Raw genomic sequence first — 56,802 nt, forward strand, 5'->3', positions numbered from 1 at the left:
GTCACACGGAGTGACGGCGGCGGAGTCAGAGGGGGTGAGGCTCCAGGGGCGGCTCCAGCGGGGGATCCGGGGGCAGCTCGGGTGGCTCGGGGAGCGGCGACTAATCCCGGCCTACGGCGCTCGCATCGGCCGCCGCGCCGGTCGCTATCCTTCCCCGGTGTCCTCCCGACAGGTCTCCGACAGCATGACCGGCAAGGTTGCCTTCGTCACCGGTGGCGCGTCCGGAATCGGGGCCTCGCTCGTCACCAAGCTCGTTGAGCGTGGCGCCGAAGTCTGGATCGCCGACCGTCAGCTGGGTCCGGCCCAGGAACTCGCGCAACGCCTTGCGAACCCCGGGGCGGCCGTGCACGCCGTGGAACTCGACGTGCGCAGCTACCCCGATTTCGAGCGTGCGGTGGCCACCGCGATCGAGCAGTCCGGGCGCATCGACTATCTGTTCAACAACGCCGGTATCGGGATCGGCGGCGAAATCGACTCGTTCACCGTCGACGACTGGAACGACATCATCGACGTGAACCTGCGCGGCGTCGTGCACGGGATCCAAGCGGTGTACCCGACCATGATCAGTCGGCGCAGTGGCCACATCGTCAACACGGCGTCCATGGCCGGCCTGGTGACGATGACCGCGCAGGCCGGCTACTCCGCCACCAAACATGCGGTGGTCGCGTTGTCCAAGACGTTGCGGCTGGAGGCCGAACGCTATGGAATCCGGGTGTCGGTGCTGTGTCCCGGGGTGGTGCGCACCCCGATCCTGACCGGCGGGCGCTACGGGCGTAACACCAGTGTCAGCGACGAGGATCTGCTGAAGCTCGGGGAGGCCCTGCGGCCGATGGACCCGGACGACTTCGCCGAGCGGTCGTTGCGTGCGGTGCTGCGCAACGAGGCGATCATCGTGGTGCCGCGATGGTGGAAGGCGCTGTGGTACCTGGAGCGGCTCTCTCCGGCACTGTCGATGGCGGCGGCCAAGGTCGCGCTGAAGCGCACCCGCGAGGTGCAGACTCCGAGACCGCCGGCGACCCCGACACCGCCGAGCGGCTGATATCGCCGCCGCACAGCTGATGTCGACGGTGGGGATTCAGCGCGCAGCGACCAGTGCGATCAGGATCGTCGCGGCCAGTGCCGCGGTGCCGCCCCCGATCAGGGGTACCGCCGCGCCGGCCGACGGCACCGCGGGCCGGCCGGTGGCCGTGGTGGCCACCGTCAGCCGGCCGCGGGCGCGACTGACCGCGAAACATGCCAGGGACAGCAGAACGGCCAGGGTCGCCAGGGCCGCGCGCCCGGAGCCGAGCGGCCCCGTGTGATGGAACAACACGATCGCCGCGATCGCCAGCATGCCGATGGCGGTGCGCTCCCAGGAAAGATGGGTCCGTTCGATCTGCAGGCCGGGTTTGTCCGCCGGCGGCCGCGGCATGTCAGGAGCCTCCCACCGGCACGAAGTACATCAAGACGAGCAGCAGCACCGTGACGACGGCCAGGGCCACACCGAGCGGCAGCGGAATCCGGTTCGGCGGGAGGTCGGCCTCGCGGCGCATCGCGTTCTGCACCTGCTGCCACCGCCGGACCGACAGCACCGCCAGTACCCCGCCGCTGGCCACCAGAAAAGCGCTCAACCCGTGGCGCACGCCGGGGATGCCGAAGGACGGAACCAGCTGCAGCAGCGCCACGCCGCCGGCGATCAGCGCCAGGGCCGTGCGCAACCAGGCCAGGAACGTGCGTTCATTGGCCAGCGTGAACCGGTAGTCGGGCTCGTCCTCGATGACCGGCGGGTCCTCGGCGGGGCTACCTGCGGGATCGTCGCTCTGCGCGGGCACCATCAGCACATTCTCGCCGATGGGATGCTCACTGACCGGCCCCGGTGAACCACTTGGTCTTGATACGCCAGGAATGCGCGGAGGCCAGGGCGAACCCGGCACCGCACGAACAGGCGAAGAACCACACCAGCAGGTGGGCCGACGGCAGCGCCTGCAGGGTGGGGACCGCCGCGGTGATGATCCGCACGGCGCAGGCGAACAGGCCCGATACGGAGGCGATCAGGTAGATGTTGGCCACGACGCGCGACCGGGGATCGGTGCGCAGAATGAGCAGGGCCCGCGAGCCGTACACCAATAGGTAGGCCAGCGTCCCGCAGAGCACCAGCCAGTACATGCTCAGCCACAGGTCGGTGGGCACGGTGAAGAAGTCCGAGCGGTAGACCGCGGCGCCGTTGCCGACGGTGAACAGCGCCAGCAGCACCGGAATGCACAGGGTCGCGGGACGTTCGACGTGTTGTTTGAACCTCCGCTGCATGGCGTTGTCCTCCTGCAGCCGCCCGACGGCGTTGTAGACGATCGCCGAGGCGGCCACGATGTAGCAGTCGTGACCGATGTAGTCCTCGAGATTCCACTTGCCGGTCAGGTTGTGCAGCAGGCGCCCGACGGTCTCGGAGGCCAGCGGGGACATCAACGCCACGGCGGCGCCCTGCAGAGCGATGTTCAGGGTGGCCGCCACCTCCCACCGGCATTTCCACGTCACTCGCCGAATCCACAGGCTCCACGCAATGCACCCGAGAGTGATCGCGATGAGCGTTGCGAGAGCCATAAAACGCCTTCGTGGAAACTGCGGTGAGAAATGCCGTCAGACGGTCACCGAATTGTAGAACTCACAGCGGCGGAGCATCGTCGCGAAGTGCCAAATCGGGCAACCTCCGCGTGGGCTGCAGCCGGCGTGACTGCTGCCGAATATCGGTTGCTGGCTGCACCGTCAACGGCGCCGAGTCGAGGTAGCTCTGCACCTCGTGATGGCTCAGCAGTCCGAACCGGATCTGAAGGTCGACGCAGTTGAGCCCGAAACGGTCCGCGACCTGCCGTAACTCCTCTGCATTCGGGTAGTCGCGGTCCTTGATGCGCCGGTAGTACGTGCTGCTGGAGACCCCGAGAGCGTCGTAGATCGCCTTGGCGTCGAGTTCGCCGTCGAGCAGGTAGTCGAGCAGCGCCTTGAGTTGCCGGCCGTTCTCGTCGGTTCTGGGCATCGCTACACGATAACGGCAAATTCCCGGACTCGGGCAGCGGTGCCCGCATTGGCAGCACCCATCCAGAAATTGACACCGACGTCATACTTTTGGCAGAGATCTCCCATTTGTGGGACACCGCGGTAGCGTGAACGGCATGGTCTCACCTTCGGTTGTCGCCCCGTCGAGCGTGATGATGCGCGTCACCGACCACGAGGCGGTCGGGCGACCCGGTCCGGACCAGGTGGCGATGGTGTCCGCGCCGCTGACCTCGGTGTGGACCGACGAGTTCGACGCGGCGCTACCGAGCCTGGAGGTGAGCCCGGTCGAGTTGCTCTCGGCGGCGCTGGGCCGCACACTCTCGCGCACCGTGGGGGACGGTGTCGTCGCCGTCGATCTCGCCCTCGGCGCCCACTCGGCGACGCCGGTGCTGGTGCGTTGCGCGGGACCCGGCGTCCTCGACGCGACCGAGCTGCTGGCCTGGGTGCGCGACAGCCTGGCCGCACCGATTCCGGCCGGGGCGCCGGATGCGGTGTCACTGCGCTACATCCCCAACGCCACCGACCCGACACCCGCCCCTCGCGTGCCGTTGGAGCTGCGGGTGTATCCGGCCGACGGCCTGCTGCAGCTGGAGTGGTGGTTCGACGCGCGCTGCTTCGACCGCGCCACCGTCGAGGAGTTCGGTGAGCAGTTCCCGTTCGTCCTCGTCGAGCTCACCTCCGAGGCGGTCCCGCCGAATCGGACGGTCCCCGCGGCGATCTGACCCTCCGGGGCGCTACCCGACTTGCGGGCCCGAGTAATATCGCATGTCAGCGGCGTCGATCCGGCCATCACCGGGGAGCCTTCGGAAGAACGGCCACGGGTCCTCACCGTGGCCCAGTAGAACCGAACGGATGGGCCCGTCACAGCCCGAAATCGAGCGGCCACGCCACGGCGTGTGCAAGCGGGGTGGTACCGCGGCGTTCGCGCACCGGCGCGTCGTCGTCCCCGTGCCTCAGTGACACCCGGGCAGACACCTGGGCACAGGAGAGACGTGACCACCTACCCCAAGCCGTCCGGCGGCTCGCCCGACTTCCCGGCGCTGGAAGCCGAAGTGCTCGACTACTGGGCCGACGACGACACCTTCCGCGCCAGCGTCGACCGGCGTGACGGAGCCCCCGAGTACGTCTTCTACGACGGGCCACCGTTCGCCAACGGCCTGCCGCACTACGGTCATCTGCTCACCGGCTACGTCAAGGACATCGTGCCGCGCTACCGGACCATGCGCGGCTACAAGGTGGAGCGGCGTTTCGGCTGGGACACCCACGGGCTGCCCGCCGAGCTGGAGGTGCAGCGCCAGCTCGGGATCACCGACAAGTCCCAGATCGAGGAGATGGGCATCGAGAAGTTCAACGACGCCTGTCGCGCCTCGGTGCTCAAGTACACCGAGGAGTGGCGGGACTACGTCACCCGCCAGGCCCGCTGGGTGGACTTCGACAACGACTACAAGACGCTCGACCTGCCCTTCATGGAGTCGGTGATCTGGGCGTTCAAACAGCTGTGGGACAAGGGCCTGGCCTACGAGGGCGTGCGGGTGCTGCCGTACTGCTGGAACGACGAGACCCCGCTGTCCAGCCACGAGCTGCGCATGGACGACGACGTCTATCAGAGCCGCCAGGACCCCGCGATCACCGTCGGGTTCACGATCGCCTCCGAGGCGCCGGGCGCACTGGCCGGTGCACATCTGCTGGTGTGGACGACGACTCCGTGGACCCTGCCGTCGAACCAGGCGGTCGCGGTCCATCCGGAGGTGAGCTACGTCCTGGTGGCCGGTCCGGACGACAGGCGCTTCCTGCTCGCGCAGGCGCGGCTGGGCGCCTACGCCCGGGAGCTGGGGGAGGAGCCCGAGATCCTGGGCACCTACACCGGCGCCGAGCTGCTCGGTGTGCGCTATCTGCCGCCCTTCCCTTACTTCACCGACGGTGAGGGCGCCCGCAACGCCTTCCAGGTGCTGCAGGGCGACTTCGTCACCACCGAGGACGGCACCGGGATCGTGCACATGGCGCCGGCCTACGGCGAGGACGACAAGGCGACCACCGATACCGTGGGCATCGTCCCGGTGACGCCGGTCGACTCCAAGGGCCGCTTCGACGCGACCGTCGTGGACTACCGCAATCAGCATGTGTTCGACGCCAATCCGCAGATCATCCGGGATCTGAAGAACGGCACCGGCTCGGCGGCGGTCAACGGGGCGGTGCTGTTGCGGCACGAGACCTATGACCACGCGTATCCGCACTGCTGGCGCTGCCGCAATCCGCTGATCTACCGTGCGGTGTCGTCCTGGTTCATCAAGGTCAGCCAGTTCCGCGACCGGATGGTGGAACTCAATCAGCAGATCACCTGGTATCCCGAGCACGTCAAGGACGGCCAGTTCGGCAAGTGGCTGGCCGGCGCGCGCGACTGGTCGATCTCGCGGAACCGCTACTGGGGCAGCCCTATTCCGGTGTGGAAGTCCGACGATCCGGCGTATCCACGCATCGACGTCTACGGCAGCCTGGACGAACTCGAACGCGATTTCGGGGTCCGCCCGGACAATCTGCACCGGCCGTTCATCGACGAGCTGACCCGCCCCAATCCCGACGACCCCACCGGCCGGTCCACGATGCGCCGCATCGAGGACGTGTTCGACGTCTGGTTCGACTCCGGCTCGATGCCGTATGCGCAGGTGCACTATCCCTTCGAGAACGCCGACTGGTTCCTCGGTTCCCAGCACGCCCACGCCGACGGTCCACCCGAAGAGGCGCACTTCCCGGGCGATTTCATCGTGGAATACATCGGGCAGACGCGGGGCTGGTTCTACACACTGCACGTGTTGGCCACCGCGCTCTTCGACAAGCCCGCCTTCAAGACGTGTGTCTCGCACGGGATCGTGCTCGGCAACGACGGCCAGAAGATGAGCAAGTCGCTGCGCAACTATCCCGATGTCAGCGAGGTGTTCGACCGCGACGGCTCCGATGCGATGCGCTGGTTCCTGATGGCCTCGCCGATCCTGCGGGGCGGAAACCTGATCGTGACCGAACAGGGCATCCGCGAGGGCGTCCGGCAGGTGCTGCTGCCGCTGTGGAACGCCTATAGCTTCCTGAGCCTGTACGCACCCAAAGTCGGTGTCTGGCGGACGGATTCGCGGCACGTACTGGACCGCTACATCCTGGCCAAGCTTGCCGAACTGCGCGACGAGCTGACCGCCGCGATGGACGTCTGCGACATCTCCGGGGCCTGTGAACGGTTGCGGCAGTTCACCGAGGCCCTGACCAACTGGTATGTGCGCCGTTCCCGCAGCCGGTTCTGGGACGAGGATCCCGATGCGATCGACACCCTGCACACGGTGCTGGAGGTGACGACCAGGCTGGCGGCGCCGTTGTTGCCGCTGGCCACCGAGGTGATCTGGCGCGGCCTGACGGGTGAGCGCTCTGTGCACCTGACCGACTGGCCGGCCGAGGGGGTCGCGCCGGCGGACCCCGAGCTGGTGGAGGCGATGGACCGGGTCAGGGAGGTCTGTTCGGTGGGCTCCTCGCTGCGCAAGGCCAAGAAGCTGCGGGTGCGGCTGCCGCTGCCCAGACTGACCGTCGCCGTGGACAACCCCGGGCAGCTGCGGCCGTTCACCGACCTGATCGCCGATGAGCTGAACGTCAAGGCGGTCGAACTGACCGACGACATCGCCGCCTACGGGCGGTTCGAGCTGACCGTGAACGCCCGGGTGGCCGGACCGCGACTCGGCAAGGACGTGCAGGCCGCGATCAAGGCGGTCAAGGCCGGACAGGGCGTGGTGAACGCCGACGGCACACTGAGTGCCGGCCCGGCGACCCTGCTGGAGCAGGAGTACAGCTCCAAACTCGTTGCCGCCGAGCCCGAATGGACGGCTGCGCTACCCGACGGTGCGGGCCTGGTGGTGCTCGACGGCACTGTGACGCCCGAGCTGGAAGCCGAGGGGTGGGCCAAGGACCGCATCCGGGAACTGCAGGACCTGCGCAAATCCAGCGGGCTCGACGTATCCGACCGGATCTCGGTGGTGATGGCGGTCCCGGAAGCCGCACGACAGTGGGCGCAGGACCACCGGGACCTGATGGCCGGCGAGATCCTGGCCACCACGTTCGAGTTCGGCGAGCCGGAGACGGCCACCGAGATCGGCGACGGCGTGCGGGTGGCGATCGCCAAGGCCTGACCCGGCGTCAGCCGCCGGCCACCCGTGCCGCGCGGCCCTGCAGGGAGACGGTGTCGCCGGGGTGCAGCTGACGGCCCCGGCGCGACTCGGCCTCGCCGTTGACCGTCACCAGGCCCTCGGCGATGACCGCCTTCGCGTCGGCGCCGCTGTCGATCAACCCGGCCAGCTTGAGAAACTGCCCCAGCCGGATCGACTCGTCGCGTATCGGCACGTCGTCCATGTTCGTCAGGTTAGCCAAATACGATGCTGATCCGTGGAGCGCTGGGTCCTGCATCTGGACATGGATGCGTTCTTCGCGTCCGTGGAGCAGTTGACCCGCCCCACCTTGATCGGTCGTCCGGTGCTGGTGGGCGGGCTGGGCGGCCGCGGCGTGGTCGCGGGGGCCAGCTACGAGTCGCGGGTCTTCGGCGCCCGGTCGGCGATGCCGATGCACCAGGCGCGGCGTCTGGTCGGAGCGGGTGCGGTGGTGCTGCCCCCGCGCGGGGTGGTCTACGGAGTGGCCAGTCGGCGCGTCTTCGACACCATCCGCACCGTCGTTCCGGTGCTGGAGCAGTTGTCCTTCGACGAGGCCTTCGCCGAGCCCGCCGAGCTGGCCGGCGCCACCCCGGCCGAGGTGGAGGGGTTCGCGCAGCGGTTGCGGATGCGCGTGCAGGAGAGCACCGGCCTGGTGGCCTCCGTCGGCGCGGGGTCGGGTAAACAGGTCGCCAAGATCGCTTCCGGGCTGGCCAAACCGGACGGGATCCGGGTGGTCGGCCGCGACGAGGAGCGGGACCTGCTGACGGCGCTGCCGGTGCGCCGGCTGTGGGGAATCGGCCCCGTGGCCGAGGACAAGCTGCACCGGCTGGGCATCGAGACCGTCGGGCAGCTGGCCGCACTCACGGACACCGAGGTCGCCAGCATCCTGGGTGCCACCATCGGTCCCGCGCTGCACCGGCTGGCCCGCGGCATCGACGACCGTCCAGTGACCGAGCGTGCCGAGGCCAAGCAGATCAGCGCGGAATCGACGTTCGCCGCCGACCTGACCACCCTCGACGAGCTCCGCGACGCGGTGGGCCCCATCGGCGAACACGCCCACCGCCGGCTCATGCGTGACGGGCGCGGGGCGCGCACGGTCACCGTCAAGCTCAAGAAATCGGACATGACCACGCTGACCCGGTCTGCGACCCTGCCCTACGCCACCACCGAGGCCGCCACGTTGATCTCGACGGCCCGTCGGCTGCTGCTGGACCCGGTCAGCGTGGGTCCCATCCGGCTTCTGGGCGTGGGCTTCTCGGGTCTCTCGGACGTCCGCCAGGAATCGTTGTTCCCGGATCTGGAGCAGCAGGAGGCCGAATTCGGGGACACCGCGGTACCCGTGCCGTCACCACCACCCCAATCCGGGGGGTGGCGCATCGGTGACGACGTCGTGCACCCGGACTGGGGGCACGGCTGGCTGCAGGGAGCCGGGCACGGGGTGATGACGGTGCGGTTCGAGACGCGGTCGTCGGGACCCGGTCCGGCCCGGACCTTCGCCGTCGACGATCCCGCGATCGGCAGGGCGAACCCGGTCGACAGTCTGGACTGGTCGGACTATGTGCAGGGACTCGGCGAGGACGCCGTGCCGGGCTGAGCGGCGCCCGGAGCGGGGATGGCGACGACGGCGACGATGGCGCTGTCGGGCCAGAGCGAACGCGCGGTGGCCCGGCGGATCTTCTCGTGCAGCGGCAGGGTGCGGTGCACGTTGACCACGCCGGGGATCGGGAGCAGCGGCAGGATGTTGTACTGCCACCCGTAGCGGTCGTGCAGAGCGCGGTCCGCGGTCTCGGCGGCGGCGCCGTGCAGGATGGTGGCCCGCCCGGTCACGGTGGCACCCCCGGGCAGTACTCGGCCGCGGTGGTCGCACGGCCGCAGTTCCACGTGGGGGTTCGCGGTGAGCCGACGGGTCTTCGGGCCGACCTTGGTGCGGAAGACCAGGGTGTCCCGGTGAAAGGTGTCCCGGTGAAAGGTGTCCCCGTGAAGGGTGTCCCCGTCAACCCGGAACCAGATCGGGGTGTCCACCGCGCTGCCGTCGGATCGATAGCTGCGCAGCAGCGCATACCGGTGGGGCGTCAGGGCGGCCAGGGTGGCGTCGGTGTTCGTGGTCATGCCACCATCCAAGAACTTAGAGTTGACTCGAAGTCAAGGCCCCGGACCGCATGCACCGGAGCGCCCCGGGGGCAAGACGTAGCAGAGGAGAGCCACGTGGCCAGCGGAATGACCATCGGCGAGGTCGCCCGCCGCTCCGGAACCCCGGCGACCACGCTGCGGTTCTACGAGTCCGAGCGCCTGCTGCCCGCTCCCGAGCGGGTGGGGGGCCGCCGCCGCTACGACGAGTCAGTGCTGACCCGGCTGCAGATCATCGGGCTGTGCAAGGCGGCCGGGTTCAGCCTCGACGAGGTGCGCCTGCTGCTTTCCGACGACCGGCCGGGCCGCCCGGCGACCCGGAAGCTCGCCCACGAGAAGCTGGCTGCGCTGGACGCGCAGATGGCGACCCTGCGGCATGCGCGCTCGATCATCGAATGGGCGATGGCCTGCCGCTGCCCGTCCATCGACGACTGCAGCTGCGGTATTCACACGGCCCCGCCCCCCGAGGTGCTCGCGGCCGGCACGCCGGTCAGCCCCAGCGGCCCAGCGCCTCCTCGACGGTGACGCCGCCCGACAGCGCCGCCATGACGAGCACCCGCGCCTGCGGTGGACGCAGGTGGGGCACGACCACGGCACCGGCGTCGGCCAGCGCCCGCCCGGGCCCGTAGCCGGCGCTCACGCGCCCGCCGGGCACGCGGGTGGACACCGCGACGATCACCCCGTCGCGGCAGAGCCTCCGCACCCCGTCGACGACGGCGGCACCGGCATTACCGGATCCGAGGCCCTCGAGCACGATGGCCCGCGCGCCGGCGGCCACACAGGCGTCCATCGCGGTGCTGTCGGCGCCGGGGTAGGCCGCGACGATATCGACGCGCGGCGCCGCGGCGGCCGAGGCGGCGGGCAGCTGAGGGCGCACCGGTTTGCCCAGCGTCGCGGGTGCGCGGCCGTCGGCGCACCGGCCCAGCACGGGCGCCTCGAACCCGGTCAGGTCCGCGGTGGCCACCTTGGCCAGCCCCAACGGTGCGAGCACCCGGCCCGCGAAGCACACCAGCACCCCCTGGTCGCGGGCGACGGGATCGGCGGCCAGCGCCAGGGCGTCACGCAGGTTCGCCGGCCCGTCCGCATCGGGGGCGTCCGCGCTGCGCATGGCGCCGGTCAGCACCACGGGCGCCGGGCCGGCATAGGTCAGTTCCAGCCACAGCGCGGTCTCCTCCAGGGTGTCGGTGCCGTGGGTGATCACGATCCCGTCGGCGCCGTCGGCGGTCGCGTCGGTGATCGCGGCGGCCATCGCGTCCCAATCGGCGGGGGTCAGCTCGGAACTGTCGACGGCCATCAGCTCCACCGTGATGAGCTGCGAATCCGCCAAGGCGGCCCCCACAAGGTCGGCGCCGCTGTGGGTCGGCCGTTTGACGCCGTCGCTGTCGGTGCTGGTCGAGATCGTTCCGCCGGTGGCGATGACGACGAGGCGCGGCATGGCCAGATCATGCCTGACGCGGGATCCGCCCGTGGGCTGAGGGATGATGGAGGGGTGAGTGACGAGAAGCCCGGTTCGCGCGAGCCGGTGACCGCGGCCGAGAAGGAGGCCGAGCAGGGCGAAAAGGGGTCGGTCGAGAAGCCGGCCGGGCAGCCGGTCAGCGAGTCGGTCAGCGAGGCCGACGCCGCCGACGCCGCCGCGGGGGCCGGCCCGGACGTCCCGGAGGCGCCGGCCGCGCCGCGGAAGCGGATTCGCCTGCTGCTGTCGGTGGCGGCGGTGGTGCTGCTGCTCGACGTCGTCACGAAGGTGCTGGCGGTGAGGCTGCTGACCCCGGGGCAGCCGGTGTCGATCATCGGAGACACCGTCACCTGGACATTGGTGCGCAACTCGGGGGCGGCGTTCTCGATGGCCACCGGCTACACGTGGGTGCTGACGCTGATCGCGACCGGCGTCGTCATCGGCATTGTGTGGATGGGGCGCCGGCTGGTGTCGCCCTGGTGGGCGATCGGTCTGGGCATGATCCTGGGTGGCGCGCTGGGCAATCTGATGGACCGGTTCTTCCGGTCGCCCGGCCCCCTTCGCGGCCATGTGGTCGATTTCCTGTCGGTGGGCTGGTGGCCGGTGTTCAACGTGGCCGATCCGGCGGTGGTCGGTGGTGCGATCCTGCTGGTGGTGCTGTCGTTGTTCGGGTTCGATTTCGACACGGTCGGCCGTCGCGGATCCGGCGACGCACCCCCCGCCGGCGGGCCCGGTGACACGGTCGGCGCGGGCCGGCCCGACGATTCGGTCGGCGCGGGCCGGCCCGACGATTCGGTCGGCGGGAGCCGGCCGGACGATTCGGTCGGCGCGGGCCTGCCCGAGCCCGGGCCGGAGTGATGACCGATCGGTCGATGCCGGTCCCGGAGGGGCTGGCCGGGATGCGGGTCGACGCGGGGCTGGCGCGGCTGCTGGGCCTGTCACGGACGGCGGCTGCCACGCTGGCCGAGGAGGGCGGGGTCGACCTCGACGGCGTGCCCGTCGGGAAATCGGATCGGCTCAGCGCCGGGGCATGGCTCGATGTACGGCTGCCGGAGGCGCCCGCGCCCGTCGAGAACACTCCGGTCGACATCGAGGGCATGACCATCCTGTACTCCGACGAGGACCTGGTGGCCGTCGACAAGCCCCCCGGCGTGGCCGCGCACGCGGGCGTCGGGTGGCGCGGGCCCACCGTGCTGGGCGGGCTGGCCGCCGCGGGGTTCCGCATCAGCACGTCGGGCATCCACGAACGCCAGGGCATCGTGCACCGGCTGGACGTGGGCACCTCCGGGGTGATGGTCGTGGCGCTGTCCGAGCGCGCCTACACCGTGCTCAAGCGTGCGTTCAAACAGCGCACGGTGGACAAGCGCTACCACGCGCTCGTACAGGGCCATCCGGATCCGTCCAGCGGCACCATCGACGCACCCATCGGGCGGCACCGCGGGCACGACTGGAAGTTCGCGGTGACCGAGAACGGCCGGCACAGCGTCACCCACTACGACACCATCGAGGCGTTCGTGGCGGCCAGCCTGCTCGACGTGCACCTGGAGACCGGGCGCACCCACCAGATCCGCGTGCACTTCGCCGCGCTGCACCACCCGTGCTGCGGCGACCTGACCTACGGGGCGGATCCCACGCTGGCCAAGAAGCTCGGCCTGCAGCGGCAGTGGCTGCACGCCCGTTCGCTGTCCTTCGCCCACCCCGCCGACGGACGGCGCATGGAGATCACCGCGCCCTACCCGGACGATCTGCAGCACGCCCTGGACGTGCTGCGCCGCCACGAATTGTGATCGAGCCCCGTCGCGCCGGACTGGCGTACGGAACCGGCGCGTTCGTCTGGTGGGGGCTGTGCCCGGGTTTCTTCCCGCTGCTCCTGCCGGCCGGGTCGCTGGAGGTGCTGGCGCACCGGATCGTGTGGAGCGCGGTGTTCCTGGTGCTCATGCTCGTCGCGATGCGCCGCATCGGAGATCTGGCCCGGTTGTCGCGGCGCACCTGGCTGCAGTTGGCGGCGGCGTCGGTGCTGATCTCGATCAACTGGGGCACCTACATCTTCGCGGTCACCCATGGTCACGTCGTCGACGCGGCGCTCGGCTACTTCATCAACCCGCTGGTCAGCGTTGCGCTGGGTGTGCTGGTGTTTCGTGAGCGGATCGGGCGCTGGCAGCTGGCCGCGCTGACGATCGCGGTGTCCGCCGTGGCGCTGCTGGCGGCCGAGGCCGGCGGTCTGCCGCTCGTCGCGATCGTGCTGGCGCTGTCGTTCGGCGTCTACGGCTCGGTCAAGAAGGTGGTCAGTGCCGATCCCCGGGTCAGCGTCGCGGTGGAGACCCTGCTGGCGCTGCCGGTGGCCGGTGGCTATCTGGTGACCCTGCACGTTCTCGGGGTCGGCCACTTCGTCAACAGCGGTACCGTCCACGCGCTGCTGCTGCTGCTGGCCGGCCCGGTGACCGCCATCCCGCTGCTGTTGTTCGCCGCGGCGGCGCAACGCCTGCCGCTGGTGACGATGGGCCTGCTGTTCTACCTGAACCCGGGCCTGCAGATGGTGTGGGGCATCGTCGTGGGGCACGAACCGATGCCGGCGGGCCGCTGGCTCGGATTCGCGCTCATCTGGCTGTCGCTGCTGGTGCTCACCATCGGAACCCTGCGCGGCCGGGCCGCCAGATCGGCGGGCCCGACCCGGCGCCCCGCCGATCAGGGGGTGCGGCAGACGAACGTGTCACCGTAGAAGTCGACGGTGACCTCGCCCTGGTGCTCCCAGTACTCCACGCCGGTACGGCCGTAGCGCGCGCCGCTGCCCGAGCGCTCGATGAACACGATCGCCGTCTCGGTCTCGGTCTCGGTGTCGGTGTCGGTGTCGGTGTCGCTGTCTGTTCCGTGGGTCAGCACGGCGGCCGGCGGATCGAACTGGTTGTAGAACCGGGCCGTCAGGGTCTGCTGCCCCGGACAGGAGTACGTGATCGTCGGCGGTCTCACGGTGTCGGGATCGTCGATCTTGAGCTCGACCAGCCGGGTCTGGTAAGCCTCCACAAGGCAGCGGTGCATGTCTTCGGCGGTCCGGCCGGCGTTGCGGCCGGCCTTCCCGCACTCGTCGCGCCCGGCGACCCAGCCGTCTTGGGTGCTCTGAAGGGCCGCCCGGTCCGCACCGGCGGTCTTGAGGGCGTGGGCGTACTCGGCGGCCAGCCGACGGTCCAGCGAGGCGAGCGCGGGGTCGGAGCACACCATCTTCTCGACGTCGGTGGCCGCGGTGGCGCAGTCGAAGGACGGACCGGAGGCGCCGGCCACGGCGCTGGTGGTGGTCGCCGTCGGTGTCACCGTGGTCACGGTGGACGTGCTCGTGGACGTGCTCGCGGATGTGTTCGGTGTTGCGGTGCCGGGTTCGTTCGGGGCGCAGGCCGCCAGTCCCATCAGCACCACCGCGCAGGTCGCCGTGATCCTCGTCGCCGCTCGCACATCCCGCATCGCTCCTGGGTACCACGTGGTGGTCGGGGACACGCCGGTGACGCCACGCCGACACACGCCCGACCCACCCCGAAACCTCTGCAGAACTGTCGGCGGGCGGTCATAGACTGACGGGCCTATGAGTACCAGCGGCTCCTTCGTGCACCTGCATAACCACACCGAGTACTCCATGCTCGACGGGGCCGCCAAGATCAAGCCCATGCTGGCCGAGGCCGAGCGGCTTGAGATGTCCGCCATCGGAATGACCGACCACGGCAACATGTTCGGTGCCAGCCAGTTCTACAACGAGGCCAAGCGCGCCGGCATCACCCCGATCATCGGGATCGAGGCGTACATCGCGCCGGGCTCCCGCTTCAACACCAAGCGCATCACCTGGGGTGACCCCAGCCAGAAGTCCGACGACGTGTCGGCCAGCGGCGCCTATCTGCACATGACGATGGTCGCCGAGAACGCCACCGGGCTGCGCAATCTGTTCAAGCTGTCCTCGCTGGCCTCGTTCGAGGGCCAGCTGGGCAAGTGGGCCCGCATGGACGCGGAGATCATCGCCGAACACGCCGAGGGCATCATCGCCACCACCGGCTGCCCCTCCGGCGAGGTGCAGACCCGGCTGCGGCTCGGGCACGACCGCGAGGCGCTGGAGGCGGCCGCCAGGTGGCGGGAGATCTTCGGGCCCGAGAACTTCTTCCTGGAGCTGATGGACCACGGGCTGTCCATCGAGCGCCGCGTCCGCGACGGCCTGCTGGAGATCGGCCGCAAGCTGGACATCCCGCCGCTGGCCACCAACGACTGCCACTACGTGACCCGCGACGCCGCGCACAATCACGAGGCGCTGCTGTGCGTGCAGACCGGCAAGACGCTGTCGGACCCGAACCGGTTCAAGTTCGACGGTGACGGCTACTACCTGAAGTCGGCCGCCGAGATGCGCGAGATCTGGGACGCCGAGGTCCCGGGTGCCTGCGATTCCACCCTGTGGATCGCCGAGCGGGTCCAGCCCTACGACGACGTGTGGACCCCGCGCGACCGGATGCCGGTGTTCCCGGTGCCCGACGGCCACGACCCGGCGTCGTGGTTGCGTCACGAGGTGCAGGCCGGGCTGCAGCGCCGCTTCCCGTCGGGGGTGGGCCAGAACTACCTCGACCGGGCCGCCTACGAGATCGACGTCATCTGCACCAAGGGTTTCCCCTCCTACTTCCTCATCGTCGCCGACCTGATCAGCTACGCCCGCTCGATCGACATCCGGGTCGGGCCCGGCCGCGGCTCGGCCGCCGGGTCGCTGGTCGCGTTCGCGCTCGGCATCACCAATATCGACCCGATCCCGCACGGGCTGCTGTTCGAGCGGTTCCTCAACCCGGAGCGGCCGTCGGCCCCCGATATCGACATCGACTTCGACGACCGTCGCCGCGGCGAGATGGTGCGCTATGCCGCCGAGAAGTGGGGCAGTGACCGCGTCGCCCAGGTCATCACCTTCGGCACCATTAAAACCAAGGCCGCGCTGAAGGATTCGGCACGGGTGCATTACGGTCAGCCCGGTTTCGCCATCGCCGACCGGATCACCAAGGCGCTGCCCCCGCCGATCATGGCCAAGGACATCCCGCTGTCGGGGATCACCGACACCGGCCACGAGCGGTACAAGGAGGCCGCCGAGGTCCGTGGGCTGATCGAGACCGACCCGGATGTGCGCACCATCTACGAGACGGCCCGCGGGCTGGAGGGTCTGGTCCGCAACGCCGGGGTGCACGCCTGCGCGGTGATCATGAGCTCCGAGCCGCTGATCGAGGCGATCCCGCTGTGGAAGCGGCCCCAGGACGGCGCGGTGATCACCGGGTGGGACTACCCGTCGTGCGAGGACATCGGCCTGCTCAAGATGGACTTCCTCGGGCTGCGCAACCTGACGATCATCGGCGACGCGATCGCCAACATCAAGGCCAACCGCGGTATCGACCTGGACCTGGAAACCCTTGAGCTCGAAGATCCCGCGGCCTACGAGCTGCTCAGCCGCGGCGACACCCTGGGTGTGTTCCAGCTCGACGGCGGGCCGATGCGCGATCTGCTGCGCCGTATGCAGCCCACCGAGTTCAACGACATCGTCGCCGTGCTGGCGCTGTACCGGCCCGGGCCGATGGGCATGAACGCCCACAACGACTACGCCGACCGTAAGAACGGGCGGCAGCCGATCAAACCGATCCACCCCGAGCTCGAAGAACCGCTGCGCGAGATCCTGTCCGAGACCTACGGCCTGATCGTCTATCAGGAACAGATCATGTTCATCGCGCAGAAAGTGGCCTCCTACTCCATGGGCAAGGCCGATTCGTTGCGCAAGGCGATGGGCAAGAAGAAGCTCGAAGTGCTCGAGGCGGAGTACAAGGACTTCTACAGCGGCATGACCGCCAACGGCTTCTCCGAGGCGGCCGTGAAAGCGTTGTGGGACACCATCCTTCCCTTCGCCGGGTATGCGTTCAACAAGTCGCACGCCGCCGGCTACGGCCTGGTGTCCTACTGGACGGCCTACCTGAAGGCCAACTATCCGGCCGAGTACATGGCGGGGCTGTTGACCTCGGTCGGCGACGACAAGGACAAGGCGGCGGTGTACCTGGCCGACTGCCGCAAGCTGGGGATCACCGTGCTGCCGCCCGATGTCAACGAATCGGTGCACAACTTCGCCTCGGTGGGCAGCGACATCCGCTTCGGGCTGGGCGCGGTCCGCAACGTCGGCGCCAACGTCGTCTCGTCGCTGATCCAGACCAGAACCGAGAAGGGCAGTTTCACCGATTTCTCGGACTACCTGAACAAGATCGACGTGGCGGCCTGCAACAAGAAGGTGACCGAGTCGCTGATCAAGGCCGGTGCGTTCGACTCGCTCAAGCACGCCCGCAAGGGGCTGTTCCTGGTGCACACCGACGCCGTCGACTCGGTGCTGGGCACCAAGAAGGCCGAGGCGATGGGCCAGTTCGACCTGTTCGGTGGCGCGGACGGTGATGGCGGCGAGGCCGGTGACTCGGCGTTCATCATCCGCGTGCCCGACGAGGAGTGGGACGACAAACACAAGCTCGCGCTCGAGCGCGAGATGCTCGGGCTCTACGTCTCGGGCCATCCGCTCAACGGGGTCGCGCACCTGCTGGCCAACCAGGTGGACACGGCCATTCCGGCGATCCTCGACGGTGATGTGGCCAACGACACCACGGTGCGGGTGGGCGGGATTCTGTCCAGCGTCGAGCGCCGGGTCAACAAGAACGGACTGCCCTGGGCCTCAGCACAGTTGGAAGACCTCACCGGTGGCGTGACGGTGTTGTTCTTCCCCCAGACCTACTCGTTGCACGGCGCCGAGGTCGCCGATGACGCCGTGGTGTTGCTGAGCGCGAAGGTCCGCATCCAGGATGACCGGATATCGCTGATCGTCCACGACCTGGTGGTGCCCGACTTCAGCAACGCGCAGGTGGATCGCCCGCTGGCGGTCAGCCTGCCGACCCGCCAGTGCACCTTGGACAAGGTGAGCGCGCTCAAGCAGGTGCTGGCGCGTCACCCCGGAACCTCGCAGGTGCATCTGCGGCTGATCAGCGGCGAACGCATCACCACCCTGGAGCTCGACCAGTCACTGCGGGTGACGCCGTCGTCGGCGCTGATGGGTGATCTGAAGGCACTGCTGGGCCCGGGCTGCCTGGGCGGCTGACCGCGGGACCGGGGCGGGCTAGATGCTGATGACGGTCGCCCCTTCGAGGGTGTAGCGCAGGTAGGCCTCCCGCGCGGCTTCCAGCTGGATGCCGCGCCTGGCCAGCGTCTCGGCAGCGTTCAGGGACAGCGCGAAGTTCAGGCAGGCGCTCACGGGAACGCCCGCGGCGATGAGTCCGTCGACGGCCTCGTTGAATTCGGATCGGCGCTCGTCGGTCAGCGCGCGTTGCGCACCGGCGAACACGAAGACCTCCAGCGTGACTGCCCGGGAGGGGGCGACCTCGTGAATCCGCCGCGCGACGGTGGTTGCCCCGATGAGGGAGTCGGTGTCGGCGCGAACCACGTTGATCACTGTCTTGGCATGGTGGGGGCTGTTCATCAGCCCATCGTCGCCCAGTACCGGTGCGCCCGCCCGGTCTACTGGTGGTGGCCGAGTAGGGGAGCGGCGACCCAGACGAGGGTTGCCGCGGCGGCGCCGCCGAGGACACCGGCGGCGATGCTGGCCGTCGCCGCGGTGGCGATGCCGAGGATCAGCACTCCGACGACCAGTGCGACGAGCTTGTAGGCCGGCCAGGGCACACCCGCGATCGACACCACGGCGGTGGTGGGATGAGCCGCGGCGGCCCGGAATTCTTCGGCGCTGGTCACGTGTTTCAGGATAGCCGCGAAACCTGGTTTCGGGTAGCCGAAACACCGGATATGGTGCCCCGATTTGGCTAGGCTGGCTAGATGCCGCTCTCAGGAGAGTATGAACCCAGCCCCTTCGACATGGCCCGGGAAAACGCCGACAAATACATGAAATCCGGCGGCACGGAAGGCACCGAGATGCAGGGGCGCCCGGTCGTTCTGTTGACCACGCTGGGCGCCAAGACCGGCAAGATCCGCAAGACCCCGCTCATGCGTGTCGAACACGACGGCCAGTACGCCGTCGTCGCATCGCTGGGGGGCGCCCCCAAACACCCCGCCTGGTATCACAACGTCAAGGCGAACCCGCGGGTGGAGCTGCAGGACGGCACGGTGACCGGCGACTACGACGCGCGGGAGGTCTTCGGCGAGGAGAAGGCGCAGTGGTGGGAACGCGCCGTGGCGGCCTTCCCGGACTACGCCGAGTACCAGAAGAAGACGGATCGCCAGATCCCGGTGTTCGTGCTCACACCGGTGCCCTGACCGGTTAGGAACTGGGCAAACACCCGTGGCACCATTGACCGGTGTCCGCTGAACTGAGCCAGAGTCCCCGGGTGTCGCCGCTGACCGCGGCCGATATCGAGGCGGCGGCGCAGCGAATTTCGGGCGTGGTCACACCCAGTCCGCTGCAGTACTGCGAGCGGCTGTCACAGATCACCGGCGCGCAGATCTACCTCAAACGTGAGGATCTGCAGGTCGTGCGCTCCTACAAGCTGCGCGGTGCCTACAACCTGCTCATGCAACTGAGTCCGGAGGAGATCGCCGCCGGGGTGGTGTGCTCATCGGCGGGAAACCACGCGCAGGGCTTCGCGCTGGCCTGCCGGTCGATGGGGATCCATGGCCGCGTGTACGTGCCGGCCAAGACCCCCAAACAGAAGCGTGACCGGATCCGCTTTCACGGCGGGGAGTTCATCGAGCTGATCGTGGGCGGCAAGACCTACGATATGGCCGCCGAGGCGGCCCGCGCGGATGCCGCGAGCACGGGCGCGACCCTGGTGCCGCCCTACGACGATGTCCGGACCATGGCCGGGCAGGGCACCATCGCCGTTGAGGTGCTCGACCAGCTCGACGGGGAGCCCGACCTGATGATCGTGCCCGTCGGTGGTGGCGGCTGCATCAGCGGTATCACCACCTACCTGGCCGAGCGCACCGCCCGCACCTCGGTGCTGGGCGTGGAGCCCGCCGGGGCGGCTTCCATGCTGGCGGCGCTGTCCGAGGGCGTTCCGGTGACACTCGACCACGTCGATCAGTTCGTCGACGGTGCCGCCGTCGCGCGCGCGGGCACCCTGCCGTTCCAGGCGCTCTCGGCCGCCGGCGACATGGTGTCGATCACGGCGGTCGACGAGGGCGCGGTGTGTACGGCGATGCTCGACCTCTACCAGAACGAGGGCATCATCGCCGAACCCGCGGGCGCGTTGTCGGTGGCCGGACTGCTCGAAGCCGACATCGAACCGGATGCCACGGTGGTGTGCCTGATCTCCGGGGGCAACAACGACGTGTCCCGCTACGGGGAGGTCCTGGAACGCTCGCTGGTGCACCTGGGGCTCAAGCACTACTTCCTGGTCGACTTTCCCCAGGAGCCGGGTGCGTTGCGGCGGTTCCTCGACGAGGTGCTGGGTCCCAACGACGACATCACGCTGTTCGAGTACGTCAAGCGCAACAACCGCGAGACGGGCGAGGCGCTGGTGGGAATCGAACTCGGCTCGTCGGCCGACCTCGACGGGCTCCTGCACCGGATGGCCGCCTCGGAATGCCATGTCGAGCAGTTGGCGCCGAACTCCCCGGTGTACCGCTACCTGACCTGACCCGCGGGTACCGTCGCGCCCCTCAGACGGATTCGTGGTCACCCGGTTCGTCGTGCCCGGGCTCGGGGGTGCGCCGCCCGCGGGACAGCGCCGCCACCGCGATCACGGCCGCCAGGGCGACGGCGGCGGGCACCCCGAACGCCGTCAGGGTCAGCGGTCCCTGCGGTGCCTGTGCGGTCAGCAGCGCCGCCAGCACCGTCATCGCGACCAGCGCAGCGCCCAGCACGGTGGCCAGCACCACCGCCCGGGCCCGCGCGCCGGCCCTCACCGCTGGCCCCCGGCGGTGTCGACGCCGACGGACGGCCCGGCCGGCGCGGCGGTCAGCCAGGTGGTGTTGCCGTACAGCGCCTTGGCGGTGAGCACCATGGCCACCACGAGCGCCGCGGTGAACAACCATGCGCTCAGCGCCAGCTGCACACCGCCGCTGAGCGTGTGCCCGCTGGTGCACCCGCCGGCCATCCGGGCGCCGAAGAGCACCAGAAACGAACCCGTGAACGCCCCGAACGCCCGCCGGCGTGGGCTGGGCCCGAACCTGTTGCGCCAGGACGGCGGCAGCACCGGACGGAAGGCGGTGAACCGCCGGCTGATGAACAGCGCCGAGATCAGCGCCCCGAACAGCACACCGACGTCGGTGAGGGGCTCCCAGCCGATACCGCGGATCACCTCGCCGGTGTAGGCGAAGTGGGGCAGAAAGAGCTTGCCCACCAGCCACGAGTAGGTCGTCGACTGTCCGAAGATCTGGCGCAGGAAGATCGACAACACCACGATGATCGCCACGGCCGTGGCCACCATCAGGATCGTTCGCGCGTAGAAGTTGGCCGCGGGCACCGTGTCGGAACCCACGCGGCGTTGCCAGCGGCTCGGCGCCGAGCCGGTCGGGTCGATCGAGCCCTCGGCGAGGTAGGCCGCCGTGTCACGCATGCAGGCACGGTCGTGTTCGTCGACCGAGCAGGACGATTGAGGGCTGGTCAGGTCGCGCAGGCAGCTGTGCGTGCCGCCCTTGTAGCGGGGGAGGAAGTACAGCAGCGCGAAGACCACCACCGCGTAGCCGAGCGCCACCAGGAACGTCGTCCACGGTGAGATGTCGGCGATGTTGCCGGTGAGCACGAGGTCGCCGAAGTTGGCGGAGTGCACCAGCCACTGTCCGGGCGCGGTCTGGTAGACCAGCGTCCAGGCCAGTGCGCCCAGCAGACCGCCCGGGATGGCGTAGAGGGCGTCCCTGCGGCCCTCACCCAGCGCGATCCACTCGGTCCCGGGAAAGTAACCGCCGATGGCCGCGCCGACGCCGAAGATCAGCCCGCCCAGCGCGACCCCGTAGACGTACAGCGGTTTCGGGCCGAAGTGCATCGACACGCCCAGCGCGTGCAGGCCGTACAGCAGGACCGCGCCGATGGCCGTGACGCTGGCGAAACACCCGATCAGCAGCCGGTCGACGAGCCTGGCCGTGCGGATGATGGTCTCGGGATTGCCGATGCCCCACAGCGAGGCCGGCACACCGAAGGCCACCCCGATCAAGAGGCCGACCCACAGCGGGGCGGTCACGCCGATATCGGTCACGATGCCCATCCCGTCCACCGGGCGGTCCGACCGGACCGCGTCGCCCTCCCGGGACGGACATGCCGGCCCGGCGGTGATGCCTCGTCAACTCTAACCGCGCCGGCTGTCAGCGGACTGTGCCGTCCGCAGTACCGCGAAGGACCACGGTGGCAGCTCGGTGCTTCGTTCCCCGACGGTCGGGTCATCCCAGGCCAGCACCACCTCGCCGGTCGCCGGGACGCTGACCGCGGTGTCGCCGAGGTTGCAGGCCAGCCTCAGCCCGCCGCGCCGCAGCAGCATCCAGCGCTGCGCCTCGTCGTAGTCGACCCCCAGATGGTCCAGCCAGAAGTCGGCGAGGTCGGGTTCGTCGGTGCGGAGCGCGATGAGGCGGCGGTAGAGCCCGTGCAGGCGCGCGTGCCCGCCGGTGTCGACCTCGGCCCAGTCCAGTTTCGACCGCTCGAAGGTCGCGGGATCCTGGGGATCGGGCACGTCGGCGGCATCCCAGCCGTGCTCGGCGAACTCCGCCCTGCGTCCGGCCCGGGTAGCCTCGGCCAGCTCGGGCTCCGGGTGCGAACTGAAGAACTGGAACGGCGTCGAGGCACCCCACTCCTCGCCCATGAACATCATCGCCGTGAAGGGCGTCAGCAGCGCCAGCGCGGCGCTGACGGCCAGCTGCCCGCTGCTCAGATACGCCGACGGGCGGTCGCCCACGGCACGGTTGCCGACCTGGTCGTGGGTGCTGGTGTAGGCCAGCAGCCGAGAGCCGGGGACCGTCGCGGTGTCCAGCGGGCGCCCGTGTCTGCGGCCCCGGAAACTGGAGAACGTCCCGGCGTGGAAGTAGCCGTTCTTCAGCGTCTGCGCCAGGGTCTGCAGCGAGCCGAAGTCGGAGTAGTAGCCCTGGCGCTCGCCGGACACCGCGGTGTGCAGTGCGTGGTGGATGTCGTCGTCCCACTGGGCGGTCATCCCGTAGCCGCCCTCGGAGCGCGGTGTGATGTAGCGGGGGTCGTTGCGGTCGGATTCGGCGATCAGCGACAGTGGGCGGCCCAGCCGGGCGGACAGCGCCTCGGTCTCGGCCGAGAGCTCCTCCAGGATGTGCACGGCGGTGGTGTCGACCAGCGCGTGCACGGCGTCCAGCCGCAACCCGTCGGCGTGGAAGTCGCGCATCCAGCGCAGGGCGGAGCCGATGATGAAGTTGCGGACCTCGTCGGAGTCGGCGTCGGCGATGTTGATGCCCTCACCCCACGGGTTGCTCGCCGAGGACAGGTACGGCCCGAACCGCGGCAGATAGTTGCCCGACGGGCCCAGGTGGTTGTAGACGGCGTCGATGAGCACACCGAGGCCGCGGCGGTGGCAGGCGTCGACGAAGCGCACCAGGGCGTCGGGGCCGCCGTAGGGTTCGTGGACGGCGTACCAGCCCACACCGTCGTACCCCCAGCCCCGGGTGCCGGCGAAGGCGTTGACCGGCATCAGTTCGACGAAGCCGACCCCGAGGTCCACCAGATAGTCCAGCCGATCGATGGCCGAGTCGAAGGTGCCTGCGGTGGTGAAGGTTCCGGTGTGCAGCTCGTAGATCACCGCGCCCTCGACGGACCGGCCGCGCCAGCCGCCGTCGGTCCAGACCGCCGTCGCCGGGTCCCACAGCTGGGAACGTTCGTGTACCCCGTCGGGCTGGCGGGCCGACCGCGGGTCCGGTACCACGGTGGGATCGTCATCGAGCAGGAAGCCGTAACGGGCATCGGGCGCGGCGTCGACGGTGACCCGCCACCAGCCGTCATCGCTGCGGGTCATCGGGTGCACCGTGCCCTCGACGTCCAGGCGGACCAGGTCCGGTATGGGTGCCCAGACCGCGAACTCGTGCTCAGCCATCGGCACGCACCAGCAGCGCGACGGGCAGTTCGGCGAACAACTCGGCCGCGGGGACGGGTCCGGACCGGGTCACGCCGGAGAGCAGATCGGTCCACGAACCGTCCGGCATCGCCACGATCGTGTTGTCCCAGCCCTTTTCGGCCAGCCGTGCGGTCCACCGACTGACGGCCACCAGCACGTCCTCGCCGCGCCGGAACGCCACGATGTGCTCGGCCACCGAACCCGCGGAATAGACCGGGTAGTGCCCGCCCGAGAGGAATGTGTCGGGTCGGTCGCGGCGCAGCCGCAACGCCGCACGCACGACGCGCATCTTCGGGTGTGTCATGTCGGCCAGCGCGGTGCGGCGTTCGTCGTAGTCCACCGCTCGCCGGTTGTCCGGGTCGACAAGACTGTCCTCCCACAACTCCGTGCCCTGGTAGACATCCGGAACTCCGGGCGCGGTCAGAGAGATCAGCTTCTGTCCCAGGGCGTCGGAGTGGGCATGGGGGGACAGCCGCTCGAGCAGGGCGGTCAACTCCGCCGCGACGGGACCGTCGAGGATCGCGTCGAGCCACGCGTGCACCGCGGCTTCGAATGTCGTGTCCGGGTCGGTCCAGCTGGTGTGCAGCCCGGCCTCACGGATGGCTTTCTCGGCGTAGGCATGCAGCCGCCCGCGCAGTTCGGTGTCGACGAGGCCGTCGGCGGGCCACACGCCGAAGATGTTCTGCAGCAGGAACATCGCGGTGGCCACATCCGGACACGGTGTGCTGCGCAGCCAACCGTGCACCAGCTCGGACCACAGGGACGGCACCTGGGACAGCACCCCGATGCGGGCCCGGACGTCTTCACCCCGCTTGGTGTCATGGGTGCTCAGGGTGGTCATGGCGGCGGGCCACAGCGCGGCCCGCATCGCGGCTCGGCGATGAAACTCCGCTGCGCTGACCCCGAAACGCTCGGGTTCACCGCCGACCTCGTTGAGCGAGACCAGCCGGGCATCGCGGTAGAACAGGCAGTCCTCCATCGCCTTGGCGGTGGCCGCGCCGCACAGCTGCTGCAGTCGCGCACCGACCTCGCCGGAGCGCGTCAACGCCGAGGACAGCAGCTCCAGCGGGGCCGCACACTCGGGTTGTGCCGCGATGGTGTCGGCGATCGCGACCGACAGCACCTGTGACAACGACCGGTAGTCGCAGCGGTACACACCGATGTGGCTGAGCAGTGCCGCCACGGCTGCCGGGAGCTGCTCGTGATCGGCCCCGACCGCCATCACGACCGCCCGACGCAGCCGGGCCAGCTCGCTGGCGAGGGTCTCGGTGACGGCTGCCACCTTGAGCCGGCGCGCCTCGGCCGCGGTGGCGGTGTGGTCGACCCCGGCCGCGTCCGACAGCGCGGTGAGCGCGGGACGGCCACTGGGATCGACGAACAGGCCACCGGTTTCGCGCAGTGCGTCATAGCCGGTCGTGCCCTGGACCGGCAGGCTGGGGTCCAGGGCCTCGTCGACGGCCAGGATCTTCTCGATCACGATCCAGGCGTCTGGCCCGGTGAGCTCCCGCAACCGCGCCAGATACGCGGGCGGATCGGACAACCCGTCGGGGTGATCGATGCGGATCCCGTCGACCAGCCCCCCGGCGAACCAGCGGGCCACCTCGGCGTGGCTGGCATCGAAGACCTCGCGGTCCTCCTGGCGCAGCCCCGCCAGCGAGGTGATGGAAAAGAAGCGGCGGTAACCGCACACCCCGTTGCGCCAGCCGACCAGCCTGTAGTGCTGCCGGTCGTGCACCTGCGCCCCGGTGCCCCCGGCGGTGCCCGCAGCGATCGGGAACTCCAGATCTCCCAGCCGCAGCGTGTCGCCGGCCACCTCCAGGTCGGCGACATCGGTGTCGGCGCCCAACACCGGCAGCACGATTCGGCCCTGCGGGTCCACCGACCAGTCGATGTCGAAGTATCCGGCGTAGGGCGAGGCTGGCCCGTGCCGCAGCACGTCCCACCACCAGGGGTTGTTCCGTGGGGTGTCGACGCCGACGTGGTTGGGCACGATGTCGACGACCAGCCCGAGCCCGCGCTCGTGTGCCGCGTCGGCCAGTGCCGAAAAGCCCTCGGCGCCACCGAGTTCAGCCGAGACGGTGGTCGGATCGGTGACGTCGTAGCCGTGCGTCGACCCCGGCTCGGCGGTCAGGATGGGCGACAGGTACAGGTGGGTGACCCCGAGGTCGTCGAAGTAGTCGAGCAGCCGGCGGGCGTCGTCGAAGGTGAACCCGTCGCCGCGCATCTGCAGTCGGTAGGTGGAGACCACCGGGGCAGGCATGGGGCGGGCCACCGATCAGGCCGTCTTCCGCAGGACCAGCATGGAGCGCCCGGTCAGGGTCAGGGCCCGCCCGGCCTTGATCACCCGCCGGCTGGCGCCGGTGGGGTCTGCCGTGTTGAGTTCGGCGGTCCACTGCTTGGCGTAGTCGCCGTCCGGGGTGATCACGCGCACGGCACGGCTGTGGGCGTTGAAGCACAGCAGGAACGAGTCGTCGCCCACCCGCTCGCCGCGCGCGTCGGGTTCCGGGATCGCCTCGCCGTTGAGGAACACCACCACGCTCTTGAACCCGGAGTACCAGTCGGCGTGCGTCATCTCCACCCCGTCCTTGGTGAGCCAGACGATGTCGCGGATCCGGGCGGCGCTGCCCAGCGGCTCGCCCGCGAAGAACCTGCGCCGGCGGAACACCGGATGGTTCTTGCGCAGGGTGGTGGCCCGGCCCATGAAGGCCAGCAGGTCCGCGTTCTTCTCGGCCAGCGTCCAGTCCATCCACGACAGCGCGGAGTCCTGACAGTAGACGTTGTTGTTGCCCAGCTGGGTGCGGCCGAATTCGTCGCCGTGACTGAGCATCGGCGTGCCCTGCGAGACCATCAGGGTGGCGATGATGTTGCGCATCTGCCGCGACCGCAGCGCCAGGATCTCGGGATCGTCGGTCGGGCCCTCCACGCCGCAGTTCCACGAGCGGTTGTGGCTCTCCCCGTCGCGGTTGTCCTCGCCGTTGGCCTCGTTGTGCTTCTCGTTGTAGGACACCAGGTCGTTCAGGGTGAACCCGTCGTGAGCGGTCACGAAGTTGATGCTGGCGCTCGGGCGCCGCCCGGTGGCCTCGTAGAGGTCCGACGACCCGGTCAGCCGGGACGCGAACTCACCCAGGGTTGCGGGCTCACCCCGCCAGTAGTCACGCACAGTGTCGCGATATTTCCCGTTCCACTCGGTCCACAAACCCGGAAAGTTGCCGACCTGGTAGCCGCCCTCACCGATGTCCCACGGCTCGGCGATCAATTTCACCTGGCTGACCACCGGATCCTGCTGCACGAGGTCGAAGAACGCCGACAGCCGATCCACGTCGTAGAACTCGCGGGCCAGCGTGGAGGCCAGGTCGAAGCGGAACCCGTCGACGCGCATCTCCTGCACCCAGTAGCGCAGCGAGTCCATGATCAGCTGCAGGGTGTGCGGATGGCGCGCATTGAGGCTGTTGCCGGTGCCGGTGAAGTCCTTGTAGTAGCGCAGGTCGCCGTCGAGCAGGCGGTAGTAGGCGGCGTTGTCGATGCCGCGGAAGTTGATGGTCGGGCCCAGGTGGTTGCCCTCGGCGGTGTGGTTGTAGACGACGTCGAGGATCACCTCGATGCCGGCGGCGTGAAACGCCTTGACCATGGACTTGAACTCGGCCACCGCACCGCCGGCGTGCGGGTTGGCGGCGTACTGGTAGTGCGGGGCGAAGAACCCGACGGTGTTGTACCCCCAGTAGTTGCGCAGCCCGAGGTCCAGCAGGCGGTGGTCGTGCATGAACTGGTGGGTGGGCATCAGCTCGATCGCCGTGACGTTCAGCGACTTCAGGTGGTCGATGATCACCGGGTGGCACAGCCCGGCGTAGGTGCCGCGCAGTTCCTCGGGCACCCCCGGATGTGTCTGGGTCATGCCCTTGACGTGCGCCTCGTAGATGATCGTCTCGTGGTAGGGGGTGCGCGGCGCCCGGTCGTTGTCCCAGTGGAAGAACGGGTTGATGACCACCGAGGTCATCGTGTAGCCCAGCGAATCCACCCGCGGCGGCACGCCGCCGGAGGCGGGATCCTCGGCGTCCAGGTCGTAGGAGAACAGCGCCTGGGTGAACCGGAAGTCACCATGGAACGACTTCCCGTAGGGGTCGACGAGCAACTTGCTCGGGTCGCAGCGGTGCCCCCGTGCGGGATCCCAGGGCCCGTGCACCCGATAGCCGTAGCGCTGGCCGGGGGTGATCGTGGGCAGGTAGCAGTGCCACACATAGCCGTCGACCTCGTCGAGTTCGACCCGGGTCTCGGTGCCGTCCTTGGCGATCAGGCACAGCTCGACCCGGTCGGCGACCTCGGAGAACAGCGCGAAGTTCGTGCCGGCGCCGTCGTAGGTGGCACCCAGCGGATATGCGCTACCCGGCCACACGGTGGTCACCGCCGGTGTCGAGGGCCCCAGCAGGCCCTGCTGCGGCCGGCCCGGAACGGGGTCCACGGGGGATGGCCCGGACGGATGGTCGGGCTCGCTCAGCGACATTTCTAGACCCTATCGGCGCGACGGGCGCGTCGCTCGACCGCCGGCCGCGAGCCTCACCACCATCCGGTGGCGGCGGCCATCTGCCGGCCCAGCTCTTTGGTCATGGTGCGCATGTACGTGGCCGTCAGGTGGTGAGAATCGTGGTAGACCAGCACATTTCCCTCGGCGGACCGGCAGTAGTCGGGGCGGCACACCGCGTCGGTCATGTCCAGCGGTTTCAGGTTCGGGAACCGCTCGAGGAAGTCCAGGGTCGGGTTGCGGTCGGCGAGCAGCTCGGAGCGCTTGACCTTGCACGTGTCGGGCGTGCCACCGTCGGCGATGCAGTCGGCGGCCACGAAGGGCTTGCCGTCCTTGACCATCCACGGCGTGTCGCGCATCGCCAACACCTGGATTCCGTTGTCGGCGAAGGCCTGCCAGATGCCGACGTAGGTCGCCGGCATCACGTCACCGAACTTGATGTTCCACGGCCGGGTGGACGTCGTGAAGACGTAGTCGGGGCGGTCGGCGATGAGCTTGGCCATGGTCTTCTCGACCCAGTCATGGCACTGGGGGTAGATGGCGTTGTTGCCCATGATCCGCGGCACCTTCTCGGTGGACAGCGGGCAGCCCATCTTCAGGTAGGTCACGATCTTGAAGTGGTGCATCCGGCCCAGCAGATCCAGCGCGGTCAGCCAGTGTTCGGCATGGGAGCCGCCGGCCAGCGCGATGGTCCGGGTGGCGTCCTGGTCACCGTAGGTGCAGTTGATCAGGTCGCCGTTGTGGAAGTCGCTGATGCACCCGTCCTCGGTGGACTCGGGGAGATCCTTGCTGGCCTCCAGCACCGTCGGCCGCATCGGCAGTTTCGGCACCCGCACCCCGTTGAGCAGCGCTCGGGCCCCCGGGTAGTCCCGCGAACTCAGGCCGGCCAGCTCCTTGCCCGAGGCGCGCTGCACGGTGACGTGCTCGCGCCAGGTGAACGAGGTGGCGGTCAGCGCGACGCCCAGCAGCGCCACCGTCGAGCCCAGCACCATGGTGGGCCGGCGCAACCGGGTCCGCCACGGCGGCTTGATCACCAGCGTCGTCGCCGCCGGTGCCGGGGTGCGGTAGCGCAGCGGCTCCTCGACGAACCGCATCGTCGCGTAGGCCAGCACGCCGGAGACCGCGAGAATCCCGGCGCCCTCCCAGAAGTTCGCCCGCGTGTGGCCGGTGTAGGCCAGCCAGAAGATCAGCAGCGGCCAGTGCCACAGATACAGCGAGTAGGCCATGGAGCCCAGGGTCACCAGCGGGCCCCAGGCCAGCACCCGGTTGGGGAGCGGCATCCGGCCGCCGGTGTGCGGATCGGCCTGCCGGTTGGCCGCGGCCAGGATCATCAGCACCGCGGCCCCGACGGGCACCAGCGCCCAGGGCCCGGGGAACTGTTTGACGCCGTCGAGCAGCGCGCCGCAGGACAGGATCGCGGCCAGGGCGACGGTGGCCAGCGTGGTGCGCAGCCACATCGGCATCCGCAGCGAGCCCACCACCGCGCCGGCCAGGGCGCCGATCAGCAGTTCCCAGGCCCGGCCGAAGCTGTTGTAGTAGGCGGTGGCCTGGTCGGCCTGCTGGGCGAAGATCGCGTAGACGAAGGAGGCGACGGTGAGGGCGCCGATGAGCACGATGAAGAACACCCGCAGGTGCCGGCCGAGCGGTTTGCGCAGCAGCGCGGTGAGCAGCACCACCGCGGCCAGGAAGGCGATGTAGAACTGGCCCTGCACCGACATCGACCAGATGTGCTGTAGCGGGCTGACGGCCTCGCCGGCGCGCAGGTAGTTCGAGACCGTGTTGGCCAGTTCCCAGTTCTGGTAGTAGCCCAGGCTGGCCAGGCTCTGGTCGGCGAAGGTCTCCCAGCGGGTCTCGGGCTGGATCAGGATCGTCAACACCGCCGACGCCGCGAGCACGATCACCAGGGCCGGCAGCAGCCGGCGCACCAGGCGCACGACCTCCCGGGCCGGGGCCATGGGGGCCGCGGGGTTCAGTGCGTTGCGCAACAGGCGGCCGCCGAAGAAGAACCCGGACAACACCAGGAAGACGTCGACGCCGCCGGAGACCCGGCCGAACCAGATGTGGAAGACAGCGACGAGCGCGATGGCCACACCGCGCAGGCCATCCAGGTCGTGACGATAGAAACCCGATTTCCTGGTTCCCATCGCGGTCGAGGTCACAGGCTCCGGGACGGTTGCTGGGACCGGCCGGGTCGGGGTCAGAAACATCATGGTCGCATGACAATCTACCCAACCTCGCTGAGCGCATCCTGCCGAGTGAGCCCCGTCGGGCCGGGACCCGGCGGCGGTTCGGGCCGTCCGGATTAGGCTGCTGCGTCGTGTGTGCGCTGACTCCTGAGCAGATCGCCGCCGTCGACGCTGCCCACATCTGGCATCCGTACAGCACCGTCGGGGTGCCCACGGCGCTGCCGCCGTTGGTGGCTCTCGGCGCCGACGGCGCCTGGCTGACGCTGGTGCGTGACGGCCGCGAGGTGCGGGTGCTCGACGCGATGGCGTCCTGGTGGACCGCGGTGCACGGGCACGGGCATCCGGTGCTGGACGCCGCGCTGACCCGGCAGCTGGGCGTGATGAACCATGTGATGTTCGGCGGACTGACCCACGAGCCGGCGGCGCGGCTGGCGCAGCTGCTGGTCGACATCACCCCGGCGGGCCTGGACACCGTGTTCTACAGCGACTCCGGCTCGGTGTCGGTGGAAGTGGCCATCAAGATGGCGCTGCAGTACCAGCGCGGGCGGGGGCGCGGCGGCCGGCGTCGGATGATGACGTGGCGGGGCGGCTACCACGGCGACACCTTCGCGCCGATGAGCGTGTGCGACCCCGAGGGCGGCATGCACGAGCTGTGGGCCGGCGGCGAGGACGGCGAGGACGGCGTGCTGGCCCGGCAGGTGTTCGCACCGCCGGTGCCGCGCGACTACCGCCCCGACTACAGCGCGGCCTTCGAGCAGCAGCTGACCCGGCACGCCGACGAGATCGCCGGTGTCATCGTCGAACCGGTGGTGCAGGGCGCGGGCGGGATGCGGTTCCACGATCCCCGCTACCTCACCGATCTGCGGGCCATCTGCGACCGCCACGGAGTACTGCTGGTCTTCGACGAGATCGCCACCGGTTTCGGTCGCACCGGCGAACTGTTCGCCGCCGACCACGCCGGGGTGAGTCCGGACATCATGTGTGTCGGCAAGGCGCTGACCGGTGGCTACATGACGATGGCCGCCACGTTGTGCACCGCCGCCGTCGCCGAGACGATCAGCACCTCGGAGCCGGGGGCGCTGATGCACGGCCCGACGTTCATGGCCAACCCGCTGGCGTGCGCGGTGTCGGTGGCCAGCGTGGAGGTTCTGCTGGGCCAGGACTGGCGCGGGCGCATCGCGCAGATCGAAGCGGGCCTGCGTGACGGTCTGGCCCCGGCGGCGGGACTCCCGGGCGTCGCCGACGTCCGCACCCGGGGGGCGATCGGCGTGATCGAGATGGATCGTCCGGTGGACCTGGCCGCGGCCACGCCGGTGGCCCTCGACCACGGCGTGTGGCTGCGGCCCTTCCGCAATCTGCTCTACGTCATGCCGCCCTACATTTGCACACCCGACGAGATCGACCAGATCGCCTCCGCCCTGGTGGCGGTCGCGCGTGCGTTAACCTGAACACTGTTCAAGTCCGCCCGACGGCGCTCAGCGCCGCTCGACGATCTCTTAGGGGGCGTCGGTGACGCGCGCCGTGACCTCACCGCTGGCCTGGCTCGACGACGTCGAGCGGCAACGCCGCGCCGCGGGTCTGCGCCGGAGCCTGCGGGCCCGGCCCGCCGCGGCCACCGACATCGACCTGGCCTCCAACGACTACCTGGGGCTGGCCACGCACCCGGATGTGATCGAGGGCGCGATCGCCGCGGTGCGGACCTGGGGTGCGGGCTCCACCGGCTCCCGGCTGGTCACCGGCAACACCGAACTGCACGAGGAATTCGAGGACGCCCTGGCCGGTTTCGTCGGCGCGTCGGCGGCGCTGGTGTTCTCCTCGGGCTATACCGCCAACATCGGTGCGGTGGTCGGGCTGTCCGGTCCCGGATCGCTGATCGTCTCCGACGCGTACTGCCACGCCTCGCTGGTCGACGCCTGCCGGCTGTCCCGTGCGCGGGTGGTGGTCAGCCCGCATCGCGATGTCGACGCGGTGGAGCGCGCGCTGGCCACCCGGGACGAGGAGCGCGCCCTGGTGGTCACCGACTCGGTGTTCTCCGCCGACGGGGCGCTGGCCCCGCTGCGCGGACTGCACGAGGTCTGCCGGCGTCACGGTGCACTGCTCGTGGTCGACGAGGCGCACGGGCTGGGCGTGCGGGGGAGCGGCGGGCGCGGTCTGCTGCAGGAGACCGGGCTGGCCGGAGCGCCCGATGTGGTGATGACGACCACCCTGTCCAAGGCGTTGGGCAGCCAGGGCGGCGCGGTGCTCGGCCCGGCCGCGGTGCGCGCCCACCTGGTCGACGCCGCCCGGACCTTCATCTTCGACACCGGCCTGGCGCCCGCCGCGCTCGGCGCCGCCGCGGCGGCGCTGCGCCTGCTGGCCGCCGAACCCGGGCGCGCCGATGCCGTGCTGGAGCATGCCCGCACCCTGGCACGGGTGTGCGGGGTTCCCGAGGAGCCGCAGTCGGCGGTGGTGTCGGTGATTCTGGGCGACCCGGAGGTGGCGGTGGCCGCGGCGGCGGCCTGCCTGGACCGCGGCGTGCGGGTGGGCTGTTTCCGCCCCCCGACGGTGCCCGTGGGGACGTCGCGACTGCGGTTGACCGCGCGGGCCTCGCTGACCGCCGACGAACTCGAGGGCGCCGGTGCGGTGCTGGCGGGTGTGCTGGCCGAAGCACGCTCATGAGCGTGCTGGTGGTCACCGGCACCGGCACCGGGGTGGGCAAGACGGTGGCCACCGCGGCGCTGGCCTGCCATGCCCGGCTCGCCGGTATGGACGTGGCGGTGTGCAAGCCGGTGCAGACCGGTACCGCCGAGGGCGATGACGATCTGGCCGAGACGGGCCGGCTGTCGGGGGTCTCGGCGTTGTTCCCCGGGGCGCGCTATCCCGATCCGCTGGCTCCGGTGGCGGCCGCCGAGGCGGCCGGGCGGGCGTTGCCGACCCGCGCCGAGCTGGTGGACACGGTCCGCGGCGCCGACGCGCCGGGGCGCCTGACCCTCGTCGAGGGCGCGGGAGGGCTGCTGGTCGAGCTGGGTGAGGGCGGCTGCACGCTGCGCGACCTGGCCGTCGACCTCGGTGCCGCGGTCGCCATCGTCGTCGCGGCCGGGTTGGGCACGCTGAACGACACCGCGCTGAACCTCGAGGCGCTCGCTTCCCGGGGGCTGTCGTGTGCGGGGCTGATCGTCGGGAGTTGGCCGCGGCGGCCGGGACCCGCCGAGATCTCCAACCGGGCGACCCTGCCACGGATGGCGCCGCTGCGCGGGGTGCTTCCGGTCGGGGCCGGCGCACTGTGCCCGGCGGAGTTCGAGGCGCTGAGCGCGCAGGTCTTCGAGCCGGGCTGGGTCACCGGGCTGGTCGCCTGAGGTGGTGCACTCGGTCGAGCTGCTGTTCGACGAACGCACCGAGGCGCAGGTGCGGCGGATGTGGTCGGCCCTCGACGACGCCGGACTGCCCAGCCAGGCCCGCCATCGCTCGGCGAGCAACCGCCCGCACGTCACGGTCATGGTGGCCGAGCGGCTCGGCGCCGCCGTCGACGAGGAGCTGGCCGCCCTCCCGGACCTCGCGGACGCACTGCCCCTGGAGTGCACGGTGGGCGCGCCGCTGGTGTTCGGCGGGGGCCGGCTGGTCCTCGCGCGCCTGATCGTCCCGACCGAGGCGCTGCTGGCGCTGCAGCGGCGGGTGTTCGAGGTGTGCGCGCCGCACCTGCACGAGGTGCTCCCGCACGCCGGCCCGGGGCACTGGACCCCGCATGTGACGCTGGGGCGCCGGATCCGGTCCACGGACCTGCCCGCCGCGCTGGAGGCGCTCGCCGAGCTCCGCGGCGATCTGACCGGACGGTTCAGCGGACTCCGGCGCTGGGACGGCGACGCCCGCGTCGAACATCGCCTCGTCGGGCCCTGATGGACCGCCCCGGGCCCGCCACGATCAGCGCGGTACGCCGCCGCGGACCGCGAGCCCGTCGATCAGCAGGGTCAGCCCGAATCCGAAGGCCGCACCCGGGCCCTCGCCGGCGGTGAGTGGCGGGGCAAGCAGGGACTGTCCCTCCGGGAGCGCGCCGGCGGCATCCCACTGCAGCCGCGACTGCTCGTCGGCGGTGAAACCGAGCACGTAGTAGACGACGGTGCGCGCGGCCAGCCCGGCCTGGGTGGCGGCCAGCCCGGCGTCGGTCGCGGCGGCGGCCAGGGCGTTCAGGATGTCGGTGAGTGCCTCGGACTGCCCGGCGGAGAAGCTCGCCGAGACCAGCTCGGATCCGTCGGTGTGCGACAGCAGGGCGTCGCGCAGCCGACCGGCGATCTCGGTGATCCGGGCGCGCCAGTCCCCGTCGGGGACCGCGGCGCGCGCCTGGCCCAGCATGTCGTCGGCGACGGCGCCCAACAGCTGCTGTTTGTTGGCGAAATGCCAGTACAGGGCGCCCGGGGTCACCTCGAGCTCACGGGCCAGCCGGCGCATGGTCAGGTCGGCCAGGCCGTAGTCGTCGAGGATCCGGGTCGCGGTGGCGACCACGTCGCGTTTGTGCAGCTGCACGCCGCTAGCCTAGCCTGAACACCGTTCAATTCGGCGCGGTGCCGGTCCGTCGGGGCCGGACGCCACGCCGGAGCAGGATTGCGACCCGGAGTTCGACCTCGATGTCGACCTGGGGTTCGACCGCGAGGGCATCCTCGAGGTCGACGTGGATCGGGAGGAGAAGCGCCGGTGACACAGGCCGCCATCGACGGCACCGATGTTCTGGATCTGGCCCGCGAGCAGGTGCTCGAGCGGGGCGAGGGTCTCGACCGCGATCAGGTGCTGCGGGTGCTGCAGCTGCCCGACGACCGCCTCGAGGCGCTGCTTTCGCTGGCCCACGATGTGCGGATGCGGTGGTGCGGGCCGGAAATCGAGGTCGAGGGCATCATCAGCCTGAAGACCGGCGGCTGCCCCGAGGACTGCCACTTCTGCTCGCAGTCGGGGCTGTTCGCCTCGCCGGTCCGCAGCGCCTGGCTCGACGTTCCCAGCCTGGTGGAGGCCGCCAAGCAGACCGCGAAGTCCGGCGCCACCGAATTCTGCATCGTGGCGGCGGTGCGCGGCCCCGACGAACGGCTGCTGGCTCAGGTCGCCGCCGGCATCGAGGCCATCCGCAACGAGGTGGACATCCACATCGCCTGCTCGCTGGGCATGCTGAGCGGCGAGCAGGTCGAGCGGCTCGCCGACATGGGTGTGCACCGCTACAACCACAACCTGGAGACCGCGCGCTCCTTTTTCCCCAACGTCGTGACCACCCACAGCTGGGAGGAACGCTGGGAAACGCTGACGATGGTCCGCGAGGCCGGCATGGAGGTGTGCTGCGGCGGGATCCTCGGCATGGGGGAGACGCTGGAGCAGCGGGCCGAGTTCGCCGCCGACCTTGCGGCGTTGAATCCGCACGAGGTGCCGCTGAACTTCCTCAACCCCAGGCCGGGCACGCCCTTCGGTGACCTGGAGGTGCTACCGGCGTCCGAGGCGCTCAAGGCCGTCGCCGCGTTCCGGTTGGCCCTGCCTCGCACGATGTTGCGATTCGCCGGCGGGCGCGAGATCACCCTCGGCGACCTGGGGGCCAAGCAGGGCATCCTGGGCGGCATCAACGCCGTCATCGTCGGCAACTACCTCACCACCCTGGGCCGGCCGGCCGAGGCGGATCTGGAGCTCCTGGAGGACCTGCAGATGCCGATCAAGGCGCTCAACGCGAGCCTGTGATCGGCATCCACGGGTGATGGTCGACGATCTGCCCGCCGCCCTCGGGGCCGGCGCCTACAACGTCTACACCGGTGTCGAGTCCACCCAGGCGACGGGGGCCGCGGTGCCCACGGCGGCGCAGCTGGGTCTGGAACCGCCGCGATACTGCGCCGCGTGCGGGCGCCGCATGACCGTCCAGGTGCGTCCCGACGGCTGGTGGGCGAGATGTTCGCGTCACGGCCGCGTCGATTCCAGCGAACTGGAGCGGCGATGACCGCGCCCGGGAGCGGCGTGCGCCCGAATCCCGGCGCGGTACCGGGATTTCGCCCCCGGCGCTCGGCGGCGGTGGTGTTCGGCACGCTGTGCGCGGCGGGTGTGGTCGTCGGGCTGCTCTGGGCGGCGTTGGCGCCCCCGGTGCACGGCGTCATCGTGCTCAATCGCAGCGGTGACCGGATCCAGGGCTATCTGGGCAACGAGGCCGACAACTTCTTCGTGGCCGCGTTCCTGATGCTGGGCATGTTGTCGGTGGTGGCGGTGGTGGCCGCGGTCTGGGCCTGGCAGTGGCGGGCCTACCGGGGACCCCTGATGGTCGCCGGTCTGTCGGGCGGTGCCGTCGCGGCGGCGGCGATCGCCACCGGTGTCGGGGCGGCTCTGGCGCGGCTGCGTTACGGCGCGATCGACATCGCGGCGGCGCCGGTGACCCCGGAGAATCGGGTGCATTACGTCACCGAGGCGCCGTCGGTCTTCTTCGGGCACGGCCCGCTGGAGGTGGTGGCCACGTTGCTGGCGCCGGCGGCGGTGGCGGCGCTGGTCTACGCGCTGCTGGCGGTCTCGACCGCCCGCGACGACCTCGGTGGCTACCCGCCTCAGCTGCAGCGCGGTGCGGACCTGCCGCAGGTGGTCACCGGGGGCGCGGTGACCACGGCCTGGCAGCGGCCCGCGAAGTAGGGCAGCGGTCCCCGGCCGATCACTGCGTGATGTGCGCCACCGGATTCGGATTCGGACCCGGCTTGACGGTAGGTTCTGGCGCGGCAGCATGCCCTGCCCGCCGGGGGTGACCGGCCTGGGTCCCGGCATGAGAGTGCGCTGATGCACCTGCCTCTCCGTACCCGATGGATGCACGCGTGACCCGGTGGACGCACGCGTGTGTGTGAAAGCCGCCCTGCGGCGACCCCGAATTGGAGTGTCTTGGCTAACCGCGACGCGACGTCGACGCCCTCAACCGTGCCGCAGGCCGGCGAGCCCGGAACGTCGGTGCTGGCCGCTCTGCGCTCCCCGCGCCGGCTCAAGACCGAGGTGCTGGCCGGCCTGGTGGTCGCCCTGGCCCTGATCCCGGAAGCGATCTCGTTCTCGATCATCGCCGGCGTCGACCCCCAGGTGGGGCTGTTCGCGTCGTTCACGATGGCCGTCACGATCGCCTTCGTGGGCGGACGCCCGGCGATGATCTCCGCCGCGACCGGGGCGATCGCGCTGGTCATCGCTCCGCTGGCCCGTCAGTACGGCATGGACTACTTCGTGGCCGCGGTCCTGTTGGCCGGGGTGTTCCAGATCCTGCTCAGCGTGTTCGGGGTGGCGCGGCTGATGCGCTTCGTTCCCCGCAGCGTCATGGTCGGTTTCGTCAACGCGCTGGCGATCCTCATCTTCACCGCCCAGCTGCCGCACCTGCTGGGCGTGCCGGCCCTGGTGTATCCGTTCGTGGCGGTCGGCCTGCTGATCATGGTGTTCCTGCCCAAGATCACCACCGCCGTGCCCGCACCGCTGGTGGCCATCGTGGTGCTCACCGTCGCGGCGCTGGCCTGGGGGATCGACCTTCCCGACGTCAGCGACGAGGGCCAGCTGCCCTCCAGCCTGCCGGCGCTGTTCGTGCCGCACGTGCCGCTGACCCTGGAGACCCTGCGCATCGTGGCTCCGTATGCCCTGGCCATGGCGCTGGTGGGCCTGCTGGAATCGCTGATGACCGCCAAGCTCGTCGACGACATCACCGACACCCACTCCGACAAGACCCGGGAAGGCTGGGGCCAGGGGGTGGCCAACGTGGTCACCGGCCTCTTCGGCGGGATGGGCGGCTGCGCGATGATCGGCCAGACCATGATCAACGTGAAGGTGTCGGGAGCCCGTACCCGCATCTCGACGTTCCTCGCCGGCGTGTTCCTGCTGGGGCTGGTCGTCGGGCTGGGCGACGTCGTGGGAATGATCCCGATGGCCGCGCTGGTGTCGGTGATGATCATGGTCTCGGTCGGCACGATGGACTGGCACAGCATCAGCCCCGCCACGCTGCGCCGGATGCCGCGCAGCGAGACGATGGTCATGCTCGCCACGGTGGTCGTCACGGTCGTCAGTCACAACCTGGCCTACGGCGTGATCGTCGGGTCGCTGACGGCGATGGTGCTCTTCGCGCGCCGGGTGGCGCATTGGATGACCGTGCAGAAGACCAGGGAGACCGGTGCCGGCGGCACCGACAGGGTCGTCTACCGGGTCTCGGGGGAGCTGTTCTTCGCCTCCAGCAACGATCTCGTCTATCAGTTCGACTACACCGGTGACCCCGCCGAGGTGGTCATCGACATGGCCGATTCCCATGTCTGGGACGCCTCCACCGTCGCCGCGCTGGACGCGATCGAGACCAAGTACCGCGCCAGGGGCAAGGACGTCACAATCGTTGGGCTGAACGAGGATTCGGCCGAACGCCACGGCCGCCTGTCCGGGCGGCTGGGTGCGGCGCACTAGGCGCCGCCTCGCCGAGGCTGCAAACTGTGACGGGCCCACCCGGGCGACGCGTACAACATCTGCAGTGTCGGCGGGGGGAACTCAGAGGTCGAAGCGCGACAGCGGCGAGCGGTGCACGGCACGGCCGGTGAGCACCCGGGCCGTGATGGCGCCCAGCCGCAGCATTCCGCGGTAGGTCGACGGGTTGAACAACGTCGGCCACTTGGTGCGCACGATGTGGTCGTGCAGCGGGCGGCCGGCGAATCGGTCGCGCAGCCAGCGCAGCGTCATCGGTGCGGACATCGGGTGCAGCAGCATGTGCTCGCTGAACAGGTCGCGGTGGTAGGTCACCCGGGAGCCGCCGCGCGCGTAGGTGTGGGCCAGCTCGTCGATGTCGTTGACGTCGATCACCCGGTCGTGCACGGCCTGGACGAGCAGCACCGGCACGTCGGGGGCCTCGACGCCGAGCTTGATGTCGGCGAAGACGCGTTGCACCTCGGGCAGGTCGAGGATCTCCTCCAACGGGCGATCGACCAGGGTTCCCATGTCCCGGCCGGCCATCCGCAACAGCGCGGCCACGGTGGTCATCTCCTCGACCTCGGCCAGCATCGCCTTGCCCGCGTCGGTGGCGTGCTCGGAGATCACCCGGTCCAGTTCGGGGTAGATGTGCGACAGTGCCGCCACCACCATGGCCGGCAGCCCGGAGTACACACTGCCGTTGAGCCGGCGGAAGGCGTGACCCAGATCGCCGACGGGCGAGCCCAGCACCGCGCCGACGATGTTGAGCTCGGGTGCATAGCGCCCGGCGGTCTCGGCGGCCCAGGCGGTGGCCAGCCCGCCGCCGGAATACCCCCACAGGCCGACGGGCGCCTCGGCGTCCAGATCCAGCCGGTCGCAGGCCACCGCGGCGCGCAGGCCGTCGAGTACGTGGTAGCCCGGTTCGTGCGGTGCGCCCCACATGCCTTCGATGCCTTCGTGGTCCGGGACCGACACCGCCCAGCCTTCGGCCAGCGCGGCCGCGACCAGCAGGAATTCCAGCTGCGCCAGCGAGCCCAGGGCGTGGGCGCCGCGGCGCAGTGCGTAGGAGGGGAAGCAGCGCCCGGCCACGGCGTCGATCGCGCACTGGTAGGACACGATCGGACACGGCCCCTCGCCGCGCTCGGCGGGTGTCATCACGGTGGTCACCGCGGCCGCGGGCTCACCGTGCATGTCCGTCGTGCGGTAGAGCAGCTGCACGGCGGTGAACTGCTGGGGGATGAGGCCCAGAAACGCGAGTTCGACGTCGCGGGTGCGGAACACGGTGCCCGGTTCGGCGTGCTCGAACCCCGGTGGGGGCAGATAGAACGGATCCTGCGCGGGAAGGGTGGGCCGGCGACCGGACCGGATCGGTTCGTGCTGCGGCCGGCCGATCCAGGCCGCCGTCGAGGCGGTCGCGTTGCCGAGCTCCATGCGGACTCCCTTCCGGGGGCGAAACGACCCCGAAAGAGCATTGTCTCTTAGTGAACCCTTAAATTTCCAATCGGGGGGTCAGGTCGGTGGGCGCAGCGCGGCGAACTCGTCGGTCACCCGCAGCAGCGAGTCGGTGAATCGGTAGAGCGCGGCCGGGCGCCCGCCGCTTCGCCCGGCGGGCGCGGTGGTGCCGGTGCGGGTGATCACTCCGCGGCGCGCCAGCACGCGCTGCAGGTTGGTGGCGTCGACCTGGTAGCCCAGTGCGGCGCTGTAGATGTCGCGCAGCGTGGACAGGGCGAATTCCCTGGGGGCCAGGGCGAATCCGATGTTGGTGTACGACAGTTTGGCCACCAGGCGGGCGTGGGCGTGGGCCACCATGGGGCCGTGGTCGAAGGCCATCGGCGGCAGGGCGCTGACCGGGTGCCAGCGGGTGTCCGGCGGCAGCTCGGGGGTGGCGGGGGAGGGCACCAGGCCCAGGAACGTGGTGGCGATGGTGCGGGCCCCCGGCACCCGGTGCGGATCGGAGAACACCGCCAGCTGTTCCAGGTGGGCGATCTCACGCAGGTCGACCTTCTCGGCCAGTTGACGGCGGACTGAACTCGTCATGTCCTCGTCGTGACGCAGGCTGCCGCCGGGCAGCGCCCACGCGCCGCGCTGCGGATCCATCGCCCGTTCCCAGAGCAGCACGCTGAGCTGCGGCTTCGGCGTGTCGAGGCGGCGAACCTGGAAGACCACGGCGAGCACCTCGTGGGCGGTGTTACCATTGGTCATGTTTTCGATCATAAGTCGAAAACCTCGACGGCGAAAGGAGCGGTCATGACGGTGCTGGACCGCCTCGATACCGGGCTCGCAGCACGGATCCAGGACGGCCCCCAGGGCTACTGGGGGGTCGACGGCGACGAGGAATGGGCTGCCGAGATCAAACGGCTGGTCACGCTGCGCGGCGCCACCCTGCTCGCGCACAACTACCAGTTGCCGGCCATCCAGGACGTCGCCGACCACGTCGGGGACTCGCTGGCGCTGTCCCGGATCGCCGCGGAGGCGCCCGAGGACACCATCGTGTTCTGCGGTGTGCACTTCATGGCCGAGACCGCCAAGATCCTGTCCCCGGACAAGACGGTGCTGATCCCGGACCAGCGGGCGGGCTGCTCGCTGGCCGACTCGATCACCGCCGACGAACTGCGGGCCTGGAAGGACGAGCATCCCGACGCCGTCGTGGTCTCCTACGTCAACACCACCGCGGCGGTCAAGGCGCTGACCGACGTCTGCTGCACCTCGTCGAACGCCGTGGAGGTCGTGGCGTCCATCCCCGAGGACCGCGAGGTGCTGTTCTGCCCCGACCAGTTCCTCGGTGCCCATGTGCGGCGGGTCACCGGGCGCAAGAACCTGCACGTCTGGGCCGGCGAATGCCACGTCCACGCCGGGATCAACGGCGACGAGCTGGCCGAGCAGGCCCGCAGCCACCCCGACGCCGAGCTGTTCGTGCACCCCGAATGCGGCTGTGCCACCTCGGCCCTCTACCTGGCCGGTGAGGGTGCCGTCCCCGCCGACCGGGTCAAGATCCTGTCCACCGGCGGCATGCTCGACGAAGCGCGGCAGGCCGGGGCCACGGGTGTGCGCCAGGTGCTGGTGGCCACCGAGGTCGGGATGCTGCACCAGTTGCGCAGGGCCGCGCCGGATATCGACTTCCAGGCGGTCAACGACCGGGCGAGCTGCCGGTACATGAAGATGATCACCCCGGCGGCATTGCTGCGCTGCCTGATCGAGGGCGCCGACGAGGTGGACGTCGACCCGGAGACGGCGCGCCTGGCCCGGGCCAGCGTGCAACGGATGATCGGGATCGGTCAGCCCGGCGGCGGGGAATGACCGCCGGGCCCGCCTGCGGTGGCGTCGGACGCTGGCAACAGCGCGCCGATGTCGTCGTGATCGGTACCGGCGTGGCCGGGCTGGCCGCCGGGCTGGCCGCCCACCGCGCCGGCAGCAAGGTCGTCGTGCTGAGCAAGGCCGGCGCCGGGCACGGATCCACGGCGACCTTCTACGCCCAGGGCGGGCTGGCGGTCGTGCTGCCGGACACCGACGACTCGATCGAGTCGCACGTGCAGGACACCCTGGCCGCCGGCGGCGGGCTCTGCGAGCCGGAGGCGGTTCGTTCCATCGTCGCCGACGGCTACCGCGCGGTCGTCCGGCTGGTCGCCGACGGCGCGCACTTCGACGAATCCACCCCCGGCCGGTGGGCACTGACCCGCGAGGGCGGGCACTCCCGGCGCCGCATCATCCACGCCGGCGGTGACGCCACCGGCGCCGAGGTGCAGCGGGCCCTGGACGCCGCCGCGGCGACCCTCGACATCCGCCACGGCCATGCGGTCCTGCGGATCCTGCGGGACACCAACGGGGTCACCGGTGTGCTCGTGCGCAGCAACGACGGCGAGGGGGTGATCCACGCGCCGTCGGTCATCCTGGCCACCGGAGGCCTGGGGCACCTCTACCGCGCCACCACCAACCCCGAGGGGTCCACCGGTGACGGCGTCGCGCTGGGGTTGTGGGCCGGTGCCGACGTCGCCGACATCGAGTTCGTCCAGTTCCATCCCACGATGCTCTATACCGGGCTCCATACCGGACCGGGAGCCGGCCGGCGGCCGTTGATCACCGAGGCCATCCGGGGCGAGGGCGGACGGCTGATCGACGCCCGCGGGGACTCGGTCACCGCCGGGGTTCATCCCCTCGGCGACCTGGCCCCCCGTGACGTGGTGGCCGCCGCCATCGACGCCGGGCTCCAGCGCAGCGGCGACGAGTGCGTGTTCCTCGACGCCCGCGGCATCGCCGACTTCGGGGTGCGTTTCCCCACCGTCACCGCGTCCTGCCGCGCGGCCGGGATCGACCCGGCGCGGCAACCGATTCCGGTGGTGCCCGGGGCGCATTACAGCTGCGGGGGCGTGGTCACCGACGTGTCGGGCCGCACCCGGGTCGCCGGCCTGTTCGCCGCCGGTGAGGTCGCCAGGACCGGGATGCACGGCGCGAACCGGCTGGCCTCCAACAGCCTGCTGGAAGGGCTGGTCGTGGGTGAGCGTGCCGGCGGCGAGGCCGCCGCGCACGCGGTGGCCGCCGGCACCGTGCGGGCCCGGTTGCCCGAGGCGGTCGCGGGTGCCGCACTGGACCGTGCACGGCTGCAGGCGGCGATGTCGCGGCATGGTTCGGTGGTGCGCACCGGCCCGGGTCTGGCCGCGCTTTCCGACGCACTGGACGAGGCAACCACGGTGCGGGTCACGTCGCGGCGGGCCTTCGAGGACGTCGCCCTGACCCTGACGGCGCGGGCGCTCGCGGCGGCGGCCGCCGCGCGCACCGAGAGCCGCGGCTGCCACCACCGGGCCGACCACACCGAAGCCGACCCGGCCCAGGCCCACAGCCGTACCGTGCGGCTGTGCGGGGACCGCGTCGAGGCCGGCGCGCGAGTCGAGGCGCCGGCCGTGCCGGCGGCGGTGTGTTGACGATGTCGCGGGCCACCCTGGACGACACGCTGCTCGCCGAGGCGCGCGCCACCATCGAACGCGCCCTCGAGGAGGACCTGCGCTACGGTCCCGACGTCACCACCGAGGCCACCGTGCCCGCCGCGTCGGTCAGCACCGCGGCGATGGTGACCCGGGCGGACGGTGTGGCCGCCGGTGTCGAGATCGCCCTGCTGGTGCTCGATGAGGTGGTCGGCCCCGGCGGCTACCGGGTACTGGGCCGTGCCGACGACGGCGACCGGTTGCGCCGCGGGGACTCGCTGTTGACCGTGGAGGCGCAGACCCGGGGACTGCTGACCGCCGAACGCACCATGCTCAACCTGGTCTGCCACCTGTCGGGGATCGCCACCACGACCGCGGCGTGGGTGGCCGCGGTCGAGGGCACCGCCGCCCGGATCCGCGACACCCGCAAGACGCTGCCCGGATTGCGGGCACTGCAGAAGTACGCGGTGCGCGTCGGTGGGGGATTCAACCATCGGATGGGGCTCGGCGACGCCGCCCTGATCAAGGACAACCACGTCGCGGCGGCGGGTTCGGTGGTCGCCGCACTGCGGGCGGTGCGCGCGGCCGCACCCGGGCTGCCGTGCGAGGTCGAGGTCGACTCCCTGGAAGAGCTCGACGACGTACTCTCCGAGGACCTCGGCGAACCCGGTGCGCTGGTGCTGCTGGACAACTTCGCCATCTGGGAGACCCAGATCGCCGTGCAGCGCCGCGATACGCGCGCACCGGGGGTCAAGCTGGAATCCTCCGGCGGGCTCTCCCTGGAGAATGCCGCTGGCTACGCCGGCACCGGCGTCGACTATCTGGCCGTCGGGGCACTCACCCATTCGGTGCGGGTGCTCGACATCGGCCTAGACATGTGAGACGTGTGAGGCACGTGAGGCCCGGGCGCCGTCACACCGCGGCGCCGCGGCGCACCAGGGATAGGATCACCGCCGCACCGGCGAACAGCCCCGAGAACGTCCGGCTCAGCAAAGTCTGCTGGCGCGGGGTGCGCAGCCAGCCCAGCAGCCGCGCGGCCAGCCCCGCGTAGGCACCCATAACCACCAGATCGACCACGACCATCGTCGCCCCGATCGCCAGGTACTGGGGCAGCAGCGGCGCCGCGGGCACCACGAACTGAGGCAGCACCGCCAGCAGGAAGACCAGCCCCTTGGGGTTGCTGACGTTCACCAGGGTGCCCCGGACCAGCATCGACCACCCGCCGGCGGGTTGTGCGCCGTGCATCCGGGCCCGCAGGTCGATGGCACCGTTGCGCCACTGCTGGACCGCCAGGTAGACCAGGTAGCAGACCCCGAGCCACTTGATGATGGTGAAGGCCAGCGCCGAGCTGGCGACCACCGCGCCCAGCCCCACCGCGACCAGCAACAGTTGCGTCATCAGCCCGATTTCGAGCCCGACGATGGCCCAGTAGCTACGGCGCAGACCGTGCGACAGGCCGGTGGCCATGGACAGAATGGCACCGGCGCCGGGCGACACGCTGATGGCGATCGCCGCGCCCAGAAAGGCCAACCACAGTTGCGGTTCCATCGCGGCAGTGTGCCAACCGGCGGCCTCGCAGCTCAAACGATTTTTATTCGGCTGGACCGATCAGGGACAATTGCGGTGATGGCTGGTTTTGAGATGTCCCGGATCGACCTGCGCGCCCGCCCCCTGTCGGCCGCCCAGTTGCGTGCCGCGCTGCCGCGCGGGGGTGTCGACGTCGACGCGGTGGTACCGAAGGTGCGCCCGATCGTCGACGACGTCGCCACCCGGGGCGCCGCGGCCGCACTCGACTACGGCGAGTCGTTCGACGGGGTGCGCCCGGCGGCGGTGCGGGTCCCGCAGGAGGCGCTGCAGGAGGCGCTGAGCAGCCTGGACGCCGAGGTCCGCGCCGCGCTGCAGGTCGCGATCGACCGCACCCGCACCGTGCACGCCGACCAGCGCCGGGTTGACACCACCACCGAGCTGGCCGCCGGCGCCACGGTCACCGAGCGCTGGGTGCCCGTCGAGCGCGTCGGTCTGTACGTGCCCGGCGGAAACGCGGTCTATCCCTCCAGCGTGGTCATGAACGTGGTGCCGGCCCAGACCGCCGGGGTGGAGTCGCTGGTCATCGCCAGCCCCCCGCAGGCCTCCGGCCACGGCGTCTTCCACGGCCTGCCCCACCCGACCATCCTGGCGGCGGCCCGACTGCTCGGCGTCGACGAGGTGTGGGCGGTCGGCGGGGCGCAGGCGGTGGCGCTGCTGGCCTACGGCGGCACCGACACCACCGGCGACGAGCTGGCCCCGGTGGACATGATCACCGGTCCCGGCAACATCTACGTCACCGCCGCCAAGCGGATCTGCCGCTCGCAGGTCGGCATCGACGCCGAAGCCGGCCCCACCGAGATCGCGATTCTGGCCGACCACACCGCCGACCCCGTCCACGTCGCCGCCGACCTGATCAGCCAGGCCGAGCATGACGAGATGGCGGCCAGTGTGCTGGTGACGCCCAGCCCGGAGCTGGCCGCCGCGACCGACGCCGAGCTGACCCGGCAGTTGGAGACGACCGTGCACCGCCAGCGCGTGACCACGGCGCTGTCGGGCAGGCAGTCGGCCACCGTGCTCGTCGACGACCTCGACGAGGGCGTGCGGGTGGTCAACGCCTACGCCGCCGAGCACCTGGAGATCCAGACACTGGACGCGGCCCGGGTCGCCACCCGGATCCGTTCGGCGGGCGCGATCTTCGTGGGCGCGTTCTCCCCGGTGAGCCTGGGTGACTACTGCGCGGGATCCAACCACGTGCTGCCGACGGCCGGATGTGCCCGGCACTCCAGCGGACTGTCGGTCCAGACCTTCCTGAAGGGCATCCACGTGGTCGACTACACCGAGGCCGCGCTCAAGGACGTGGCCGGCGACGTGATCATCCTGGCCAAGGCCGAGAACCTGCCCTCGCACGGTGAAGCGGTGCGCCGGAGGTTCGAGCGGTGACCAGCCCCGGCGGCCAGGTGACCCTGGCCGATCTCCCGCTGCGTGAGGACCTGCGCGGCAAATCACCGTACGGCGCACCGCAACTGGTGGTTCCCGTGCGGCTGAACACCAACGAGAACCCGCACCCGCCGACGGCGGCGCTGGTCGACGACGTCGTGCGGTCGGTGCGTGAGGTGGCCGGTGAGCTGCACCGCTACCCGGACCGGGATGCGGTGGCCCTGCGGACCGATCTGGCCGCTTACCTGACCGTGGCCACCGGGGTCCGGCTGGGCGTGGAGAATCTGTGGGCGGCCAACGGTTCCAACGAGATACTGCAGCAGCTGCTGCAGGCGTTCGGTGGCCCCGGCCGCAGCGCCATCGGGTTCGTCCCGTCGTATTCGATGCATCCGATCATCTCCGACGGCACGCAGACCGAGTGGATCGAGGCGGCGCGCTCCGAGGACTTCGGTCTGGACGTGGAGGCCGCGATCTCCGCGGTGACGCTGCGCCGGCCCGACGTGGTCTTCGTGGCCAGCCCCAACAACCCTTCCGGGCAGAGTGTTCCGCTGCCCGACCTGCGTCGTGTGCTGGAGGCGCTGTCCGCGACGCCCGGCGGCATCATGATCGTCGACGAGGCCTACGGCGAGTTCTCCTCACAGCCCAGCGCCGTCGAACTGATCGGGGAATTCCCCGCCAGGCTCGTGGTCACCCGCACCATGAGCAAGGCCTTCGCGTTCGCCGGCGGGCGGCTGGGGTATCTGGCCGCGGCGCCGGCGGTCATCGAGGCGCTGCTGCTGGTGCGGTTGCCCTACCACCTGTCGATGCTGACCCAGGCCGCCGCGCGCGCCGCGCTGCGCCACGCCGACGACACCCTCGGCAGTGTGGCGACGTTGATCGCCGAGCGTGAGAGGGTGTCAGAAGCGCTACGTACCATGGGGTTCCGGGTGGTACCCAGCGACGCGAACTTCGTGCTCTTCGGTCAGTTCGCCGACGCCCATTCGACCTGGCAGCGTTACCTCGACATGGGGATCTTGATCCGCGACGTCGGTATTCCCGGCTATCTGCGCGCCACCACCGGCTTGGCCGCGGAGAACGACGCGCTGCTGGATGCCAGTGCGCGGCTGGCCGGTACCGAACTCGTCTCAACGGTAGGAGCACAGTGAGTCGCCTGGCGAAGGTCGAACGCAAGACCAAGGAATCCGACATCGTCGTCGAGCTGGACCTCGACGGAACCGGGCAGGTCCACGTCGACACCGGTGTGCCCTTCTTCGATCACATGCTGACCTCGCTGGGCAGCCACGCCAGCTTCGACCTGAAGGTCTGCGCCAAGGGGGACATCGAGATCGAGGCGCACCACACGGTGGAGGACACCGCGATCGTGCTCGGCACCGCGCTGGGCCAGGCGCTGGGGGACAAGAAGGGCATCCGCCGGTTCGGCGACGCCTTCATCCCGATGGACGAGGCGCTGGCCCACGCCGCGGTGGATGTGTCCGGCCGGCCGTACTTCGTGCACACCGGCGAACCGGAGTACATGGTGGACTTCACCATCGCCGGCTCCAGCGCCCCCTACCACACCGTGATCAACCGCCACGTGTTCGAATCCCTGGCGTTCAACGCGCGCATCGCCCTGCACGTGCGCACGCTCTACGGTCGCGACCCGCACCACATCACCGAGGCGCAGTACAAGGCCGTGGCCCGTGCGCTGCGTCAGGCGGTCGAGCCCGATCCCCGGATCAGCGGGATCCCGTCGACCAAAGGCGCCCTGTGAGCGCTGCCAGGAAGGTCGTCGTCCTCGACTACGGCTCGGGCAACCTGCGTTCGGCGCAGCGCGCGCTGGAACGGGTGGGGGCCGAGGTCGAGGTCACCGCCGACGCGGCGGCAGCGCTGGCGGCCGACGGACTGGTGGTTCCCGGCGTCGGCGCGTTCGAGGCGTGCATGACCGGGCTGCGCGGGATCGGCGGCGAGAAGATCATCGACGACAGGGTTCGCGCGGGCCGTCCGGTCCTGGGCGTGTGTGTGGGCATGCAGATTCTGTTCGCCCGCGGGGTGGAGTTCGGGGTGGAGTCGGTGGGCTGCGGACAGTGGCCCGGGTCGGTCACGCGCCTGCACGCCCCGGTGATCCCGCACATGGGGTGGAACGTCGTCGACTCCGCCCCGGGCAGCCTGCTGTTCAAGGGCATCAGCCCCGACACCCGGTTCTACTTCGTGCATTCCTACGCCGCGCGGAGCTGGGAGGGTGGTCCCGACGCGCTGCTGACGTGGGCCACCCACCACGAGCGCTTCCTGGCCGCCGTGGAGGACGGGCCGCTGTCGGCCACGCAATTTCATCCGGAGAAGAGCGGTGACGCGGGTGCGGCACTGCTCGCGAATTGGGTTGAGGGACTGTAACTTTGAACGCTTCAGGCGCGAAGGTGCCATTGATCCTGCTGCCCGCGGTCGACGTCGTCGACGGCAAGGCGGTGCGGCTGGTGCAGGGCAAGGCCGGCAGTGAGACCGAGTACGGGTCGGCGCTGGAGGCAGCCCTGGGCTGGCAGAGCGACGGCGCGCAGTGGATTCACCTGGTCGACCTCGACGCCGCCTTCGGTCGCGGCTCCAACCGGGAGTTGCTCGCCGAGGTCGTCGGCAAGCTCGACGTCGACGTCGAGCTGTCCGGCGGAATCCGCGATGACGAGTCCCTGACGGCGGCTCTGGCCACCGGGTGCGCCCGCGTCAACATCGGCACCGCGGCACTGGAGAACCCGCAGTGGTGTGCCCGGGCGATCGCCGAACACGGTGAGCGCGTCGCGGTCGGACTCGACGTGCAGATCGACCAGTCCAGGGCCGAGGGCACCCACCGGCTGCGTGGGCGCGGCTGGGAGAGCGACGGCGGGGATCTGTGGGAGGTGCTCGACCGCCTGGAACGTGAAGGCTGTTCCCGCTACGTGGTCACCGACGTCACCAAGGACGGCACCCTGACCGGCCCGAACCTGGAACTGCTCGACGCCGTCGCCCAGCGCGCCGACGCGCCGGTGATCGCCTCCGGCGGGGTCTCCAGCCTGGACGACCTGCGGGCCATCGCCACGCTGACCGGCCGCGGGGTGGAGGGGGCGATCGTCGGGAAGGCCCTCTACGCAGGGCGTTTCACGCTGCCGCAGGCATTGTCCGCGGTCAGCGGGTAGGCGCGATGATCGAGCCCGACCGGCTAGCCGAGCTGACGGCCATCGCCGCCGAGATCCTCGACGAGGCCTCCGAACCGTTCATCGCCGGTCACCGCGCCGACTCTGCGGTCCTCAAGAAGGGCAACGACTTCGCGACCGAGGTGGACCTGGCGATCGAGCGCCAGGTCGTCAAGGCACTCGCCGAGCGCACCGGAATCGGCGCGCACGGCGAGGAGTTCGGCGGGGAGCCGATCGATTCCGAGACCGTGTGGGTGCTGGATCCCATCGACGGAACCTTCAACTACGCCGCCGGATCCCCGTTGGCCGCCATCCTGCTGGGGCTGCTCCACCGGGGTGAGCCGGTGCTGGGGCTGACGTGGCTGCCGTTCATGGGGCAGCGCTACACCGCGATGGCGGGTGGCCCGTTCCGGGCCAACGGGGTGGCCCTGCCGCCCCTGTCGTCGCCGCCACTGGCCGAAACCATCGTGGGGATACAGAATTTCAACATCGATTCGCGCGGCCGCTTCCCCGGCCGGTACCGGGCCGCGGTGCTGGCCGAGCTGAGCCGGGAGTGCTCGCGCGTGCGGATGCACGGCGCCACCGGCATCGATCTGGCCTACGTCGGGGCGGGCATCCTGGGCGCGGCGATCAGCTTCGGCCACCATGTCTGGGACCACGCCGCCGGGGCCGCCCTGGTGCGGTCGGCCGGTGGCATCGTCACCGACCTGGGTGGCACCCCCTGGTCGCCGGAGTCGAGGTCGGTGCTGGCCGCCGCGCCCGGCGTGCACGAGCGGGTCCTGGAGATCATCGCCGCAGTCGGAGCCCCGGAGGATTACCTGTGACCACCCCTGCGAGCACCGCCTCGAACACCGCCGAAGTCGGGCTGGCCACCCGGGTCATCCCGTGCCTGGACGTCGACGACGGACGGGTGGTCAAGGGCGTGAACTTCGAGAACCTGCGTGACGCCGGGGATCCGGTGGAACTGGCCGCCTTCTACGACGCCGAGGGCGCCGACGAGCTGACCTTCCTGGACGTGACGGCGTCCTCGTCGGGCCGGGCGACCATGCTGGACGTGGTGCAGCGCACCGCCGAGCAGGTGTTCATTCCGCTGACCGTCGGGGGCGGCATCCGGTCGGTCGACGATATCGACGTACTGCTGCGCGCGGGGGCCGACAAGGTCTCGGTCAACACCGCCGCCATCGCCCGGCCCGACCTGCTGGCCGAGATGTCGCGGGTGTTCGGTTCGCAGTGCATCGTGTTGTCCGTCGACGCCCGAACGGTGCCGGCGGGCTCGGCGCCGACCCCGTCGGGCTGGGAGGTCACTACCCACGGTGGGCGGCGCGGCACCGGCATCGACGCCGTCGAGTGGGCCACCCGGGGCGCCGAGCTGGGCGTGGGGGAGATCCTGCTGAACTCGATGGATGCCGACGGCACCAAGGCGGGATTCGACCTGCCCATGCTGCGCGCGGTCCGCGCCGCCGTCGAGGTCCCGGTGATCGCCAGCGGCGGGGCCGGGGCGGTCGAGCACTTCGCCCCCGCGGTGGCGGCCGGGGCCGACGCGGTGCTGGCCGCCAGCGTGTTCCATTTCCGGGAGCTGACCATCGGCGAGGTGAAGGCGGCCATGGCGGCCGCGGGGGTCGTGGTGCGGTGAGCACCGGGGAGCAGGGTGCGGTGAGCACCGGGGAGCAGGGTGCGGTGAGCACCGGGGAGCAGGGTGCGGTGAGCACCGGGGAGCAGGGTGCGGTGAGCACCGGGGAGCAGGGTGCGGTGACGCCGCTGGATCCGGCGATCGCGGCGCGGCTGAAGCGCAACTCCGAGGGACTGTTCACCGCAGTCGTACAGGAGCGCGGCAGCGGTGATGTCCTGATGGTGGCGTGGATGGACGACGCGGCGCTGGCCCGCACACTGCGGACGCGCGAGGCGACGTACTTCTCGAGATCCCGGGGCGAGCAGTGGATCAAGGGCGCCACCTCGGGACACACCCAGTACGTTCACGCGGTGCAGCTGGACTGCGACGGCGACGCGGTGCTGCTCCAGGTCGATCAGGTGGGCGGCGCCTGTCACACCGGGGACCACAGCTGTTTCGACGCCGACATGCTGCTGGCCTCCGAACCCGCCGATGACGCCGGATAGCCGGCTCGCCGATGACGCCCGTTAGCCGGCGCGCCGATGACGCCCGATAGCCGGCCCGCCGGCTGTGCCGCGTTTCGGTGCGCCGGTTTGTCGGTGGGCTCGGCGACAATCGCGGCATGACTGACTTCGCTCCGTGGTCGGCCGAGTGGGCTGCCGGTGACACGCCGCAGGCTCGCAAGGCGCGCGGAGCGTTCTTCACCCCGCCGGACATCGCGCGCTACATCGCCGAGTGGGCCATCCGCGGCCCCGGCGAGCGCGTGCTGGAACCCTCGTCGGGAGACGCGTCGTTTCTGGTTGCCGCCGCCGATCGGCTGCGCGGCCTCGGCAACACCCAACCCACCGTCGACGGCGTGGAGATCCATGCCCACAGTGCTCGGGCGGCGCGCCGGCGGGTCGCCGACGCGGGTGGCACCGCGCGCATCAAGGTCGGCGACTTCTTCGCCGAGCGACCGCGACCGCGGTACTCCGCGGTGATCGGCAATCCGCCCTACATCCGCTATCAGGAGTTCCGCGGTGAGAGCCGGGCCCGCTCCCTGCAGGCGGCGCTGAGCGCGGGTGTGGCGTTGTCGCGTCTGGCCTCCAGCTGGGCGGCGTTCACCGTGCATGCCGCGGCGTTTCTGGCCGACGGCGGCCGGCTGGGGCTGGTCCTGCCCGCGGAGCTGCTCAGCGTCAACTATGCCGGCTCGGTGCGCAGATTCCTCTTCGAGCGGTTCGCCACGGTGGACCTGGTGCTCTTCGACGAACAGGTCTTCCCCGGCGCCGAGGCCGACGTGGTGCTGCTGCTGGCCGACGGATTCAACGGCGGGCCCAGCGCGCACGCCACCATCCACCGGGCCGGCAACGCCGAGGGTTTGGATTCGGTTCTTGCACAACATGTCTGGGTCCCGGGTGATCCGGCGGAGAAGTGGGTCAGCGGGCTGATCGGTGCCGGGCCCGCCGGGCACCTGCAGGCGCTCTCCAGCACGGGGGTCTTCACCGCTTTGGAGAACTGGGGTGACACCACGCTGGGCATGGTGACCGGCGCCAACCGGTATTTCGCGTTGTCGCGGCCGCGGATGGACGAGCTGGCCCTCGAACCCGCTGACGTGCTACGCCTGTCACCGCCGGGCAGTGCACATCTGCGCGGGCTGGCGTTGTCCGCGCCGGTGATGCACAGGCTGGAGCGTGCCGGCAAGGCGGTCTACCTCTTCCGCCCGGGGGAGCAGCCCTCCGCGGGGGCGCAGCGCTATATCGAGGCCGGGCACACCGCCGGGATCGACCAGGCCTATAAGTGCCGGATTCGCCGGCCTTGGTACCGGGTGCCGCTGCTCAAGCCCGCGGACCTGCTGCTGACCTGTATGAACGCCGACACCCCACGGCTGGTCGGCAACCCGGCCCGGGCCCATCACCTCAACTCCGTGCACGGGGTGTACCTGCACCCGGAGACCGCCGCGCTGGGGCGCGAGCTGCTGCCGGTGGCCGTGCTCAACTCGGCCACCGTGCTGCACGCCGAGCTTGCCGGGCGATCCTATGGTGGGGGCATCCTCAAACTCGAACCCCGCGAAGCCGACCGCTGGCTGGTGCCCTCGGTGCAACTGATCGCCGACCGGGCCGAGCCGTTGCGCGCCGCCCGCCGCCGGGTGGCCGCGCTGCTGCGGCGGGGTCGGCTGCTCGAGGCGGTCGACATGGTCGACGACGCACTGGATCTGCCCCGCGAGCTGCGTTCCGGTCACGCCGTGCCGGCGTTGCGCTCGGCGCGCGAGGTGCTGGCGTCGCGGCGGATGGCGAGGTCGCGTGGCCGGCGCTGAATCCACCAAGGCCACGGCCTGGGCGTTGTTCGACCGGATCGTCTCCGAGGCCGCACCGGAGGGCCGGCACACCAACCCGTGGCGGGCCGACGAACCCGACCGGGGGCCGGTGTATGTGCCCGACTTCCCGGTGCTGCAGAAGCTGCTGGGCGTACCGCTGTATCTGCACGCAGGCTCGCACACCGGGGTCCCGGCACTGGCCCTCGACGTCTGGCTGGCCTACGAGCTGCGCCGGGCCGGCTTCGACCACGACGCGGTCTGGCCGCGGGCCAGCGATCCGCGGATCATGCCCCGCGCGGTGGCGGCCCTGCTCGACGGGCTGCCCCGTCGCGAGCGGGAAGCGTTGCTGCGCAGGCTGACCGGCAGGGCGGCGGTCAGAGGAGTGGTCGGGTCGGCGGCCAACGTGCTCGGCAAGAACTACGTCAAGCAGGTCGACGTGGTGATCTCGGACTGGGACACCGGGCCCGAGCTGCTGATCAGCACCAAGCGGATGGACTCCAGTTTCGGTAAGAACGCGGCGAACCGGGTCGAGGAAAGCTACGGCGACGCCAAGAACCTGCGCCTGCGCCATCCGCTGGCGGCGTTGGGGTTCGTCTACGGGCTGCGCTCGACGATTCTGGAGACCGAGCCGAACAAGGCCGAATGGCTGATCGACCTACTGGAGAAGCTGGGCAACGAGGACGACGCCTACCACGCCGTGGCGCTGGTCATGCTCGACTACACCGCGCCGGCGGGCACCGAGTCCGAGACCGACGGCGACGACGACGGGGACGACCCGTTCGCGGCGGCCGGGCTGAGCCCCACCCAGTTCGGCGTGGAGTCGGGCATGCTCGACTTCACCGGTATCGGCGACGCCCTGGAGTCGCTTCCCGAGGTCCGCCTGCGCCACGACACCGTGCCGCCACCCCTGCAGCCGGCCGGTTTCCTGGCGGCCATGGTGACGCGCGTGCTGGCGGCGACCCCGGTCAACCGGCACCGCGAGGTCCGCGCGCGGCGCAAGAATCCCACCGCACCAGGGCGGTGACGGCCCGGCGCTACCCGGCGCGCTCGATCCGGTTGCGCAGCGTCTGCAGGGCCCGATCGGCGTGGGCGTCCATGTTGATCTCGCTGGCGATGACGTCGAGGACGCGCCGGTCGGTGTCGATGACGAACGTGGTGCGTTTGACCGGCATCAACTTGCCCAACAGGCCGCGTTTGACTCCGAAGCGCGTGGCGATGGCCCCGTCGGCATCCGACAGCAGCGGATAGTCGAACTTCTGCCGGTCGGCGAACTCGGCCTGCTTGCCCACCGGGTCGGTGCTGATCCCGACGCGCTGCCCGCCCAGCGCGGCGAATTCGGCGCCCAGATCCCGAAAGTGGCAGGCCTCCTTGGTGCATCCGGGCGTCATGGCCGCCGGGTAGAAGAACAGCACCACCGGTCCGTGGCTCAGGAACTCGGTGAGCGAGCGTTCGGCGCCGCTCTGGTCGGGCAGGGTGAAATCGTCGACGACGTCGCCGGTCTTCATGGGGGTCACGCTACGCCGGTGGGTCCTCGAGCGTCGGGCGGCGGTTGGCCGTCTGGGACAATGGCGCCGTGCGAACCAACCATCCCGGCCTGACCACCACGCGGGAGCACTTCAGTGCGCTGGCCGCCGAACACCGCGTGGTGCCGGTCACCCGCAAGGTGCTGGCCGACACCGAGACTCCGCTCTCGGCCTACCGGAAGCTGGCCGCCAACCGCCCCGGCACCTTCCTGCTGGAGTCCGCGGAGAACGGCCGCTCGTGGTCGCGGTGGTCCTTCATCGGCGCCGGTGCCCCCACCGCGTTGACGGTGCGTGACGGGGCCGCGGTGTGGCTGGGCGTCACCCCGCGGGATGCTCCCACCGGGGGTGACCCGCTGCAGGTGCTGCGCGACACGCTGGACCTGCTGGCCACGGCGCCGCTGCCGGGGTTGCCGCCGCTGTCGGGGGGGATGGTCGGTTTCTTCGCCTACGACCTGGTGCGGCGCCTGGAACGGCTGCCCGAGCTGGCCGTCGACGACCTGCAGCTGCCCGACATGCTGATGCTGCTGGCCACCGATCTGGCCGCCGTGGACCACCATGAGGGCACCATCACGCTGATCGCCAACGCGGTGAACTGGAACGGCACCGACGAGCGGGTGGACTGGGCCTACGACGACGCGGTGGCGCGGCTGGATGTGATGACCGCGGCACTCGGCCAGCCGCTGCCCTCGACGGTGGCCGCCTTCACCCGGCCCGAGCCGCACGCGCGGGCGCAGCGCACCGTGCAGGAGTACACCGCGATCGTCGACAAGCTCGTCGGCGACATCGAAGCCGGTGAGGCGTTCCAGGTGGTGCCCTCGCAGCGGTTCGAGATGGACACCGCGGTCGACCCGATCGACGTCTACCGGATGCTGCGGGTGTCCAACCCGAGCCCGTACATGTATCTGATGCACGTGCCCGACGAACACGGCGACACCGCGTTCTCGATCGTCGGTTCGAGCCCGGAGGCGCTGGTCACCGTGCAGGACGGCTGGGCGACCACCCATCCGATCGCCGGCACCCGGTGGCGCGGCGCCACCGAGGAGGAGGACCAGCTGCTGGAGAAGGACCTGCTGGCCGACGAGAAGGAACGCGCCGAGCATCTGATGCTGGTCGACCTGGGTCGCAACGATCTGGGGCGGGTGTGCGTCCCGGGCACCGTGCGTGTCGAGGACTACAGCCATATCGAGCGCTACAGCCACGTGATGCATCTGGTGTCCACGGTGACCGGCCTGCTCGCCGACGGACGCACCGCCCTGGACGCGGTGACCGCGTGCTTTCCGGCGGGCACGCTGTCGGGGGCGCCCAAGGTTCGCGCGATGGAGCTGATCGAGGAGGTGGAGAAGACCCGCCGCGGCCTCTACGGCGGTGTGTTGGGCTACCTCGACTTCGCCGGCAACGCCGACTTCGCCATCGCCATCCGGACCGCGCTGATGCGCGCCGGCACCGCCTATGTGCAGGCCGGC

At 70.4% G+C, this 56,802-nt stretch carries 54 protein-coding genes (1 of these 54 only partly in view); 33 read left to right on the plus strand and 21 right to left on the minus strand.

What is annotated here, in order from left to right; genetic code table 11:
* Positions 1-184 precede the first annotated feature (184 nt).
* Positions 185-1,039 (plus strand): SDR family NAD(P)-dependent oxidoreductase, encoded by an 855-nt coding sequence (locus CSR00_RS14180; protein ID WP_099023053.1) that lies wholly within the window; start codon positions 185-187, stop codon positions 1,037-1,039.
* A gap of 36 nt (positions 1,040-1,075) precedes the next feature.
* Here CSR00_RS14180 and CSR00_RS31020 read toward each other — a convergent pair whose 3' ends face one another.
* The 4 genes from CSR00_RS31020 to CSR00_RS14200 form a co-directional block, all read right to left on the minus strand.
* Complete coding sequence (locus CSR00_RS31020; protein WP_099023054.1) at positions 1,076-1,411, minus strand: DUF202 domain-containing protein; 336 nt, start codon at positions 1,409-1,411, stop codon at positions 1,076-1,078.
* Between the two features lies 1 nt (position 1,412).
* Positions 1,413-1,814, minus strand: coding sequence for a YidH family protein (locus tag CSR00_RS14190; RefSeq protein ID WP_099023100.1), 402 nt, complete (start codon positions 1,812-1,814; stop codon positions 1,413-1,415).
* Positions 1,815-1,839: 25 nt separating this feature from the next.
* On the minus strand, positions 1,840-2,577 hold the full coding sequence (locus CSR00_RS14195; RefSeq protein WP_099023055.1) for a hypothetical protein: 738 nt from the start codon (positions 2,575-2,577) through the stop codon (positions 1,840-1,842).
* A 61-nt stretch (positions 2,578-2,638) separates the two neighbouring features.
* Positions 2,639-3,007, minus strand: a complete 369-nt coding sequence (locus CSR00_RS14200) for a transcriptional regulator (RefSeq protein ID WP_099023056.1) — start codon at positions 3,005-3,007, stop codon at positions 2,639-2,641.
* A 136-nt stretch (positions 3,008-3,143) separates the two neighbouring features.
* Here CSR00_RS14200 and CSR00_RS14205 point away from each other — a divergent pair, with 136 nt between their 5' ends.
* Both CSR00_RS14205 and ileS read left to right on the plus strand, forming a co-directional pair.
* Positions 3,144-3,749, plus strand: coding sequence for a hypothetical protein (locus tag CSR00_RS14205; RefSeq protein WP_141564359.1), 606 nt, complete (start codon positions 3,144-3,146; stop codon positions 3,747-3,749).
* 270 nt (positions 3,750-4,019) lie between these two features.
* Positions 4,020-7,187, plus strand: a complete 3,168-nt coding sequence (gene ileS / locus CSR00_RS14210) for an isoleucine--tRNA ligase (protein WP_099023058.1) — start codon at positions 4,020-4,022, stop codon at positions 7,185-7,187.
* A gap of 7 nt (positions 7,188-7,194) precedes the next feature.
* Here ileS and CSR00_RS14215 read toward each other — a convergent pair whose 3' ends face one another.
* On the minus strand, positions 7,195-7,407 hold the full coding sequence (locus CSR00_RS14215) for an RNA-binding S4 domain-containing protein (RefSeq protein ID WP_099023059.1): 213 nt from the start codon (positions 7,405-7,407) through the stop codon (positions 7,195-7,197).
* A gap of 60 nt (positions 7,408-7,467) precedes the next feature.
* Here CSR00_RS14215 and CSR00_RS14220 point away from each other — a divergent pair, with 60 nt between their 5' ends.
* Positions 7,468-8,796: a DNA polymerase IV gene (locus CSR00_RS14220; RefSeq protein ID WP_099023101.1), complete on the plus strand. Its 1,329-nt coding sequence runs from the start codon at positions 7,468-7,470 to the stop codon at positions 8,794-8,796.
* Here CSR00_RS14220 and CSR00_RS14225 read toward each other — a convergent pair.
* Positions 8,757-9,311: a PPOX class F420-dependent oxidoreductase gene (locus tag CSR00_RS14225; protein WP_099023060.1), complete on the minus strand. Its 555-nt coding sequence runs from the start codon at positions 9,309-9,311 to the stop codon at positions 8,757-8,759. The two genes, CSR00_RS14220 and CSR00_RS14225, sit on opposite strands and share 40 nt — an antisense overlap.
* Positions 9,312-9,419: 108 nt before the next feature.
* Here CSR00_RS14225 and CSR00_RS14230 point away from each other — a divergent pair, with 108 nt between their 5' ends.
* Positions 9,420-9,854, plus strand: coding sequence for a MerR family transcriptional regulator (locus tag CSR00_RS14230; RefSeq protein WP_176562060.1), 435 nt, complete (start codon positions 9,420-9,422; stop codon positions 9,852-9,854).
* Here the strand turns inward: CSR00_RS14230 and CSR00_RS14235 are convergent.
* The gene (locus CSR00_RS14235; RefSeq protein ID WP_099023062.1) at positions 9,820-10,764 is read right to left on the minus strand and encodes an asparaginase; all 945 of its coding nucleotides are present in this window, start codon (positions 10,762-10,764) and stop codon (positions 9,820-9,822) included. The genes CSR00_RS14230 and CSR00_RS14235 overlap by 35 nt on opposite strands.
* A gap of 54 nt (positions 10,765-10,818) precedes the next feature.
* On the opposite strand from CSR00_RS14235, the gene lspA reads away from it, so the two are divergent.
* From lspA to rarD, 3 genes are read left to right on the plus strand one after another with little or no spacing between them, the layout of a single operon-like run.
* Entirely contained in the window at positions 10,819-11,640 is an 822-nt protein-coding gene (gene lspA, locus CSR00_RS14240) for a signal peptidase II (protein WP_407662443.1), read from the plus strand.
* Positions 11,640-12,569, plus strand: a complete 930-nt coding sequence (locus tag CSR00_RS14245; RefSeq protein ID WP_099023063.1) for an RluA family pseudouridine synthase — start codon at positions 11,640-11,642, stop codon at positions 12,567-12,569. Before lspA ends, CSR00_RS14245 begins: the two co-directional genes overlap by 1 nt.
* Positions 12,566-13,501, plus strand: coding sequence for an EamA family transporter RarD (gene rarD / locus CSR00_RS14250; protein WP_245906007.1), 936 nt, complete (start codon positions 12,566-12,568; stop codon positions 13,499-13,501). The genes CSR00_RS14245 and rarD overlap by 4 nt, the downstream gene beginning before the upstream one ends.
* Here the strand turns inward: rarD and CSR00_RS14255 are convergent.
* Complete coding sequence (locus CSR00_RS14255; RefSeq protein ID WP_245906008.1) at positions 13,468-14,235, minus strand: MliC family protein; 768 nt, start codon at positions 14,233-14,235, stop codon at positions 13,468-13,470. The genes rarD and CSR00_RS14255 overlap by 34 nt on opposite strands.
* Before the next feature lie 118 nt (positions 14,236-14,353).
* Between CSR00_RS14255 and dnaE the strand changes: the two genes are divergently transcribed.
* Entirely contained in the window at positions 14,354-17,902 is a 3,549-nt protein-coding gene (dnaE, locus tag CSR00_RS14260; protein WP_099023064.1) for a DNA polymerase III subunit alpha, read from the plus strand.
* Positions 17,903-17,920: 18 nt separating this feature from the next.
* Here dnaE and CSR00_RS14265 read toward each other — a convergent pair whose 3' ends face one another.
* Together CSR00_RS14265 and CSR00_RS14270 are read right to left on the minus strand one after the other, a co-directional pair.
* Complete coding sequence (locus CSR00_RS14265) at positions 17,921-18,280, minus strand: hypothetical protein (RefSeq protein WP_099023065.1); 360 nt, start codon at positions 18,278-18,280, stop codon at positions 17,921-17,923.
* A gap of 38 nt (positions 18,281-18,318) precedes the next feature.
* On the minus strand, positions 18,319-18,549 hold the full coding sequence (locus CSR00_RS14270) for a hypothetical protein (RefSeq protein WP_099023066.1): 231 nt from the start codon (positions 18,547-18,549) through the stop codon (positions 18,319-18,321).
* Positions 18,550-18,630: 81 nt separating this feature from the next.
* On the opposite strand from CSR00_RS14270, the gene CSR00_RS14275 reads away from it, so the two are divergent.
* Positions 18,631-19,068 (plus strand): nitroreductase family deazaflavin-dependent oxidoreductase, encoded by a 438-nt coding sequence (locus tag CSR00_RS14275; RefSeq protein WP_099023067.1) that lies wholly within the window; start codon positions 18,631-18,633, stop codon positions 19,066-19,068.
* Positions 19,069-19,109: 41 nt separating this feature from the next.
* On the plus strand, positions 19,110-20,390 hold the full coding sequence (ilvA, locus tag CSR00_RS14280) for a threonine ammonia-lyase IlvA (protein WP_099023068.1): 1,281 nt from the start codon (positions 19,110-19,112) through the stop codon (positions 20,388-20,390).
* A 22-nt stretch (positions 20,391-20,412) separates the two neighbouring features.
* Here ilvA and CSR00_RS14285 read toward each other — a convergent pair whose 3' ends face one another.
* The 6 genes from CSR00_RS14285 to CSR00_RS14310 form a co-directional block, all read right to left on the minus strand.
* On the minus strand, positions 20,413-20,658 hold the full coding sequence (locus CSR00_RS14285; protein ID WP_141564360.1) for a hypothetical protein: 246 nt from the start codon (positions 20,656-20,658) through the stop codon (positions 20,413-20,415).
* On the minus strand, positions 20,655-21,956 hold the full coding sequence (locus CSR00_RS14290; RefSeq protein ID WP_099023070.1) for a YeeE/YedE thiosulfate transporter family protein: 1,302 nt from the start codon (positions 21,954-21,956) through the stop codon (positions 20,655-20,657). Before CSR00_RS14290 ends, CSR00_RS14285 begins: the two co-directional genes overlap by 4 nt.
* An 81-nt stretch (positions 21,957-22,037) precedes the next feature.
* On the minus strand, positions 22,038-23,792 hold the full coding sequence (treZ, locus tag CSR00_RS14295; protein WP_099023104.1) for a malto-oligosyltrehalose trehalohydrolase: 1,755 nt from the start codon (positions 23,790-23,792) through the stop codon (positions 22,038-22,040).
* Positions 23,785-26,073, minus strand: coding sequence for a malto-oligosyltrehalose synthase (treY, locus tag CSR00_RS14300; protein ID WP_099023071.1), 2,289 nt, complete (start codon positions 26,071-26,073; stop codon positions 23,785-23,787). The genes treZ and treY overlap by 8 nt, the downstream gene beginning before the upstream one ends.
* Before the next feature lie 15 nt (positions 26,074-26,088).
* Positions 26,089-28,311: a glycogen debranching protein GlgX gene (glgX, locus tag CSR00_RS14305; protein ID WP_099023072.1), complete on the minus strand. Its 2,223-nt coding sequence runs from the start codon at positions 28,309-28,311 to the stop codon at positions 26,089-26,091.
* 53 nt (positions 28,312-28,364) lie between these two features.
* Entirely contained in the window at positions 28,365-30,539 is a 2,175-nt protein-coding gene (locus CSR00_RS14310) for an acetyltransferase SucT (protein WP_099023073.1), read from the minus strand.
* A 107-nt stretch (positions 30,540-30,646) separates the two neighbouring features.
* Here CSR00_RS14310 and CSR00_RS14315 point away from each other — a divergent pair, with 107 nt between their 5' ends.
* The 4 genes from CSR00_RS14315 to CSR00_RS14330 all read left to right on the plus strand — a co-directional run bounded on the left by CSR00_RS14315 (position 30,647) and on the right by CSR00_RS14330 (position 34,388).
* Complete coding sequence (locus tag CSR00_RS14315; protein ID WP_099023074.1) at positions 30,647-31,963, plus strand: adenosylmethionine--8-amino-7-oxononanoate transaminase; 1,317 nt, start codon at positions 30,647-30,649, stop codon at positions 31,961-31,963.
* 61 nt (positions 31,964-32,024) lie between these two features.
* Entirely contained in the window at positions 32,025-33,173 is a 1,149-nt protein-coding gene (locus tag CSR00_RS14320) for an 8-amino-7-oxononanoate synthase (RefSeq protein WP_099023075.1), read from the plus strand.
* Positions 33,170-33,850: a dethiobiotin synthase gene (gene bioD / locus CSR00_RS14325; protein WP_099023076.1), complete on the plus strand. Its 681-nt coding sequence runs from the start codon at positions 33,170-33,172 to the stop codon at positions 33,848-33,850. The genes CSR00_RS14320 and bioD overlap by 4 nt, the downstream gene beginning before the upstream one ends.
* A gap of 1 nt (position 33,851) precedes the next feature.
* Positions 33,852-34,388: a 2'-5' RNA ligase family protein gene (locus CSR00_RS14330; RefSeq protein WP_099023077.1), complete on the plus strand. Its 537-nt coding sequence runs from the start codon at positions 33,852-33,854 to the stop codon at positions 34,386-34,388.
* A 24-nt stretch (positions 34,389-34,412) separates the two neighbouring features.
* On the opposite strand, the gene CSR00_RS14335 is transcribed toward CSR00_RS14330, so the two are convergent.
* On the minus strand, positions 34,413-35,012 hold the full coding sequence (locus CSR00_RS14335; protein ID WP_099023078.1) for a TetR/AcrR family transcriptional regulator C-terminal domain-containing protein: 600 nt from the start codon (positions 35,010-35,012) through the stop codon (positions 34,413-34,415).
* A gap of 183 nt (positions 35,013-35,195) precedes the next feature.
* On the opposite strand from CSR00_RS14335, the gene bioB reads away from it, so the two are divergent.
* From bioB to CSR00_RS14355, 4 genes are all read left to right on the plus strand, one after another.
* Positions 35,196-36,197 (plus strand): biotin synthase BioB, encoded by a 1,002-nt coding sequence (bioB, locus tag CSR00_RS14340; RefSeq protein ID WP_328514712.1) that lies wholly within the window; start codon positions 35,196-35,198, stop codon positions 36,195-36,197.
* A 16-nt stretch (positions 36,198-36,213) separates the two neighbouring features.
* Positions 36,214-36,450 carry a biotin synthase auxiliary protein BsaP gene (gene bsaP, locus CSR00_RS14345; protein WP_407662444.1) on the plus strand — a complete coding sequence of 79 codons (237 nt, stop codon included), beginning with the start codon at positions 36,214-36,216 and terminating at the stop codon, positions 36,448-36,450.
* Positions 36,447-37,124: a DUF2567 domain-containing protein gene (locus CSR00_RS14350; protein ID WP_099023081.1), complete on the plus strand. Its 678-nt coding sequence runs from the start codon at positions 36,447-36,449 to the stop codon at positions 37,122-37,124. The genes bsaP and CSR00_RS14350 overlap by 4 nt, the downstream gene beginning before the upstream one ends.
* A 240-nt stretch (positions 37,125-37,364) precedes the next feature.
* Positions 37,365-38,900: a SulP family inorganic anion transporter gene (locus CSR00_RS14355; protein ID WP_099023082.1), complete on the plus strand. Its 1,536-nt coding sequence runs from the start codon at positions 37,365-37,367 to the stop codon at positions 38,898-38,900.
* 81 nt (positions 38,901-38,981) lie between these two features.
* Here CSR00_RS14355 and CSR00_RS14360 read toward each other — a convergent pair whose 3' ends face one another.
* Together CSR00_RS14360 and CSR00_RS14365 are read right to left on the minus strand one after the other, a co-directional pair.
* Positions 38,982-40,328: a lipase family protein gene (locus CSR00_RS14360; RefSeq protein ID WP_099023083.1), complete on the minus strand. Its 1,347-nt coding sequence runs from the start codon at positions 40,326-40,328 to the stop codon at positions 38,982-38,984.
* Between the two features lie 78 nt (positions 40,329-40,406).
* Positions 40,407-41,099: an NUDIX hydrolase gene (locus CSR00_RS14365; RefSeq protein WP_099023105.1), complete on the minus strand. Its 693-nt coding sequence runs from the start codon at positions 41,097-41,099 to the stop codon at positions 40,407-40,409.
* 45 nt (positions 41,100-41,144) lie between these two features.
* Here CSR00_RS14365 and nadA point away from each other — a divergent pair, with 45 nt between their 5' ends.
* From nadA to nadC, 3 genes are read left to right on the plus strand one after another with little or no spacing between them, the layout of a single operon-like run.
* Positions 41,145-42,194 carry a quinolinate synthase NadA gene (gene nadA / locus CSR00_RS14370; protein ID WP_099023084.1) on the plus strand — a complete coding sequence of 350 codons (1,050 nt, stop codon included), beginning with the start codon at positions 41,145-41,147 and terminating at the stop codon, positions 42,192-42,194.
* Positions 42,191-43,813, plus strand: a complete 1,623-nt coding sequence (locus CSR00_RS14375) for an L-aspartate oxidase (RefSeq protein ID WP_099023085.1) — start codon at positions 42,191-42,193, stop codon at positions 43,811-43,813. The genes nadA and CSR00_RS14375 overlap by 4 nt, the downstream gene beginning before the upstream one ends.
* A gap of 2 nt (positions 43,814-43,815) precedes the next feature.
* The gene (gene nadC, locus CSR00_RS14380; protein ID WP_099023086.1) at positions 43,816-44,694 is read left to right on the plus strand and encodes a carboxylating nicotinate-nucleotide diphosphorylase; all 879 of its coding nucleotides are present in this window, start codon (positions 43,816-43,818) and stop codon (positions 44,692-44,694) included.
* Between the two features lie 31 nt (positions 44,695-44,725).
* Here the strand turns inward: nadC and CSR00_RS14385 are convergent, their stop codons facing one another.
* Positions 44,726-45,361, minus strand: coding sequence for a LysE family transporter (locus tag CSR00_RS14385; RefSeq protein ID WP_099023087.1), 636 nt, complete (start codon positions 45,359-45,361; stop codon positions 44,726-44,728).
* A 78-nt stretch (positions 45,362-45,439) separates the two neighbouring features.
* Here CSR00_RS14385 and hisD point away from each other — a divergent pair, with 78 nt between their 5' ends.
* From hisD to CSR00_RS14435, 10 genes are all read left to right on the plus strand, one after another.
* Positions 45,440-46,780, plus strand: coding sequence for a histidinol dehydrogenase (gene hisD / locus CSR00_RS14390; protein WP_176562058.1), 1,341 nt, complete (start codon positions 45,440-45,442; stop codon positions 46,778-46,780).
* Positions 46,777-47,922 (plus strand): histidinol-phosphate transaminase, encoded by a 1,146-nt coding sequence (locus CSR00_RS14395; protein ID WP_099023088.1) that lies wholly within the window; start codon positions 46,777-46,779, stop codon positions 47,920-47,922. The genes hisD and CSR00_RS14395 overlap by 4 nt, the downstream gene beginning before the upstream one ends.
* Positions 47,919-48,527 carry an imidazoleglycerol-phosphate dehydratase HisB gene (gene hisB, locus CSR00_RS14400; protein WP_099023089.1) on the plus strand — a complete coding sequence of 203 codons (609 nt, stop codon included), beginning with the start codon at positions 47,919-47,921 and terminating at the stop codon, positions 48,525-48,527. Before CSR00_RS14395 ends, hisB begins: the two co-directional genes overlap by 4 nt.
* The gene (gene hisH, locus CSR00_RS14405) at positions 48,524-49,147 is read left to right on the plus strand and encodes an imidazole glycerol phosphate synthase subunit HisH (RefSeq protein WP_099023090.1); all 624 of its coding nucleotides are present in this window, start codon (positions 48,524-48,526) and stop codon (positions 49,145-49,147) included. The genes hisB and hisH overlap by 4 nt, the downstream gene beginning before the upstream one ends.
* Positions 49,148-49,170: 23 nt before the next feature.
* On the plus strand, positions 49,171-49,917 hold the full coding sequence (gene priA / locus CSR00_RS14410; protein WP_099023091.1) for a bifunctional 1-(5-phosphoribosyl)-5-((5-phosphoribosylamino)methylideneamino)imidazole-4-carboxamide isomerase/phosphoribosylanthranilate isomerase PriA: 747 nt from the start codon (positions 49,171-49,173) through the stop codon (positions 49,915-49,917).
* A gap of 5 nt (positions 49,918-49,922) precedes the next feature.
* Positions 49,923-50,738, plus strand: coding sequence for an inositol monophosphatase family protein (locus tag CSR00_RS14415; RefSeq protein WP_099023092.1), 816 nt, complete (start codon positions 49,923-49,925; stop codon positions 50,736-50,738).
* Entirely contained in the window at positions 50,735-51,547 is an 813-nt protein-coding gene (gene hisF / locus CSR00_RS14420; protein WP_176562059.1) for an imidazole glycerol phosphate synthase subunit HisF, read from the plus strand. The genes CSR00_RS14415 and hisF overlap by 4 nt, the downstream gene beginning before the upstream one ends.
* A 116-nt stretch (positions 51,548-51,663) precedes the next feature.
* Positions 51,664-52,029, plus strand: coding sequence for a phosphoribosyl-AMP cyclohydrolase (gene hisI / locus CSR00_RS14425; RefSeq protein WP_099023108.1), 366 nt, complete (start codon positions 51,664-51,666; stop codon positions 52,027-52,029).
* A gap of 116 nt (positions 52,030-52,145) precedes the next feature.
* A complete protein-coding gene (locus CSR00_RS14430) occupies positions 52,146-53,816 on the plus strand; it encodes an HsdM family class I SAM-dependent methyltransferase (RefSeq protein ID WP_099023093.1) in 1,671 nt (556 codons plus the stop codon).
* Entirely contained in the window at positions 53,803-54,840 is a 1,038-nt protein-coding gene (locus CSR00_RS14435) for a hypothetical protein (protein ID WP_099023094.1), read from the plus strand. Before CSR00_RS14430 ends, CSR00_RS14435 begins: the two co-directional genes overlap by 14 nt.
* Positions 54,841-54,850: 10 nt before the next feature.
* Here CSR00_RS14435 and CSR00_RS14440 read toward each other — a convergent pair whose 3' ends face one another.
* Entirely contained in the window at positions 54,851-55,321 is a 471-nt protein-coding gene (locus CSR00_RS14440) for a peroxiredoxin (RefSeq protein WP_099023095.1), read from the minus strand.
* 68 nt (positions 55,322-55,389) lie between these two features.
* Here CSR00_RS14440 and CSR00_RS14445 point away from each other — a divergent pair, with 68 nt between their 5' ends.
* A protein-coding gene (locus tag CSR00_RS14445) for an anthranilate synthase component I (RefSeq protein ID WP_099023109.1) crosses the window boundary here: on the plus strand, positions 55,390-56,802 show its 5' portion. 129 nt of this gene lie beyond the right edge of the window; only the first 1,413 of its 1,542 coding nucleotides appear in the window; the start codon lies at positions 55,390-55,392; its stop codon lies off the right edge, out of view.

Source organism: Mycolicibacterium palauense (assembly GCF_002592005.1).
Lineage (GTDB): Bacteria > Actinomycetota > Actinomycetes > Mycobacteriales > Mycobacteriaceae > Mycobacterium > Mycobacterium palauense.

Coding starts and splice junctions, on each gene's coding strand:
- CSR00_RS14180 (WP_099023053.1), top strand. CDS start 185: ATGACCGGCAAGGTTGCCTTCGTCACCGGTGGCGCGTCCGGAATCGGG.
- CSR00_RS31020 (WP_099023054.1), bottom strand. CDS start 1,411: ATGCCGCGGCCGCCGGCGGACAAACCCGGCCTGCAGATCGAACGGACC.
- CSR00_RS14190 (WP_099023100.1), bottom strand. CDS start 1,814: ATGGTGCCCGCGCAGAGCGACGATCCCGCAGGTAGCCCCGCCGAGGAC.
- CSR00_RS14195 (WP_099023055.1), bottom strand. CDS start 2,577: ATGGCTCTCGCAACGCTCATCGCGATCACTCTCGGGTGCATTGCGTGG.
- CSR00_RS14200 (WP_099023056.1), bottom strand. CDS start 3,007: ATGCCCAGAACCGACGAGAACGGCCGGCAACTCAAGGCGCTGCTCGAC.
- CSR00_RS14205 (WP_141564359.1), top strand. CDS start 3,144: ATGGTCTCACCTTCGGTTGTCGCCCCGTCGAGCGTGATGATGCGCGTC.
- CSR00_RS14215 (WP_099023059.1), bottom strand. CDS start 7,407: ATGGACGACGTGCCGATACGCGACGAGTCGATCCGGCTGGGGCAGTTT.
- CSR00_RS14220 (WP_099023101.1), top strand. CDS start 7,468: ATGGATGCGTTCTTCGCGTCCGTGGAGCAGTTGACCCGCCCCACCTTG.
- CSR00_RS14225 (WP_099023060.1), bottom strand. CDS start 9,311: ATGACCACGAACACCGACGCCACCCTGGCCGCCCTGACGCCCCACCGG.
- CSR00_RS14230 (WP_176562060.1), top strand. CDS start 9,420: ATGACCATCGGCGAGGTCGCCCGCCGCTCCGGAACCCCGGCGACCACG.
- CSR00_RS14235 (WP_099023062.1), bottom strand. CDS start 10,764: ATGCCGCGCCTCGTCGTCATCGCCACCGGCGGAACGATCTCGACCAGC.
- CSR00_RS14245 (WP_099023063.1), top strand. CDS start 11,640: ATGACCGATCGGTCGATGCCGGTCCCGGAGGGGCTGGCCGGGATGCGG.
- CSR00_RS14255 (WP_245906008.1), bottom strand. CDS start 14,235: ATGCGGGATGTGCGAGCGGCGACGAGGATCACGGCGACCTGCGCGGTG.
- dnaE (WP_099023064.1), top strand. CDS start 14,354: ATGAGTACCAGCGGCTCCTTCGTGCACCTGCATAACCACACCGAGTAC.
- CSR00_RS14265 (WP_099023065.1), bottom strand. CDS start 18,280: ATGAACAGCCCCCACCATGCCAAGACAGTGATCAACGTGGTTCGCGCC.
- CSR00_RS14275 (WP_099023067.1), top strand. CDS start 18,631: ATGCCGCTCTCAGGAGAGTATGAACCCAGCCCCTTCGACATGGCCCGG.
- CSR00_RS14290 (WP_099023070.1), bottom strand. CDS start 21,956: ATGGGCATCGTGACCGATATCGGCGTGACCGCCCCGCTGTGGGTCGGC.
- treZ (WP_099023104.1), bottom strand. CDS start 23,792: ATGGCTGAGCACGAGTTCGCGGTCTGGGCACCCATACCGGACCTGGTC.
- treY (WP_099023071.1), bottom strand. CDS start 26,073: ATGCCTGCCCCGGTGGTCTCCACCTACCGACTGCAGATGCGCGGCGAC.
- glgX (WP_099023072.1), bottom strand. CDS start 28,311: ATGTCGCTGAGCGAGCCCGACCATCCGTCCGGGCCATCCCCCGTGGAC.
- CSR00_RS14310 (WP_099023073.1), bottom strand. CDS start 30,539: ATGATGTTTCTGACCCCGACCCGGCCGGTCCCAGCAACCGTCCCGGAG.
- bioD (WP_099023076.1), top strand. CDS start 33,170: ATGAGCGTGCTGGTGGTCACCGGCACCGGCACCGGGGTGGGCAAGACG.
- bsaP (WP_407662444.1), top strand. CDS start 36,214: ATGGTCGACGATCTGCCCGCCGCCCTCGGGGCCGGCGCCTACAACGTC.
- CSR00_RS14350 (WP_099023081.1), top strand. CDS start 36,447: ATGACCGCGCCCGGGAGCGGCGTGCGCCCGAATCCCGGCGCGGTACCG.
- CSR00_RS14360 (WP_099023083.1), bottom strand. CDS start 40,328: ATGGAGCTCGGCAACGCGACCGCCTCGACGGCGGCCTGGATCGGCCGG.
- CSR00_RS14365 (WP_099023105.1), bottom strand. CDS start 41,099: ATGACCAATGGTAACACCGCCCACGAGGTGCTCGCCGTGGTCTTCCAG.
- nadA (WP_099023084.1), top strand. CDS start 41,145: ATGACGGTGCTGGACCGCCTCGATACCGGGCTCGCAGCACGGATCCAG.
- CSR00_RS14375 (WP_099023085.1), top strand. CDS start 42,191: ATGACCGCCGGGCCCGCCTGCGGTGGCGTCGGACGCTGGCAACAGCGC.
- nadC (WP_099023086.1), top strand. CDS start 43,816: ATGTCGCGGGCCACCCTGGACGACACGCTGCTCGCCGAGGCGCGCGCC.
- CSR00_RS14385 (WP_099023087.1), bottom strand. CDS start 45,361: ATGGAACCGCAACTGTGGTTGGCCTTTCTGGGCGCGGCGATCGCCATC.
- hisD (WP_176562058.1), top strand. CDS start 45,440: ATGGCTGGTTTTGAGATGTCCCGGATCGACCTGCGCGCCCGCCCCCTG.
- CSR00_RS14415 (WP_099023092.1), top strand. CDS start 49,923: ATGATCGAGCCCGACCGGCTAGCCGAGCTGACGGCCATCGCCGCCGAG.
- CSR00_RS14430 (WP_099023093.1), top strand. CDS start 52,146: ATGACTGACTTCGCTCCGTGGTCGGCCGAGTGGGCTGCCGGTGACACG.
- CSR00_RS14440 (WP_099023095.1), bottom strand. CDS start 55,321: ATGAAGACCGGCGACGTCGTCGACGATTTCACCCTGCCCGACCAGAGC.